A 54,149-nucleotide genomic window follows, 5' to 3' on the forward strand; every position below is an offset into this window, starting at 1 on the left:
GCCGACACCTCCGTTGCTGCCGCCGCCACCGCCACCGCCTCCCGTGATGAAGCCGCCATCGTTGATCAGGGTGGCAGCGGAACTGCCGACGCCACCGTCGGCACCGTCGACGCGGACGGTTCCGCCGGAACCGCCGGAACCGGCCACACTGCCATTGCTGCCGCTGCTGCCGCCGTCGCCCAAAACTCCCCCGGTGCCGCCGGTTCCGGCTGCGCCTGCGCCGCTCCCGCCACCACCCTGGCCGCCGCCCCGGCCCGCGGAGTTGGTCGCGCCATGTCCGCCAGCACCGTCGGCCATGGCGGGGCTCCAGGCCAGGGGGGCCAGGAGGCAGGTCGCGAGAGCGGTCGAGCGCAGCAGGCTTCGCTTCGAGACGATGGCAATTCCTGTCAAGGCCAAGCTCCCCAGATCAGCACCGACGCAGTCGTGCATGTCCCCGGGCATAGCACCCGAGACCAAGGCCGGATATCGTTGAAACTAGCTATGCCCGCCGCGCCGGGATCGGCCGGTCAGGCCGCGGGCACATGCAAGGCCAGCACGGTTTCGCCGCGCCGCGACCGCGTGTCGAGCGTACCGCCCAGCCGTCCGGCCCGTGCCCGCATCGAGCGCAGGCCGGTGCCCGGGACGGGCGCTTGCGAGGCGGCATCGAAGCCGACGCCATTGTCGTTTATGGCCAGGCTCAGCGTCTCGCCGCGCCGGTGCAGGTCGATGACGACGCGGCTTGCCTGGCTGTGCTTGAGCACGTTGGTCAGGCCTTCCTGCAGGATGCGGACGAGATCGAGGCTTCGCGCGAGCGACAGGTGGCAGTCCTCCAGCCCGGTCAGGTTCCACACGCAATCGATGTCGCGGCTTTCGCATGCCAGCGTGTGGCGGCGGCGCAGCGGCGCGATCCACTCGGCCAGCGACTGGCCGCCCGTCTGGTCGTCGGCGGCGGTGTCGATGATGACCCGCAACTCGTCGCGCAGTTCCTTGAGGACGGACAGGAAGCGATCGGCCGGCAGGTTCTGCGGCGCATGCTCCAGCATGGCGATCGAATTGACCAGGGTGCCGCCCATGCCATCGTGCAGATTGTGGGAAAGGGAGACGCGCTCGGCCAGCCTGGTGTTGGCCAGGGTGACCTCATGCTGCTGATGCAGCGTGAGGGCGAGTTCTTCCCTGGCGGTTTCGATCTTGGCCGTGAGCTCATCGTTGAACCCCTCGATGCGGCGCATGTTGGCGACGAAGTTCCAGGCCAGCACCAGCGCCATGCCGACCATCTGAAAGTGGGATGTCAGCGTGACGTAGTAGACATTGCCAAGAAGGATGCCGAGATAGGTCATCAGGTCATGCAGGATGGCCACGATGGTGAGCGCGTTGACGATGTGAAGGACGATGTGGTCCAGCCGATTGCTGCGCCAGGTCAGGCCGATCGACAGGAAACAGGCGCCGATGTAAAGCAGCGACCAGAACAAGGCCAGCAGGTTGAGCATCGGGCCGAGTTGGGAATGCGGTGTGGCAAACAGGGCCGCGGCGCCGATCGCCAGCGCGGCCCACAGCACGGCTTCCCCCCTGGGAAAGCGGCGCTCGGCAAAGCGGATGACAAACAGCACGAAGGCGGCGGCCATGACCATGAAGGAGAGCATGATAAAACGCTGCCAGGTGTCGGTCGCCGCGAACGGCCAGGGGCTCGTCACCACGAAATTGAGCGAATAGCAAAACCACGCAATCGTCATCAGGGCGAACCAGCCATAGGCCTTCAAGCTTCGGCGCAGCAGCCAGACGACGAAGAAGAAGGTGCCAAGCGCCGCGGTGACGCCGAGATAGAAGACCGGCAGTTCGCGGCGAATCCAGAATTGCTGGACAAAATGGGCACGCGTCGCCGAAGGCGGGCCGATCAGGACCGGACCAAGGCCTGGCTGGTACGGCGCTAGGCCCGAGACCCTGATCAGCAGCGTGTTGGTGCCGGCATGCAGGACCGGGGAAGCGAGCTGCCAGTAGCGGGGCACGTTCCATGAGCGCGTCAACGGCTCGACGAGGAATTCGTCGCGGCCGAGTTCCGCGGCGTTGACAGAGATCGATCCGGCCAGTGTCCAGTAGTTCAGCGCGAGGCCTAGCGGCTCGGCCGCGTCGGGCCTGTCGAAGGTGAGGCGATACCAGACCACGCCGTCGAAACCGGGCCAGCGCGTCGCCCAGTCATCGGGCAAGGTCACGCTGGTCCAGCCGGCGGCCGGCGGCGCGGCGGCGTCCCAGCCGGATCGAACGGCCTCGATCGTCTTGAACGGCACGGCCCCGTCGGCGCCGAGGGCGATGCCGCCCGGCGCGAGGAGCAGGAATATCAGGGCAAGAAGCCTTGCGACCGCGCCTCGAAAATCGCTTCCGTCCGGGATTTGACCGACAGCTTCTTGTAGATGTTGCGAATGTGGCATTCGACCGTGAACCTGGAAAGGGAAAGGACCCCCGAAATCTCTCGATTGGTAAGCCCCTTGGCAACGAGGTTGAGGATCTCGACCTCGCGCGGCGTCAAGGGAGGCGGCGGCGCAAGCGCGGGCTTGCCGCGCCCCGGCCTGTCGGTGGAGGAACGGGCGCGCCCGGATGACGCCGGCGCCGACACCAGTTCCAGGATGCGCCGGGCGATGAAGGGATCGATCGGCGCGCCGCCGCGAATGGTGCTGCGGATCGAAAGTGACAGCTCGACGTCGTCGCGCTCCTTCAAGAGATAGCCGGTCGCTCCGGCACGCAGGGCTTCGAGGATGGTGTTTTCGTTGCTCCAGGCCGAGATGACGAGAATCGGCAGCGCCGCGTCGTGCTCGTGCAGGGAGCGGATGAGGTCGATGCCGTTGCCATCGGGCAGGCCGACATCGACCAGCGTCATGGCGAAGGGTTGGTCGACGAGCAGGGCCTTGGCCTGCGCGATCGACCCGGCGAAAAACAGCTCCTCCTGAGCGTAGCCAAGGCCCCTCAGGATCGAGCGCAACCGCACCTGCATCATCGGCTCGTCCTCGACGACAAGCAGCGGGCTCGGCAGCAGTGCTTCCGATGGCAGGTCGATGGCGGGATGTTCCTTGGACGACATGAACCTCGACGCGAATGGCGGCTTTCACCTGTAGCAGCCGGGCGGAAAATACCCAACCGATCGTACCCAGTCTGCCATGGATCGGTTGCCGCCGACATAGCTGGGATCAGGTAGAGCGAGCCGGGTATGGCCGTTTGTAACAGCGCCCGTGCGGGAGGCGCTTTTCGTGACATCCAACGGTTGCCTCCAAGCCCGATCCTGCTGCAATCGGAGGAGAGACAATGCGTCAACATCTGCTGAACGGTTGGCTCGTGGCAGCCCTGGTCGCGACGACCTGCCTGCTCGGCGTGACCGCTTACGCGGAGGTGAAGGAAGACATCTCGCGCGTCGCCTGCACGCATGGAGGACAGGCTCCCGGCGAGCGGGGCGCACGGTGTGATACCTGTGCCGCCGCGCGATGCGATGTGCGCGCATCAGGAGCCTGAGCGGCAGCCGTCAGGGGACCGCATGAGCGGCAATCCGCCAGCCAAAACGGCGCTTGCATCCGGGCACGATCCGCGCAGCCGAGATAGAATTTCCGATCAGACAAGCCGGATGTTGCGTGCGGGGCTGAATCCCTTGCCGCGCAAGGGTTTCAGACGCGGGCGCCGTCGAATTTTTCGCGCGCCGCCTTGACGCGCATGGTGTTGGCGCGCGCCCATTCGCTCAGTGCGCTGACGGGGATCAGCAGCTCGTGGCCGAGCTCGGTCAGCTCATAATCGACGCGCGGCGGAATGGTTGGAAACACGGTGCGGGTGACGAAGCCGTCACGCTCCAGCCCGCGCAAGGTGGTGGTCAGCATCTTCTGCGAGATGCCGCCGACGGCTGCGCGCAATTCGTTGAAACGCAGCGGTCCGTCGCCCAGCTTGCCGACGACCAGAACGGTCCATTTGTCGCCGACGCGCTGCAGGATTTCCGAGATGGCGCGGCAGTCTTCGGAGCGGTGTGGGTGCCTCGGTAACAAAAAAGTGCCTTCTTGTGCATCGCGTTTGCAGTATCTCATATAGCGCAGGTATCCAAATGATACCAGTACTTCGTGCAAGGAGAGCCCTTATGTCCAAACCCAAAATTGCCATCGTCGTCGGATCGACGCGCGCCGCTCGTTTCGCCGATGTGCCAACCCAATGGATCGCCAAGATCGCCAAGTCGCATGCCGACATCGATGTCGAGATCGTCGACCTTCGCGACTTCCCGCTGCCGTTCTTCGACGAAGTCGCATCCTCCGCATGGGCGCCGTCGCAGAACGAAGTGGCACAGCGCTGGCAGAAGAAGGTCGCCGAATTCGACGGCTTCATCTTCACCGCCGCCGAATACAATCATGGCCCGACGGCGGTGCTGAAGAATGCCATCGACTACGCCGCCAACGAATGGAACAAGAAGCCGGCCGGCTTCGTCGGCTATGGCAGCGTCGGTGGCGCTCGCGCCGTCGAACAGCTCCGCCTTCATGCCGTCGAATTGCAGATGGCGCCGGTCAAGTCGGCCGTCCATATCGCCTGGGGCGATTTCCTCGCCGTCCGCCAGGGCGAGAAGAAGCTGGAAGACCTCGAGCATCTGAACCAGGCCGCCACGGCGCTGGTCAACGACGTTGCCTGGTGGGCCAAGGTGCTCAAGGCAGCGCGTCAGGCCGACGCCGTCGCCGAGGAAGTCAAGGCGGCCTGACCGCCGGTTCGAATTATCCTCCCAAGGATCCGGGGCGGCGCTTGCGCCGCCCTTTTTCAATTATAGCGGCTCAAACCGAAAGCTGGCGCCGGATCGGACGACGCGGCCGATACCGGGCGAATCCAGATGCGCGCCGGCGACGAAACATGATCGTCGGCAGCAAGCGCCAGCAACCGCAACCGGCTTTCGCGCGCCTGGTCCTGATCGGCATCGAATTCCCACGTCACCTCAGGTCGATCGAACTGAAGCGATGGGACGTGAACGGTGTCGCCCCAAATCAGAATGCGTTCGCCACCGCTCGAAACACGAAAGCAGCTGTGTCCCGCTTCATGGCCATGGGCTTCGACAATGTCGACATGTGTCCCGATACGGTCTCCGGCCTCGAAGGGTTCCGCCATGCTGTGAAATCGTTCGAGCCGCGCTTCGGCGCGAAAAAAGCCGAGTTCTTCCCCGGGAACGAGCAAACGCGCCAGGCGCGGGAAAGCGTCGCGGCCGTCGGCAAGCACAAGACCATGGATGTGGTCGAGATGGGTGTGGGTGAAACAGACGGCACGGACTCGTCCGGCATCGATGCCAGCTTCGTCCAGCGCCTCGGGAAGTCGGCCCATGGTGGGATGCCAGGCGTTCGAGGCACCGGTATCGATCAGGATGATTCCGTCTCCATCGTCAATCGCGAAGGCATTGACGGACAGTCTGAGTTGACCACCAACCAATGCGACTTGTTGCGGCAATTCATCGCCAAATGGCTTGTCGCCGGGTTGCCGAAGCCGTCCGATCGGCATGTCGACATAGCCATCGCGCAAGGAGGTGATGCGCAAGTCACCAAGATCGTAGGTCTGATAAAGGTCGCCCGAAGCCATGCGGTGCATTTTTTCCGATCCGTCTGCAGACAACCGGCAACATGCGACGGGCCAGCTGCGTCGGCAACCCGCCCGCTCAATTCGATCTGTGCCATGGGTGCGTGCGTCGCCTGCCGTGGCCGGATGATGCAGTCGGCGAGGCGGTCCGTTTCGTTCAACTCGCCGGCATGGTGCTGATACCCTGATGTCACGATAGCCTCGGCCCAATCGGGGTTGGACTGCTACATCGACCGGGCTGCCATCTGGTCGCGACCCTTGCCCTGATATATCCGGCTGCGATCCGTCACATGAGTGAAGCCGTGAAGACATCCAGCCTGACCGGCGCCGTTTCCCCGATGATCCCGGTGCTCGTATGCGCGCTTGCGATCTTCCTGCTGTCCGGGATGGATGCGGCGATGAAGATCCTGGTCATCGCGGTCGGGGTCTACAACACCTTGCTGTGGCGCAGCATGGTCGCGGCCGTGGTCGCGGGCGCAGCCTGGTTGGCGGGACCACGCTTAAAGCCGACCATTCCGGTGCTGAGGCTGCATGCGCTGCGTGCCGCAATTGTCGGCGTCGTGCTGATATCCTTCTTCTGGGGCTTGGCCAGGCTGCCGCTCGCGGAGGCGATCGGGCTCAGCTTCGTGGCGCCCTTGTTTGCGCTGTTTCTCGCCGCGCTGCTGCTGGGCGAACGGATCCGACGCCAGGCTGTCTGGGCATCGTTGGCCGGCATCGCCGGCGTCGCCATCATCATGGCCGGCCAGTTCGGGCAGGCAGACTATTCGCAGGACGCCATGCTCGGCACGGCAGCGGTGCTCGTATCAACCGTGTTCTACGGATACAATCTGATCCTCGCCCGGCAACAGGCGCAGTTGGCCAAGCCGATCGAGATCATGCTGTTCCAGAACCTTTGCGTTGCCATCCTGCTCGGCCTCGCGGCACCCTGGCTTGCCGTCGCCCTGCCGAGCGATCTTTGGCTTCCTTTGGCCGGGGTGACGGTGCTGTCGCTCGCCGGGCAATTCCTGATGAGCTGGTCCTACGCCCGCGCCGAAGCGCAATATCTGATCCCGACGGAATACTCGGCCTTCATCTGGGCGGTCGCGCTTGGCTGGTTCTTCTTCGGCGAGGAGGCGACCTGGACCACGCTGACGGGAGCGTGCCTGATCGTCGCCGGCTGCCTGATCGCCGCGCGGGCCAATCCCAGGCTTGCCGAGCCCATCGAAGTGGCGGTTTGAACGTCGACGTTCAACGCCCCGCAGGATCGCGAAATACCCCAGTCTCCACCTCGTGCATGAAGTGAGCGATGAGAGCCGCGCATTGGCGATGATGCGTTTCGAGAAGCATGTGCCCGCTCTCAAAGACATGGATTTCGACGGCGTCGAGATCGCGGCTGTAGGCCATGATCTCGTCCAGCGCGAAGAAGGCGTCGTGGCGCCCCCACAGCACCAGGCATGCTGGCTGTTGGTCGCGGAGATAGGCCTGGATGGCCGGGAAGCGCGCGATGTGCGAGCCATAATCGGTGAAGAGTTCGAACTGAATGTCGGTGTTGCCGGGCCTCGCCAGGCGCTCCGTATCGAGATACCAACCCTCGGGCGGAAACAACACTTTCAGACGCTCGGGGAGACCGCCGATATATTGGTTTCGGGTCCCCTCGAAATTCATCCAGTCCGGCAGTCTGGCGCGGTTTTCTTCAGTCGGTTCGGCGAAGAACGCCTTCGGCGCGTCCCATTCCGGTCCCAGCCCCTCGTCATGAGCGTTGCTGTCCTGGGCGATCAGGCCGAGGATGCGATCCGGCCGCCGTGTGGCGAGATGATAGCCGACGGGCGTGCCGAAGTCAGTGATGTGGAGGAAGAATCGCTGGAGGCCGAGGGCCTCGATGAAGGCTTCGATCGTGCTGGCCAGGTTGTCGAACGTGTAGTCATAGGCATCGATGGAAGGGGCGGACGAAAAGCCGAAACCGGGCAGATCCGGCGCCACCACATAGGCTGTCTCCGCCAGCGGTTCGATGACATTGCGATAGACGTGCGACGAAGTCGGATATCCGTGCAGCAGCAGGATTGCCGGTCTGCCGGGATCGCCGGCATGACGGTAGAAGATGTCGAGGCCGTCGACATTGATGGTTTCGTGGCGGGTCTTGTAACGATTGCTGCACATCCTCTCCCTCCCAGGGGTTCCGCGCCGATCTGGCGACGCGCTGGCTTTGACACCACGTATCCGTATGATAGTGGTTACATGTAACCGTATAATCCGGTTAATGAGGTTATGTTCCATGGGCGATGAATACACCGAATGGGTACCGGATCACTTCATAGGCGGGCATCCCGCTTTGGACCTGTCGAACGCCGTGTTCGACCGGCGGGCGCCGGCAACAGACAATGAACTCTTCAAGTCCGTCCGGGATGTTGCGAACTGGTTCAGCGCCTCAGGGCTTGCCGACGATCGTCAGGCGCAGGCCGTTGCCGAGATAGCGGATGCGCGGTTCGTGGAAGGGGTCCGCGAAATGCGGGAGGCGTCATTTCAGGTTTTCGATCCAATCGCCGCGGGCAAACCGTCTGCGGTCGAACCGCTCGGCGTGTTGTTCTCGCGCACGGCAAGCTCGCTTGCCGCCGGGTCTATCGAGCTGGATGGCACCAGGCCGGAGCTTGCCCTTGGCCGGTGGCGCGATCCGGACGCCGTCACCGCGTTGCTGGCCATGCTGTCCATCGAAGCGTTCTTCACCCTGCCGCGCGACAGGCTGCATTCCTGCCCTCGCTGTGGCTGGCTTTTCCTCGATACGTCGCGAGGCGGCAAGCGGCGCTGGTGCAGCATGCGCACCTGCGGCAACCGCGAGAAGGTGTCGCGCCACCGAGATCATACCGACGTCTAGACTGGGTTAGCGCACCACGTCGCCTTTGCTGCGGGCGGGCCGGATGCCGGCGCGTCACTCCGGAAGACCGGCCTTGCGAAAACCATCGACGAAATGCTCGAGCGTAGCGGCGTCGCGGAATGGCTCGGTCGTCGCCCAGTGATGGGTTGTGAAATGCGGGTTGCCGACGAGGAACAGTTCAGCCTCTGCGCGCGCCTCGTCGAGCCGGCCGAGTTGGGCCATGCTTGCCGCCAGGAAACGGCGTGAGCTTGTGCGATAGGTCTCGTCACGGCGCAACGTCTCGATAGCGGCTTGGTAGTCGCGCGCCGCATATTGCGCCTGGCCGAGCGTCAGATAGTACCAGCTCGCCGGAAACGGGTTCAGCCGGAACGCCTTGCCGATGTGCTCGAGGCCCTCTTCGACCCGTCCGGCCAGGACCGCGATGTCGGACAATGCCGCCCAGGTGTCGGCCTCGTTCGGGTCGAGCTCGATCGCTTTGGCGAATTCCGCATCCGCTTCAGTGAAGCTGCGCTCATAGGCAAGCAGATAAGCCAGGATCCAGCGACAGCCGGCATCGTTGGGATCGATCGCCACCGCCTTGCGCGCCAGCTCCAGGGCAACGCTGCGGGCAGCCTCGGTTGGTCCGCCCCAATGCACCTGTCCCATCCAGTGGTTCATGGCAAGCCAACGATAGGGCTCGGCATAATCAGGATCGAGCGACACCGCGCGCGTCAGCATCAGATGCGCTTCCTGCGCCATCTGCGGCGAGTCGTCGATCAGCTTTCGCGCCCGCACGCAGAGGTCGTAGGCCTCCAGATTTCGCGGCCGATTGCGCGGCGGCGGCGCGCGCAGCCGGCCAAGCAGCGCTTCCACGATCTTGGCCGTCACCTCGTCTTGAACGGCAAAGATATCCTCCAGGCCGCGATCGAAGCGTTCCGCCCACAGATGATCGCCACTCATCGCGTCGACCAGCTGTGCGTTGATGCGCACGCGCCCCGCGGCGCGTCTTGCACTGCCTTCCAACAGGTAGCGCACGCCAAGATCCCCGGCGATCTCGCGCACGTCCATCGCTTTTCCCTTGTAGGCAAAGGTCGAGTTGCGGGCGATGACGAACAGGCCGGAGATTCTGGACAGGTCGGTGATCAGGTCTTCCGTCAACCCATCCACGAAGGGATCCTGCTCGGGATCGTTGCTGAAATTGACGAAGGGCAGCACGGCTATCGACGGTTTGTCGGGCAGCGGCAAGGGTTTTCGCCTGGCCTCGCCCAGCTGTTCGACGGCCCCAGTGAAACGGTAGCCGACGCGCGGAACGGTGGATATCCATTCGCCGTTGTCGCCGACGGGGCCAAGCAGCTTGCGCAGCTGCGCGATCTGGACGGTGAGATTGCCTTCCTCGACGGCCGTGCCCGGCCACGCGGCGTCCATCAGTTCGGCTTTTCCGAGGATTTCGCCGGGCCGCCCGACGAGTGCCGCAAGCAGGCTCAGCCCGCGATAGCCGACGGCAACGGGGACATCGTTCCGAAGCAGCGTTCCCGCATGCGGATCAAGCACGAACGGACCAAAGGCAAAACGCGATCCCTGCATAGGCGCATCTATAGGGCCGCTCTAGCTCGTTTGGAAGTTTTGGGAACTATTTGGGAGGGCTTAATTACGGCGCCGTCCGTATCGCGCAGAATTCAACCTCATCGAGAGCCCTAGGCCCTCAAACCATATGGAGGTTGCCATGACCAATACCCTCACTTGTGCAGCGCGGCCGGGAACGCCCGTGCGGCCGGCATCGCGCCGGCTCCTAAAGACCCTGCGAAGCATCATCGCGAGCTGGCACGATCGGACCTGGCGCGAGCGGATACGCTTTCGCTGGCAGCTCAGGCAAATGTCGAAGGACAATCCGCATCTGATCGACGATATCGGCCTGACGATACAGCAGGTCGAGGGAGAGATCGCCAAGTCCTTCTGGGAACGATAGAGCGAAATGCCGCAAATCGCGTCGACCGTCAGCGCACCGCCTCGCGAGGGGCGCCGGCCAGGCGGGTGGCGATCAGCTTGTCGATGCGGCGGCCGTCGAGATCGACCACCTCGAAGCGCCAGCCCTGCGCGTCGACGCATTCGCCAGTCGCCGGCAGATGGTGCATATGCGACAGCACATAGCCGGCGACGGTTTCGTAATCGCGGTTTTCCGGCAGGTCGATGCCGAGAATGTCGGCCATCTCGTCGGCCTGCATGTAGCCGGCGAGCAGCCACGAGCCGTCCTCGCGCTTGACCGCGTTTTCCTCGTCGCCGGCGTCGGTGTCGGCGCGGAACACGCCGGTGATGGCTTCCAGAATGTCGGCCGGGGTGACGATGCCTTCGAAATGGCCGTATTCGTCATGCACCAGCGCCATCGGCACGTCGGATTCCTTTAGCTTCTGCAGCACATCGAGCGCGTCGGCCTGGTCGTAGACGATGGGGGCTGCGCGCACATGCCTGCGCGGATCGAGCACGCGGCCGGCAAGCAGTGCGGCCAGCACATCACGCGTCTGGACGACGCCGACCATGACGTCGACGCCGCCGTCGCCTGCCGGCAGGCGCGAATGCTGGGTTTCCATGAGCAGCTTGCGGATGGCCGCCTCGTCGGATTGCAGATTGATCCAGTCGACTTCGGTGCGCGGCGTCATCACCGCGCGCACGGCGCGGTCGCCAAGCCGCATGACGCCGGCGATCATGCGCCGCTCGTCGGATTCGATGGTGCCGTGATGCTCGGCCTCGGCGACCAGCATCTTGATCTCCTCGTCGGTGACCTTTTCCTCGCTTTCGCCGCGCTGACCGAGCAGCCACAATATGGTGCGGCCGGAGAAGTCGAGCAGGAAGACCAGCGGCGCCGACACCGTGGCGAGGATGGTCATCGCCGGAGCGACCCTGGCGGCGACCCGCTCGGGATCACGCAACGCGATCTGCTTGGGCACCAGCTCGCCGACGATCAGCGAGAAATAGGTGATGATAGCAACGACGATGCCGACGCCTAGCGGGTCGGCGACAGTCTCGCGGATGCCGGTCGAAGCCAGGAACTGCGCCAGCCGTTCGCCGAGCGTGGCGCCGGAAAAGGCGCCGGAGAGGACGCCGACCAAGGTGATGCCGATCTGCACCGAGGACAGGAACTTGCCGGGATTTGAGCCAAGATCAAGGGCGCGGCCGGCGCCATTGGTGCCGCGGTCGATCATCGCTTTCAGCCTGGCCGGGCGCGACGAGACGATGGCGAGCTCGGACATCGACAAAAGGCCGTTCACGCAGATGAGGACGACCACGATAGCGATTTCGACGTATAACATGAGCGGTCAATAGCATTGTGGCGCGGTCTTCGAAAATAGTCCGGCGTGATTTTTGAGAAATGACCGGTATTTCGCTCACGCGGCATCCCAGGGCGGCGCCGAAAAATGTTCGACGAGGGCGTCGACGACAACCCGCACCTTTGGCGTGAGCGCGCGCGTCACCGGCCAGACGGCATGCACGACGATGTTCTCGACCAGGCATTCCGACAGCACCATTTCGAGATCGCCGCTTTTGAGGCTGTCGGCGGCCAGCCATGTCGGCAGGAAGGCGATGCCGCAGCCGGCGAGCGCCGCATCCAGCATCGGTTCGCCATGGCCGAGAACGAGCCGCGCCTTGGGCACGAAGGTTGCGAGATGGCCGTCGGAATGTCTGATCACCCAGGGGCGGACGATGCCCTCGCGACCGTAGCCAATGACGCTGTGATCGGCGAGATCCTCGACCGATTGCGGCCGGCCATGCCTGTCGAGATAGTCGGGAGCCGCGCATATGGCCGAGCGCTGAGCATAGAGGCGCCTGGCCGCAAGCGACAGGCTGTCGTCGAGTTCGCCCATGCGGATCGCCAGGTCGATACCCTCCTCGATCAGGTCGACGCGGCGGTCATTGAAGGAGACTTCCACCGTCAGGTCCGGAAATTTCCTCGAAATCTCGAACAGCACGGGAGCGACGCAGCGTCGGCCGAAGGCCAGCGGCACGTCGACCCGAAGCCGGCCAGACGGGACCTGCCGACGCGAGGCGAGCAGCGACTGTGCGGCTTCGATCTCGGCCAGGGCCCGGACGCAGGCTTCATAGTAGCTGATGCCTTCGCTGGTCGGACTGAGACTGCGGGTGGTGCGGTTCAACAAGCGAACGCCGAGCCTCTGCTCCAGCTGCGCGATCGATTTGCCGATCGCCGACTTCGTCACATGCAGCCGCTCGCCGGCGCTAGTGAAGCTGCCGGCCTCCACCGCCTGCACAAACGCGACGGTGCCTTGCAGGTCGGCCGTTTCCATGGCGATTTCCTATTGTCGACTTTTAGTCCGCAATCAGTGTCAAATTATACCGCACGGAAGCACTATTTTCTATAATCGAAAGGCATAAATGTCTCGCCTGGCATCAATGCACGGAGCGCGAGACGACATGAGCACCCCAATCAACAGATCCTGGCAGATGAGCGGTTTTGGCCTGTCGAGGCTAAGCCAGGTGGAAGGCAAGGTGCCCGAGCCAGGGCCGCACGATTTGCTGGTCCGGACCAAGGCCGTATCGCTCAACTACAAGGACAAGATGATCGTGGACGGCGTGCTGATCCCCGACCTTGCCTTTCCCTTCGTGCCGACATCCGACGCGGTGGGCGAAGTGGTGTCCGTCGGCAGTGCCGTCAGCCGCTTTCAGGTCGGCCAGCGCGTGCTTGGCCAGGTGATCGCCGATTGGCCGGATGGCGACGCACCGCCGGTGCTGCATAAGCACACGCTGGGGTCGTCGCTGTCGGGTATGCTTTCCGATCATGTCATCTTCGGCGAGGACGCCGCGGTGCTGGCGCCGCTGTCGCTCGGCGACATCGAGGCCGCGACATTGCCGATCGCGGCGCTGACGGCCTGGTTCGCCATGGCCGAGGCGACCAAACCGGTGCCGGGTCAGACCATTCTGATCCAGGGCACCGGCGGCGTGTCGCTGTTTGCGCTGCAGTTCGCCACTGCGTTCGGCCTGCGCGCCATCGTCACCTCAAGCAGTGATGAAAAGCTTGAGCGGGCGAGAAAGCTTGGCGCCTGGCAAGGGATCAACTACCGCACGCAACCGGCCTGGGACGATGCCGCGCGTGAGCTGACGAACGGGCTGGGCGTGAACCACGTGCTGGAAATGGTCGGCGGCGACAATGCACGGCGATCGCTGAACGCGCTGGCCGCCGACGGCCGGCTGTCGATCATCGGCCTGCTGGGCGCGATGGAGCTCAGCTTTCCCATCCTGCCCTTCATGCGCAACCGCATCACCGTGCAGGGCCTGTCGATCGGCCATCGCCGTGCTTTCGAGCGCATGAATCAGGCGATCGAGGCGCTGGCGATCAAGCCGGTCATCGACAAGGTTTTTGGCTTCGATGAGGTGCCGCAGGCCTTGCAACATCTGGAGAAAGGGCCGTTCGGCAAGATCGTGATCACCACGACCTGACTTTTGCGATGTCATGGCAACTGCTTCAACACGCCGACAATTGCCTCGCCGTCCGTGAAATAGGGATCGCCGCCGCCATTGCGTCCCGCCTTGGTGGCGCCGACGCCCGATATGTCGCTGGTCGAGAGCAGCATGCCGGCAGTGGCCAGGTCGCGCATCAGGAAATCGCGCTCGGCGTCGATGTCGGGGCCGATATGGTGGGTGACGGCGCCGGTGTCGTGGCTGAAGCCGACGCCGCGATCGAAGCTGGCCGAGCCCAGCCACAGCGGCCGGCCATCGTCGCCGCTTGCATCGGTCTGCCAGAAGCGGACATGATGCCGTCGGTCGGCGCTGATGCCCTCCGGCTTTTCGAAGGCGAGATCCTGGGCACGGCCATCGAACAGCAGCCTGCTGACCGGCGCATCGGGATAGGGGTGGTCGAACAGCACGCTTTCACCGATCTCGATCGCGGTCTTCAGGGTGACGGCGTCGGCGGTGTCCCAGCCGGCAACGGCAAAGGCGTGGACCACCTCCTTCTGCGTGCCGACAAGGCCGACATTGATCGGGTCGCCCGGAATGCCTTGCGGCGTGTGCGTCAGCATCTCGAAGCGATGCGTGCGAAAACCTCGATCGCGGAACGTCCAGAATTCCGGTGCGGCGAAATAGGCGAGCGCCAGATACGCGGCCAACAAGGTCGCCGCCCAGATCATAATGCGTCGCCGAACGCTTCGTTGACCCATGAATGCCGCTCAAATGTTCCGGCATCACATTAGGCGTTGTCATGGCATTCAGGCAAAGGATACCCGGCACCGATCTAACGGCAGGCGCGATAACCGTTCTTGCGGTTCTTGATGTCGAAATGAAAATGGTTGCGGTGGTCGTAATTGTAGCCGGGGCCGAGCACGGTGGTGAAGTACTGGCAGCCGTCGGCGCGCACATTGTTGAGGAAGCCACGGGTGCGGAAGGCGAACAGGCCGGGCTTGCGCACATCGATGTCGTCGCCATTGTTGAGCTCGATGCTCATGACGTCGAGCGCATTGCCCTTGCCGTGTTCGGACAGGACGCCTTCGCCGGCAATCCGGCGGCAGGAATAGCTGGAGCCCTGGTGTATGGTCCTGACGCCGGAGAAATAACGCCAGCGGGCGGAGGGAACGAGTTCGTTCTTCGTCCAGCCGGCAAAGGTAGCTGCCATGTCGCAGGTCAGGGTTGCGGCGGGTTTCATCTGGATGTTGCCGATGGCCGAGACCTTGACCGGATAATCGATGCCGCACTGGCCTTCATGGATCGGCGCCAGGTCGGTGTAGGCGACATCGAGGCGCTTCAATTGCTGACGGCAGTCGGTTTCGCTGGCCGGCATCTGCTCGACGGGCGACATCGGCTCGTCCATGCGCGGATAAGCGGCCTGCGTCATGTACGGATTGGAAGGGACAAGCTTCTGCATGCCGGCATATTGCGGCACGGCAGCCGTCTGCGCGCCGACGTCGACGGCCGGCTGCAGCGACAGCACACTGCCGGTGTTGCAGGCGGAAAGCGCCGCCAGCGCCAGACCGGCGGTCAGCATTGCTGCATATTTTGACTGGCGCGCGGTGGCGAAAAACACGGCCCGAAATTTGCCGGCCATTGGCGGAATCCCGTTGATGGATATCCGGCATTTTAACGATCAAGGGTAAAGGAAAACTCAGCGTCCGCGTTCATGCCTGCGGCCGAATTGCGGCACGCGGCCTGGATCAGCCCTGATCACTGGCAGAACGTTCCGCCATGACGGCGCGGTTCGAGATCGAGATGGAAATGCAGGGAATGATCGGCGTCGGCGCCTGGGCCGAGCACCGTCTTGAAGGGTCCGCAGGCGGCCTTGCGAACATTGTTGAGGAATTTGGCGTCTTTCTCCGGCGGCGCCGGGCCGACCTCGATCTTCTTGCCGTCCGACAGCGTGAAGCTGGCGATGTCGAGCGCGTTGCCGAACGCGTGTTCCGACAGTTTTCGTGTGCCGTTGCGTGGCCGGCAGACAAAAGCCGATGCCTGGCCGATCGATTTCAGGTCCGCACCGAATTCGGCCTTTGCCGCCGGCTGGATGACATCGGCGGCAAAACGCGCCGTCGCCTCGGCCATCTTGCAGTTGAGCTCGGTGCCCGGGGCAATCGCGATCGACTTTCCAAGGGTCTTCAGCACGATGGGGTAGGGAATCGAACAGCCGATTTCGGGCTGGCTTTCCGCCTTGTACTCTTCGAATTCGACGCCGAGCGTCTTTAGCCGTTCGCGGCATGCGACTTCCTCGACCGGCATTTTTTCATCGGGCACGTCGGCCGAGCGCGGATCGGGCAGCATCTTCTTCTCGTCCGCGTCGGCCGGCTTTTGCGGTGGCTGCGGGGCGACGGTTGGCGGCTGGGCCTCGGGTTCTGCAATGTCAGGCTTTTGTGTCGGCGTTGGCGCGACGTCCGGCGGCTCCGGCTCGTTTTCCCCGGTTGATGGCTCCGGAGCCAATGGCTCGGGACGTGCCTGCTTTTCCTGGTGGGATTTTTCTTCCTTGAAACGGTCGGGCGCTTCCGCGGCCTTCGGCCCTACGCGCTTTTGCTCCTCGGTCTTTGCAGCTTCAGCCTTTGGTGCGTCCGCCGGGCGTGGTTCGGGCACCGGAATGCCGGGTTGGGTTATCGGAGTGCCGGGTTCGGGCACGGGAACATCGGCAGGCGAGGGCAGCGATGTCTGCGTTTTCTGCTGTGTCTGCTTTGGCGTGACCTGCCGGTGGCGCCGTGGTTTCAAACGCTTTCCGCCCCTTGGTTTCAGGGGCTGGTCGGCTCGTGGTGTCAGCGGCTGCTCGACCCGCGGCGTCGGGGGCTTATGATGCCGATGGCGATGTCTCGCCTCGACCGGCATCACCAGCAAGGCCGTGACGGCCACGGTCAACGCAATCCTGCATATTCGGGAAAAGACGATCGACCCCATCGCCCTCAACGGCGCCGACGCAAGGTGGTTGCCTTGGCCGCATCACGAACGGTAACCGCTCCGTTACGCACCGATCGCTTCCAGCCCTTCCTCCAGCCAGTCGGCGAGCAGCGGCATGCCAAGCAGGTATTTCGCGGTGCGCTTGTTGGCGCGTTCGCGCGCGGCGGCCAGCGCGTCCGCCCATTCGGTGGCGTCGTAGTCGCCGCGACCGACCCAGGCCAACGCGATCAGCTCGGCTGCTTCATCGACATTGAGGTCGTTGATCAGCTCGCGCAGCTCTTCTTCGGTCAGGTTCTCGGAGCTTTCCTCGGCAAGGCCGTCATGGTGATGGTTGACATGGGACTCGCCGTCGAGTTCGACCTCGTGCTCGGCGCCATCGGCATAGTCTTCATTGACGGCCGCACTCAGTGCCTTGGCCTTGAGGATGAACAGGCGCACCGTGTCGGGGCCGATCGAAAGCTCCCAGTCCTTTTCAAGCCGCCGCTGCAAGGGCCGTCTCCCTCAGGTCGTTTGCCGGATGATAGCGGATTCGCGGCATCCGTCACCTGATGTTCTCCCGCCCGCAATTTTCCGGGATGAAACGCAAGCCGACCGGCGTTAGTATTGCATTCTCACCCCTCCAGGAGGTTTCGATGCATAAAAGAGTGCTGATCCAGGCGGCGAGCGCATTGCTCGTTCTACAGTTCCTTGCCGTTCCGGTGTTCGCCGCGGGCAGCGGGGGCAGCGGCGGTGACGAAACCGTCACCCAGTGCAAGAAGGGCCAGGTCTGGGACAAGAAGAAGAAAAAGTGCGTCGCGCCCCAGGAAGGCATGCTCGACGACGACAGCATCTATGATGCAGGCCACGCGCTGGCGATGGCCGGGCGCTATGACGAGGCGATTGCCGTGCTCAGCCTCGCCGCCAACAAGCAGGATCCGCGCATCCTCAACTATCTCGGCTATTCGCACCGCCATTCCGGCCGCGTCACCGTCGGCCTCGGCTATTACGAGGAAGCGCTGCGCATCGATCCGAACTACACGCTGGTGCGCGAATATCTCGGCGAAGCGCATCTGCAGATCGGCGATCTGGCCGGCGCCCAGCAGCAGTTGATGGAAATCGAGAAGCGGACCGGCAAGGGTTCGCGTGAATATGGCATGCTGGCCGAGCAGATCGACCATTTCATGAGAAGCTGAAAAGATCCCAGGGCTCTTCCAAGCGGCCGCGAGCGATCGCGGCCGTTTTTTGTTGCCCCCGGTCTCATTCATCGCCCCGGACTGATGAAAACGGGGATGATTTTAGCAAAACCGATTTTTGGGCGTGAAAAACCCGCTGACATTGCTATATTCAGGGAAATTGCGGTGAAACGGTTCCGTAAGCTCGAGGCTGCCGGACCCGTTTTCTTTTTGTACCCATCGACAAGGCTTTCCCCGATACGCGGGGGTGGCAGCAGGAAAGGCAGGCATCATGAACAAGGTCCCGATGACAGGCGAGGGGTTCGCGTCATTGAAGGAAGAACTGCGCTGGCGCCAGCAGGAAGAGCGGCCGCGCATCATCGAGGCGATCTCCGAAGCGCGCTCGCATGGCGACCTGTCCGAAAATGCCGAATATCATGCCGCCAAAGAGGCGCAGAGCCTCAACGAGGGCCGCGTCAACGAGCTTGAAGATTATATTGCGCGCGCCGAGGTGATCGACGTCAGCAAGCTCAGCGGCGACAAGATCAAGTTCGGCGCCACCGTGGTGCTGGTCGACGAGGACACCGAGGAAAAGAAGACCTACCGGATCGTCGGCGACCAGGAGGCGGACGTGAAGTCCGGCCGCATCTCGATCTCCTCGCCGATCGCGCGTGCGCTCATCGGCAAGGAAGTCGGCGACGCCATCGAGGTCAACGCGCCTGGCGGCGCCAGGGGGTATGAGATCGTCCAGGTGCAGTTCATCTAGGACCTTTGATAATTCTACTCTGGCGGCCGACTACAGCGCCGCGCGTCCTCTCGGACGCGCAAAGGACGCTGTAGGATTTTCAGTTAGCGCATGATCCCTTTCCGAAAATCAATTACGATTTTCGGGGGCATGCGCGGGCGGTTTTCTGCGCTTCCGGTGCTCACGTACTTTAAGTACGCGCCGCTCCGGTTCTCGAAGAACCACGCTATTCGACTCGCCAGAGCGAATTCTGAAAGGTCCTATGCCGGCGCTTGTAGTTTAAGTGCCAATAGCTTTTCTGCTTCCGCCACTACCTGCACCGGCACAACACGCCCCCCATGCGAGGCCAGCAGTGTCGATGCGTAGCGTCCGCGCGGGCCGGTCAGACCCGGCTCTGTTGCCAGGAAAATTGCGACCGTCGGCAGGCCAAAGGCACTGGCAAGATGGGTCAGCCCGGTGTCGGCGCCGATAACCAGCGTCGAGCCGCCGATAGTCGCGGCGATTTCGGACAGCGGCGATTTCGGTACCACGATCGTTGACGGCACGGCGCCTGCGATTGCCTCGGCCACGGTTTTCTCACGCTCGTTCGACCAGGTCGTGACCGGCGTCATCCCCCGCTCAATCAGGAGGTGGGCGGTTCCGATCCAGTCTTCGGCCGGCCATTTCTTGTCTTCGCGGCTGGTTCCGTGCAGCAGGAAGGCGGTTTTTCCAGAAGTGCCCGCCAGGGTGCCGGCGGGCGGCACGATGCCGGAGTCCAGCGTCGAAAGATCGGGCTGATAGGCGAGCGCCAGGCCAAACAACCGCCGCGTCCGTTCGATGGCGTGGAGATCGCGCGGGACGGCATACGTGGCATCGTAGAACAGCGTCGCCGAGGGTTCGCGCGCGCTCGAACGGTCGAAGCCGGCAATGGGTGAGCCCGCCTGTCTTGCCACCAGGGCCGATTTCAGCAGGCCTTGCGCGTCGATGACCAGATCGTAGCGGCAATTGCGCAAGGTGCGGCGCAGGGCGGCCGCCTCGCGCCAGGTGGCGCCGTCAAGCAGCGCCTTGCGCCAGCGCCGGATCGCCACCGTATGAATCTTGTCGATCGCCGGGTGAAGCGCGACGATTCCGGCGAATGCCTCTTCGACGCACCAGTCGAAGGTCAGGTCCGGGCGGTGGCGACGGGCATCCTCGACCGCCGGAAAGGTGTGGATGACATCGCCCATCGACGACGTCTTGACGATCAGCACCTTCATGCCGCGGCCGGAATTTCCAGCAGCCGGTCCGCCGCTGCCGCGACCTGGCCGACTTCCAGCGTCTTCAGGCAGTTGAGGTGGCCGAGCGGACAGACCTTCTGGTGGCAGGGCGAGCACGACAGGCCGAGCCAGACCAGCTCGCGGCGCTCCGCCAGCGGTGGCGTGTTTTCGGGCGAGGTCGAGCCGTAGACGGCGACGATCGGCGTGCCGACGGCGGCCGCGACATGCATCAGTCCGCTGTCGTTGGACACAGCCAGCCTGGCGGCGGATATCAGGTCGATGGCGTCCTCCAGCCGCGTCTGTCCGGCGAGGTCGACGACGCCGGGGGCCAGGGCTGCGATCTCCGCCGTCACGTCGCGGTCGTTCTTCGAGCCGAACAGCGCAACCTTCAAGCCTTTGCCCATGAAGCCGCTGGCAAGCCCGGCATAGCTTTCGCTGGGCCAGCGCTTGGCAGGGCCGAATTCCGCGCCGGGCATCAGGGCCACGAATTTCTGCGGCGCCAGCCCGAAACGGCCGAGCAGGTCGACCTGGTTTTTCGTGTCCACGCTAAGCCGGGGCGCCCGGAAACTGCCGCCCTGGGCAAGGCCGAAATAGGCCTGCGCGGTGCGTCGTTTGATGCTGTCGGGCAATGGCACGACGTCGGTCAGCAGGCCATAGCGCATCTCGCGCAGATTGCCGACACGGCGCGGAATGCGGGCAAAGAACGGAATCAGCGCCGACTTCCAGCTGCCCGGCAGGATATAGGCCATGTCGTAGCGGCCGCGCAGCAGGCGGCCGAAGCGGCGGCGATGGGTGAATTCGAGCGCGCCGGGTTTGAGCGGAAAATCGATCTGCTGGCGGATTTCGGGCATGCGCTTGACCAGGGGTGCTGCCCAGGCAGGCGCCAGCACATCGATGGCGGCGTTGGGATGCAACTCCTTCAGCGCCGAAAACAGGCACTGCGCCATCACCATGTCGCCCACCCAGCGTGGGCCGATCACGAGGATCGTTGGGCTTTCAGCCATTCGACATAGTCTCTGACACCGGTTTCCACTGTCCGGAATTGGCCATTGTAACCGGCCGCGCGCAAACGGGACATATCAGCTTGCGTAAAGCTCTGGTAGCTGCCCTTGAGATGGTCGGGAAAGGGGATGAATTCAATCTCCCCTTTACCCAACGTGTCGATCACCGTTTCGGCGATGGCGCGGAAGGGCTGGGCACGGCCGGTGCCGCAATTGAAGATGCCGCTTGAGCCCCGTTTCCACAGCCACAGATTGACGTCGGCGACATCACCGACATGGATGAAGTCACGGCTTTGTTCGCCGGGTCCGAATCCGTCATAGGCGCCGAACAGTTTCGGGTTCTCGCCTCGCTCGACCTGGTTGAACAGATGGAAGGCGACGGAGGCCATGGCGCCCTTGTGCGCTTCGCGCGGGCCATAGACGTTGAAGTAGCGCAAGCCTACGACCTGTGAATGGTCGGCCTGCCCGGCGAACACGGTTCGCCTGACATAGTCGTCGAACAGCTTCTTGGAATAGGCGTATACGTTGAGCGGCCGTTCCAACGCGGGATCCTCGAGGAACTCCGAGCCGCCGCCATAGACGGAAGCCGAGGAGGCATAAAGGAAAGGCACGCGCAAACTCTGGCTTGCATGCAGCAACCGTTTCGAGAAGGCGTAATTCACCTCCATCATGAATTTGCCGTTCCACTCGGTGGTGGTCGAGCAGGCGCCCTGGTGGAACACGGCCTCGATGCGGCCGAGCGAGCCGGCCTCCATGCGGGGCAGGAAATCGTCCTTGTCGAGATAGTCGGCGATCTTGAGATCGGCAAGATTGACGATCTTGTGACCGTCGGTAAGGTCGTCGACGACGAGGATGTCGTCATGCCCTTCGGCATTCAGCGCGGCGACGATGTTGGAGCCGATCATGCCGGCGCCGCCCGTGACGATGATCATGAAGGACCTCTGGTTGCTTGCGATTCCGGTCCTTATAGGGGAGGCTAGCCGGGCTGTCGACAAAGCCAGGTGCATGCGCCTGTCCTGCCATTTTATGCGCTTGTCTGTTTTGTCTATTTTGTCTATTATGGACAAAACAGGGTATCCCATGAAAAACTATCCGTCGACCGATCTGAAACAGAATCTTGGAGATGTGCTTGCAGCTGCCAGCCAGCAGCCGGTCTCCATCACTCGCCACAACAAGCCGAGATACGTCCTGATGAGCATCGAGGCCTACGAAGCGCGCTTCGGCAACGACAGCCGCCGCGTCTACGCTGCGAAGGACGCCCCGACCGAACATGTCGAGATGCTCGAGGAGTACGCCGCGGAATTGGACCGTGATTAAACCCGCTGCTGCGGACGTCTGGCGATATCCATATCTTTGGCATCGCCAACACGGAGACGGCGAGACCGAAGGCCGGAAGTCACGGCCTGTGGCCTTTGTGGCTGTCCTTCCTGGGAAAGCCGGGGGTACCAACCTCTTCATACTTGCAATCACTTCCACACAGCCGGGTCGTGATCGCGTTGCAGTCAGCATCCCGGAAATTGAACGCCACCGTGCGGGCCTCGATCCTATGCCCCTTTGGGTCATGGTCGATGAGTACAATCATGATATCCTGGAAGCGTCGGCCTATTTCGAGCCGGGTGCGCGAATTGGCGCGTTCAGCCCGTCATTTCACAAGAAAATTATGTTCGCTTTTACTGCGGTTGTCCGCACGGGTCAGTCCAAAGCAATCCCGCGCGGACTGAATCGACAGGGCAGAGCACGATCGTGAGGGACCAAAAATGCCATCGACCGAACTGCTCATCGCGTTTTTCGCCACCACGGCGATCTTCGCCTACATTCCAGGCCCGGCCATGCTCTATGCCGCCGCGCAGACGATGGCGCGCGGCCGCTGGTCCGGCCTGACGGCGGCGCTGGGCATTCATCTGGGCGGCTACGTGCATGTTTTCGCCGCGGCCGCCGGGCTGTCGGTGCTGTTTCATGCCGTGCCGACGCTCTACCTGGCGGTCAAGCTGGTCGGTGCGCTCTATCTGATCTGGCTTGGCATCTCGCTGTTTCGCAAGCGCGCGGACGGCGATGCGGCGCTGCCCGCGATCGAGCGCAAATCGGCGCGGCGCGCCTTTTTCGAGAGCATCACCGTCGAGGTGCTCAATCCGAAGACAGCGATCTTCTTCATGGCGTTCCTGCCGCAATTCATCGACGCCTCGGCGGCGTTTCCGGTCTGGCTGCAGTTCGTCGTGCTCGGCACGATAGTCAATCTGATGTTCTCCTCGGCCGATATCGTCTGCGTGTTCCTGGCGGGCGCCGTGATCGGCCGCCTGCGGCGTTCAAGCCGCGCCCAGCGGCTGATGCAGCGGGCGGGAGGGGCGGTGCTGGTCGGGCTGGGCGTCCATGTTGCCCTGCAGAAGAGCTGACGCATCGGACAGTCGCGGGTCATGTCCTGACGTTGCGCTGCGTGGATTTGCGGTATATCGGCAGGCATGAACGATCCGGCCCGTAAATTGACAATTTTCATCACAATTGAGATTTGCCTTACCCTCGCGTTGCCAGTGACATGATCAAGCACAATCCGCCTTCTCCAGAACCATTGCACCGCGCCATTGCGCGGTTCGGCCAAGCCACCGTGCTGGTGGTCGGCGACTTCATCCTCGATCGTTTCGTCAACGGCGTCATCGAGCGGATCTCGCCGGAAGCGCCGATCCCGGTGCTGCATGGGCGCGGCGAGACCTCGACCATGGGCGGCGCCGGCAATGTCGTGGCCAACATCGTTTCGCTCGGCGCTGCCGCTGTCCCCGTTTCCGTAATCGGCGCCGATCTGGCGGGCGACAGTCTGGTGCGGATGCTGCGGGAACTTGGCGCCGATACGGCGGGCCTCGCGCAGGAGCCTGGTCGCATGACATCGTCCAAAAGCCGCTTCAGCGCGCTCAACCAGCAGGTGCTGCGTTTCGATGAAGAGGAGATCAAGCCGCTCGGCGCCGCGGAGCGAGCCGGCCTGATCCGCCATTTCCGCGCCGCGCTGGCGCACGCCGACATCGTCATCCTGTCCGATTACGGCAAAGGCATCCTGCTCGACGGCGTCGCCGGCGACTTGATCGCCATCTGCCGCGAGGCTGGAAAGCCGGTGCTGGTCGACCCGAAGGGCCGCGATTACGCGCGCTATGCCGGGGCGACCGCCATCACCCCCAACCGCAAGGAACTCGGCGAGGCCGTCGGCCATGCGGTGTTCGCCGATGACGAGATCGTGGCTGCCGCGCGCCAGCTGATTTCGGCACATGGTTTCGATTTCGTCGTTGCGACGCGCAGCGAAAAGGGCATGAGCGTGGTCGGCCCCGACGAGGCGCGCCACATCGCCACCCAGGCGCGCGAAGTGTTCGACGTTTCGGGCGCCGGCGATACGGTGATCGCGAGCTTCGCGCTGGCGCTGGCCGTAGGCGCCGATACGGTCATGGCCGCTTCGATCGCCAATGCCGCTGGTGGCGTCGTTGTGGGAAAACGCGGCACAGCGCGGCTGACGGTCGAGGAACTCACCGGCGCGCTGTTCCGTTCACATGGGCCGACCGCCCACAAGGACGCCATCCTCGACGCCACATCGGCCGCCCGCATGGTGGCGGCGTGGAAGGAAGAGGGCCTGAGCGTCGGCTTCACCAATGGTTGCTTCGACATCCTGCATGCCGGCCATGTCAGCTTGCTGCACGCGGCGCGAAGCCAGTGCGACCGGCTGGTGCTCGGCCTCAACAGCGATGCCTCGGTGCGGCGCCTGAAGGGCGCCGGCCGGCCGGTCAACGACCAGCACGACCGCGCCTGCGTGCTGGCAGCACTCGCCTCGGTCGACGCGGTCGTGGTGTTCGAGGAAGATACGCCGCTGGCGCTGATCGAAGCGCTGCTGCCCGACATACTGGTCAAGGGCGCCGATTACACGGTCGATACCGTGGTCGGCGCCGATGTGGTGCAGAAGGCCGGCGGACGCGTCGTGCTGGTCGATCTCGTCGCTGGAAAAAGCACCACCAACACCATTGGCAAATTGCGCGCCGGCGGCACCACAAACTGAGGGTTTCATGTCCGACTTGAACGATTACCTTGTCCGCTCGGCGGCTGCCATATCAGCCATGGTCGAACGGGACCTGACCGGTGAGATGGAGCGGGCGGCGAGCGCGGTGGTGACGGCGCTTTCGTCGGGGAAGGCCTTGCTCATCGCCGGCAATGGCGGCTCGGCCAGCGACGCCATCCACATTGCCGGCGAACTGGTCGGCCGCTTTCTCAAGGAGCGCAAGGCCTACAATGTCATCGCGCTGCCGGCCAATGCGGCGGTGCTGACCGCCTGGGGCAACGACTATGGCTTCGACACGGTGTTTTCGCGCCAGGTCGAGGCGCATGGCGCGGCCGGCGGCGTGCTTCTGGCAATCTCGACCAGCGGCAATTCGCCGAGCATCCTCGCCGCCGCCGAACAGGCACGGAGGATGGACATGACGGTGATCGGCATGACCGGCGATACCGGCGGCAAGCTGAAACCTCTGTCCGATATCCTGCTCAACGTTCCGTCGACCTCGACGCCGATCATCCAGCAGGGGCATCTGTGCCTTTATCATCATCTGTGCGAGGTGGTCGAAGCGCGCCTCAGCAATGGCTGATCCCACGACCTCTGGCCGCTATCCGCTGGCTGAGCCGGGCCTGTGGGTCGAGCAGGTCGGCTCAAAGGTGTTCGCCGCCGGCTCTCCGGCGCTGTTCCTCGACCGCGACGGCACCATCAATATCGATACGGGCTATCCGGATGATCCTGGCGAAATGGTGCTGCGCGCGGATATAGCCGCGGTGATAGCCGCCGCCAACGGGGCCGGCATTCCCGTCATCGTCGTCACCAACCAGTCCGGCATCGCGCGCGGCTATTTCGGCTGGAGCGATTTCGCCGCCGTCAATGGCCGCGTGCTCGAACTGCTACGCGCCGACAATGCGTTCGTCGACATGGTCCTTGCCTGCGCCTATCACGAGGCGGGCTCCGGCCCGCTCGCGGCCGCAGATCATCCGATGCGCAAGCCCAATCCGGGCATGCTGCTGGAGGCGGCCAGTCGCCTCGGGCTCGATCTGCGGCGTTCGCTGATCGTCGGCGACAAGGAGGCCGACATGGAGGCGGGACAACGCGCCGGCCTCTCGCAGGGCTGGCTGGTGGACGGGCAAGCGGCTGTCCGACGGGGCTTCACAATTCGGCCTTGGTGCGACCGCGCGGACTTCGACGGCCTGCTCGCCGCAATAGCTGCACTTGGGGCCGCCTCGGGCGCGCCCTAACGGTTTATACCCGATCGTTGTCCCGCCAGGCTTCATAGAGCTTGGCCTCGGTGGCGAACGAATACACCATCACCAGCATCGAATAGACGAACCCGTGCCGGCCGCACAGGAAGTAGCGCTTGGCCAGGTAAAACTTCAGGAAGTTGCCAAGCGGCGACAGCACCAGTCTTATCAGGCCAGGCTTCTTGGCTCGTTCGACCAGCGTGGCGACCTTGAGGCTGGAGTAGGTGTTGGCTCTCGCCAGATCCTCGGCAATAGTCATTTCGCGGCGATGCAGCAGCACGCCATTTTCTATGGTGCCGGTTTCGCCCGGCACCTCGAACGACTCATGGACCCGCAGATTGAGGTCCATGGTCGCCTTGTCGCGCCGGAAAAGACGCAGCAGCCTGTTGTGAAGCACCCAGCGGTGCGCATAGCCATAACCCTTCAGCTTGTCGCGGCGCCTGATGTACCATCCGTCGAAAGCATCGTTCCCAAGCTGCGTCACATTCGTGATCGACTGCCTGAGAACGTCATCGATGGCCTCGTCGGCTTCAATCGAAAGGCACCACGGTTGGGTGGCCTGATCGAGCGCGAATTGCCGCTGACGAGGAAAGCCCGGCCAATCATTGTGAAACAGCCTTATCGGGTAGCCCTTGGCGATGAACGCATTGACGACGTCCAGAGTGCTGTCCGTCGAGCCTGAATCGACGACGATGATCTCGGCGCAGAAGTCGACGCTTTCCAGGCATTCGCCGATCATGTCGGCCTCGTTCATACAGATGACCAGCGCCGAAACCGGGCTAGAAAATCGAGTCATCGTCCCACCCCACGGCACACTGTTCTCGGAATTGGGCTGCCCTGCGCCACCTGTATTATGCAATCCCGAAAGCGCTATGCGCTTTTCCCAGGAAAACCGTTACACACTTTTTCTGGAATTGCTCTAGGAAACCAGCAAGGTGGCTACGGCAGTACATCCGGCTCCACAGGAGAGCCTATCGAACGCCAAAGCGGCGCTGATATGGCGAGGCGCTCAGGCCGCATCGGCGAAAGCCGGTTGCGGTTCAACCGGCTCAAGGCTGTGCGAACGAGACCAAGCCTTCGTCCTTGACCCGGCGGATGGTGAGCGCTGTGCGCACCGTGTCGACATTCGGGGTCGAGGTCAGTTCCTCGATGACGAAGCTCTGGAAGGCGCCGAGGTCGCTCGCCACGCAATGCAGGAGGAAATCGGATTCGCCCGACACCATCCAGGCGTCGCGTACGATCGGCCAGCCGCGGGTGCGCTCGGCAAAGATGCGCAGCTCGGCATCGGCTTGATGATGCAGGCCGACGAGGCAGAAGGCAACGACATCAAGGCCGAGCGCTGGTGCGTTGAGCAGAGCGCGGTAGCCACGGATGATGCCGGCTTCCTCCAGGCGCTTGACGCGGCGCAGGCATGGCGGTGCCGAAATGCCGACGCGGTTCGACAGTTCGACATTGGTCATGCGGCCGTCGCCCTGCAATTCGCGCAGGATCTTCCAGTCGATGGCGTCGAGGTCGGCCTTGAGCGGCATGAGGGCTCTCGATCATGAGGGGCAACACGCAAGAATCTTGCGTGATTTTGTAATTAAACGACTTCGCTGTCCATTCCATCCTTCGCCCGGAATATTTCGCGGGATCCGCAGGCGACAGGGTGTGACAAAGCTTTCCGGGGACGAACTCCAACTTGCCTTGCTGGCGTCGTGGGCAACACTTACATTACGCGCGACAATGATCGAGTTTTCCATGCCGCAATTGCCGGCAGCCCTCCGCAGAGGCTTTAGATGACCACCAAGCACGCGCCCGTTCTCATCATCGGTTCCGGCCCGGCCGGCTATACGGCGGCGGTCTACGCCGCCCGCGCCATGCTGAAGCCGATGCTGGTCGCCGGCCTGCAGCAGGGCGGGCAGTTGATGATCACCACCGATGTCGAGAACTATCCCGGCTTCGCCGACCCGATCCAGGGTCCGTGGCTGATGGAGCAGATGCTGAAACAGGCCGAGCATGTCGGCACCGACATCATCAACGACATCATCACCGAGGTCGACCTCAACGTGCGACCGTTCCGTGCCAAGGGCGATTCCGGCACCACCTACACCGCCGACGCGCTGATCATCGCGACCGGCGCGCAAGCGAAATGGCTGGGCATCCCGACCGAGCAGGACTTTATGGGTTTTGGAGTCTCGGCCTGCGCCACCTGCGACGGCTTCTTCTACCGGGGCAAGGATGTCGCGGTGATCGGCGGCGGCAATTCGGCGGTGGAAGAGGCGCTCTATCTGTCCAATCTCGCCAAGAGCGTGACGGTGATCCACAGGCGCAGCGATTTTCGCGCCGAACGTATCCTGCGCGAGCGGCTTCTGAAAAAGGACAATGTCCGCGTCATCTGGGACACGATCGTCGACGAGATCACCGGTCGGCCCGGCAAGACGCCGCTGCCGCCCTCGGTCGAAGGGCTGAAGCTCAAGCATGCGGGGACCGGCGAGGTGTCGCACCTCAAGATCGACGGTGTGTTCGTGGCCATCGGCCATGCGCCGGCGGTTGAACTGTTCGCCGGCAAGCTCAAGCAGAAGCCGAACGGCTATCTGTGGACGGCGCCGGATTCGACCCGCACCGATGTGCCGGGCGTGTTCGCGGCCGGCGATGTGACCGACGATATCTACCGCCAGGCGGTGACGGCAGCGGGGCTTGGCTGCATGGCCGCACTCGAGGCGGAGAAGTATCTGGCCGGCATCGAAGTGCATCGCGAAGCGGCCGAGTAGAGAGTTCAGAGAGCGGCTTAGAAACGCCGTGTAAAAGCCTGATTTTTCATTCAGACGCCAAAACAGAACGAGGGGAATCATGGCGTTGGACTGGGACAAGCTACGCGTGTTTCACGCTGCGGCGGAGGCGGGGTCGTTTACCCATGCGGCCGAGACATTGCATCTGTCACAATCGGCGATCTCGCGGCAGGTCAGCGCGCTCGAGCATGATGTCGGCGTGCCGCTGTTCAACCGCCACGCCCGCGGGCTGGTGTTGACCGAGCAGGGTGAGATGCTGTTTCGCACGGCGCATGACGTGCTGATGAAGCTGGAGACCATCAAGTCCCGGCTGACCGAGACCAAGGATCGCCCGTCGGGCGTGCTGCGGGTGACGACGACGGTGGGGCTGGGCGCCGGCTGGCTGACCGAGCGGGTGCAGGAATTCATCGAACTCTATCCTGAAATCAGCCTGCAGTTAATCCTCGCCAACGAGGAGCTCGATCTCACCATGCGCCAGGCCGATTGCGCCATTCGGCTGCGCCAGCCGCAGCAGCCGGACCTGATCCAGCGCCGCCTGTTCACCGTGCATTTCCACCTCTACGCGGCCCCATCCTATGTCGCCAAGCATGGCAGGCCGTCTTCCGTCGCCGAGCTGAAGGCCCATCGCATCGTCACCTTCGGCGTGCCGGTGCCGTCGCATCTGTCGGAGCTGAACTGGCTGGAAACGGTCGGTGATTTCGAAGGCGGGCAAAGGGTGCCGACGCTGCAGATCAACGACATATTGTCGATCAAGCGGGCGGTGCAGGGCGGTGCCGGTATCGCCATGCTGCCCGACTATGTGATCAGCAAGGACTCCGACCTCGTGCAGCTGCTGCCGGAGACCGAGGTGCCGTCTTTCGACACCTATTTTGCTTATCCGGACGCGATGAAGAACCAGGCCAAGCTGCACGTGTTCCGGGACTTTATCATCGCCAAGGCGAGAAGCTGGTCATTCTAAGGACATGTCGATTGCCTGGCCCGACCTGAGCCTCAACATGCCCTGAGACGGCGCTGCCGGTTTCACCTACCCCCGCCAGGGCGACAGTCGAGGCAGCCAGCCGGGCACGTTGCGGCGGTAGGCGTCGTATTCGGCGCCGTACCGGTGAGCCAAAGTCGGCTCCTCGTAGAACCGCACGAAAGAGCCCATGGCGATCGCGCCGATGACCGCATAAGCGGCCAGCGTCCAGCTCGAGAACAGCAATGCCTGGCCGAGGATGATCGACAGCACGGCGACATACATCGGGTTGCGGACATGACGGTAGATGCCGCCGATCACCAGCCTCTCGGTTGGCGCGACCGGAGCGGGCGTGCCGAGGCCCTCAAGCGCGAATCGACCGAAGGCATGCAGCAGTGCTGCGATCGCGACGGCGATCAGAAGCCCGCCGGCAGGAACAAAGCCCGGCAGACCAGACCACGGCAAGCCCCAGCGATCGGTCAACAGCCAGGGCACCAGCCCGGCAACCACGCAGGGCGCCGCGATGAAGAAGGCCGCACTGCCGGCGATCGCCGAAAACGTCCGCATTGGCTGCTTCCTCCCGATTGCCTTAGAAATGCACGCCTGCTGCCTGCTTCCACATCATTGCCCGGTTTTGGCATTTTGAGCCGAAAGCCAGCCGAGATCGGCAATTCTGTAGTTGCAATTGCCCGATTCGGCGGCCCATTTCGACGATTCTGCTGGTCCTATTGGCTTCTGGAATGGGTTAGACCACAGCCTGCGTCTTTTTGCATGCGTGTGTTGCAAAATAGATGCTTGTTTCTTGGGCATGATGAGCACATATATAGATCATCTCCTGGGCGCGTTCTCCTCCCATTAGCGCCCTCGAGTGTTCCCCTCTGGAGGTTAGCCTTAACAGGCACTCCAATCAAACTCAGCCGGATCTTCATTGATCCGGCTTTTTTGTTGCCTGTGCTCTGCTGGGCCGGCAAAAAATTCCATCACAATTGCCACGTAACGGTGACATGTAACCTCTGGTAACATAGCCCGGGCGCCCGCGACCTGCTATGTGGATCATAGGACGCGGTGTGGTTCGGACGGGAGATGGGGGCATCACTCGTACGGCCCGGGCTCAGGCGGCTACCGCGTCCGAACCGTTTTTCCGCCGAACTCGGCGGCACCAAATGCGGCGGACCTGCCGTTTTACCTCCCAAGGAAACGGTCCGCGAACAAAACGACGTCCGGTCCCCGCCGGACGTCGTTTTCTTTTGTCCCCTCGAATCAGGTTCGAGAGGAACGCTACGCCATCAGGCAGCCTTGCCGTTGGTGTTCATCGCCTCGTCGGCCAGACGGCCGGTGAGTTCGGCCATGTGGTCGAAGACGGCACGGTAGCTGGCAACGCCCGCGGTCGCCGAGCGCAACTCGATGATCAGGTCGCCGATCTCGGCTTGCGGCATGGTTGCCTCGACGACATCCCATCCTGGCCAGCCAGGCCGCGCGTCGTAGCCGAGTATCTGGCCGCGCCGTTGCGGGATGAGAGCGATGATCTTCGAGGTGGCGTCGGAGGGTGTGACGATCTCGACCTTCATCACAGGCTCCAGGAGCACCGGCAAGCACGCGGCCATGCCTTCCTTCATTGCCAGCCTGGCCGCCATCTGGAAGGCCATGTCGGAGGAATCGACCGCATGGTAGGAGCCGTCCGACAGGTTGACTGCGACATCCACGACCGGAAAGCCCAGCGGCCCGGATTTCAGATAGTCGCGGACCCCGGTCTCGACCGACTGGATGTAGGTCTTGGGCACGACGCCGCCGGTGATGGTGTCGGTGAACTGGAAGCCGGAGCCGCGCGGCAGCGGCTTGATCTCGATCACCACGTCACCGAACTGGCCATGTCCGCCGGACTGTTTCTTGTGACGGCCGCGCTGTTGCGCCGATTTGCGGATCGTCTCGCGATAGGGCACCGCCGGCGGATGGCCTTCGACCGGTATCTGGTTCTTGCCTTCCAGCCGCTCGCGCACCACGCGCAGATGCATCTCGCCATGGCCCGACAGCACGGTTTCAGCCGAGTCCTGGTTGTGGCGCAGGCTGAGCGAGGGGTCCTCCTCGGCCAGCCGCTGGATGGCAGCCGACATTTTCACTTCGTCCTTGCGCTCCTTGGGACGGAGCGCGAAGGCGAAGACCGGCTGCGGCGGCTCGAACTGGACGAGCGGCTTGATGCCGCCCTTGGCCGAACTCAGCGTCTGGCCGGTCTTGACCTCGTCCAGCTTGCCCAGCGCGACCGTATCGCCGGCCTTGGCGATGGAGAGCTTGGAATGGTCCTTGCCGAGCATCCGGTAGATGCCGGAAACCTTGGCCGTGTCGCCGCCGGGCAGCCAGAGTTCGGAACCGTCGACGACCTGGCCGGAGAGGATGCGCGACACCGACAGCTTGCCGCCATGCGAGGTGTGGATGGTCTTCATCACCTGGACCAGGGTAGCCGCGCCGTCGGGTGCACCGAGCCGCTTGCGGGTCGCCTCGATGTCAGGCGCGTCGTGGCGGATCGCCTTCAGGAGACGCAGCACGCCGTTGCCTTTCTCGGCGGTGCCGATCAGCACCGGGGTCACCGCGCCGTCGCGCAGGTCGGCGGCGAGATCGTCGAAGATCGCGTCCTTGGGCGGTTCGATCTCCTCGAGCAGCTGTTCCATCAACTGGTCATCATGGTCGGCCAGCGTCTCCAGCATCGAGAAACGCGCTTCGAGCTCGCGCGCCTTCTCGTCGCCGGGAATCTGCGCCACCTCGCTTTCGGCATATTCGCGATAGATGTAGGCGCGCTCCAGCGCCAGGTCGATCGAACCAATGACGACGCCGTCCTTGCGCAGCGGAATCTGGCGCAGCAGCAATGGCACGGCACTGGCCGGCTGCAGCATCTTCAGCGTGTCGCGCACGCCGGTGATTGCCTTGTCGACCTTGTTGAGAAACAGGATGCGCGGCACGCCGAGATCGTCGAGCTTGCGCATGATCAGTTGCAGGGCAGGGATCTTCTTTTCATCGGCCTCGGCCACGACCACCGCGAGGTCGCAGGCGGCCAGCACCGGTTCGGCTTCGAAAGAGAATTCGATGGAGCCGGGACAGTCGACGAAGGTGATCTGCTCGCCCATGAATTCGGTGGTGGCGATCGTCGCCTCGACGCTCATGGCGTGGGCGCGCGCCTCGGGCGAATGATCTGAAACGGTGTTGCCTGATGAAACGGGATTTTGTCGGGGAATTGAGCCCGTACGGGCCAATATGGCTTCGAGAAGTGTCGTCTTACCGCTTGCGAAGGGACCGACTATGGCAATGCATTTCGGTCCCGTGCGTCGTCCTCCGGCGCGAGTACCCATGACTGACCTCCACTCAGGCGTTTCCCGTAGGACCGACTGGCATGCATGGTTCAGGCGTGGTCAATCGGTCCTGAGCGGCGGCCGGCCTGTTCGACCGTCGCGGGCGGGGTTCTTTTCAAGTCCACCTGCCCAAAGCCATCGTCCCACTTGTTTGCCGGCAGGGCAAGGAAAATAGAAATCCTTTGCTCGGCCGTGGACCCGTGCTGGCCATATAGGGGGCTGGCAGCCGGAAGCTGTTGCACGTCGGCCGATATCGGCGGAAACTGAAGCTGGCGACCCGTCGCCCGCTGTTTTGAAGGACCATCGACCCATGAAGATCATTGCCTGCGGCAGCGTGCCGACCGTCATCGCGCCGGAAAAATACTTCACCGGCCGGGTGCTGCAGACGCCGATCATCGAGAAAGAGGCGCCGGCGCGGCTGCGAGCCACGCTGGTCAGCTTCGAGCCGGGCGCGCGCACCCACTGGCATACGCATCCGCTTGGCCAGACGCTCTACGTGACGGTGGGCGCCGGGCTTGCCCAGACGTGGGGCGGCCCGATCCAGCAGATCAGGGCGGGCGACGTCATCTCGTTCGCGCCTGGCGAAAAACACTGGCATGGCGCGGCGCCGAAATCGGCGATGACGCATATCGCCATGCAGGAGGCGCTCGACGATGTCCATGCCGACTGGCTGGAAGCGGTGACATCGGAACAATATGACGGCTGAATGCTCAGTCCGCAGGAACCCGGCTTCTATTCCAGCCGCAACATTTTCAGAAGAGGGCGACTCGCGGCGAGTCCCGTACCATGGCGCAGGCCATACTCAGTCGCCGGATCGACAGCGCCATGCCGCCCGTTCAACTGACCGTCGGCCAGTAATTTGCGAAACTCACGTCCGGACATAGCCATGTCAAAGCACCGTTTGCCCCTGGTCGCCGCTGTCTATCTTGGTTCGTTCGTGGCTCTGCTCGACGTCAGCATCGTCAATGTCGCGCTGCCGACCATCCAGCAGGCGTTGCAAACCGATTTCGGCGGCCTGCAATGGGTGGTCGACGCCTACACGCTGTGCCTGTCGGCCTTCATGCTGTCGTCCGGCCTGATCGGCGACCGCTATGGCCGCAAGCGCTCATGGCTGGCCGGCGTCGGCATCTTCGTGGCCGGCTCGCTGATCTGCGCCGTCGCGCCCAATTTGCCGGTGCTGCTGGCCGGCCGGGTCGTACAGGGCATCGCCGGCTCGCTGCTCATTCCAGGCGCGCTGTCGATCCTGACGCAAGCCTTTCCCGATGCGCGCCAGCGCGCCGGCGTCATTGGCGGCTGGGCGTCGTTCGCCGCCACCTCTCTGCTCGTTGGTCCCGTCCTCGGTGGCATCCTGGTCGAGACCGTCGGCTGGCAAAGCATCTTCCTTATCAACCTGCCGCTTGGTCTGATCACGATCGCGCTCGGTGCTGCTTCGATCAACGAGACGGCGCATCCCGAACATGCCCATCTCGATCTCGTCGGCCTGGCTCTCAGCATCCTGTGGCTGGGGGCGCTGACCTTTGGCCTGATCTCGGCCGGCGAGAATGGTTGGGGCGAGCCAAGGACGGTCACGGCGCTCATCGCAGGTGTCGTCGGCCTGGGTGCTTTCCTCGGCTTCGAGGCGCGCACGGCACGGCCGATGCTGCCGCTTGGCCTGTTCCGTGACGTCCGCTTTGCCGTCGCCAATGTCGCTTCGTTCGCGCTCGGCTTCACCTCCTATTCCAGCGTCTTCTTCTTCTCGATGTTCCTGCAGCAGGTGCAGGGCTGGTCGCCGACGCAGACCGGCCTGCGCATGGCGCCGGCCTTCATCGTCCAGATCGTGGTGTCGCCGTGGATCGGCAGGCTGAGCGCGCGCTATGGTCACTCCGCGCTGATGAGCATCGGCTATGTTGCTATCGGCCTGTCCATGCTCGGCATGTGCTGGGCCGGTCCTTCGACGTCCTACGCGATGCTGTGCCTTCTGTTCGCCATCGGCGGCCTCGGCAATGCGCTTGCAATCCCGACCGGCAGCGCTGCCGCCATGTCCTATGCGCCGCGCGAACGCTCGGGCATGGTGTCGGCGGTCATCAATGCCACCCGCCAGAGCGGTCTTGCCATCGGCATCGCCTTGCTCGGCGCCTTGATGAGCATGCGGGCAACCAACCTTTTGACCGGGTATCTCGGCGATGCCGGTGTCGCCAACGCGGAAGCGGTCGCTCGTGCTGCAATTTCGCGGCATGATTTCGCAACCGATGCGGCGATGGGCGAAAGCGGCGTGCATGAACTCTATGCTGCCGCCTATGCTGGCGGCTTCCATGCCGCCATGCTGACGGCGGCGATCGGCGCGTTCCTCACCGCCGCACTGCTGGTTGCCGTGCTGGCGCCGGCCGAGGCGCGCTCGGCCAAAGAGACCAAGCACGAGGCGTGAGGCTGACGGCCCATTGAAAACCCGGCAGTGAAGCCGGGTTCTGCGTTCAAAGTGCGCCGCTCAGGTCAGCGAAGCCGTAAAGCGCTGGATGCGCGTGCAGGCTTCCTCCAGAAGCGTCTCCGAGGTGGCGTAGGAGATGCGGAAGTTGGGGCCGAGGCCGAAGGCCGAGCCGAACACCACCGCGACGCCCTCGGCTTCGAGCAATTCCGAGCAGAAGGTTTCGTCGGTGTCGATCGGCTTGCCGGCCTTGGTCTTCTTGCCGATCAACTGGGCGCAGGAGGGATAGACATAGAAGGCCCCTTCCGGCGACGGACAGGTGATGCCGCGCGCCTGGTTGAGCATCGAGACGACGAGGTCGCGACGGCCTTGAAAGATCGCCTTGTTTTTGGCGATGAAATCCTGCGGGCCATTCAGCGCCTCGACGGATGCCCATTGCGCGATGGTGCAGGCGCCCGATGTCTGCTGACCCTGGATCATGTCCATCGCCTTGATCAGTTGGACCGGGCCCGCCGCATAACCGATGCGCCAGCCGGTCATTGCATAGGCTTTCGACACGCCGTTCATGGTCAGCGTGCGCTCGTAGAGCTTAGGCTCGACCTCGGCGATGGTCTTGAAGACGAAATCGCCATAGGTCAGGTGCTCGTACATGTCGTCGGTCAGCGTCCAGACATGCGGATGCTTCAACAGCACGTCGGCCAGAGCGCGCAGTTCGGCCTCGGTATAGGCGGCACCCGACGGGTTCGACGGCGAGTTCATCAGCAGCCATTTGGTCTTCGGCGTGATCGCCTTTTCCAGCACGGAAGCGGTCAGTTTGAAGCCGTTGTCGATCGAGGTGTCGGCAAACAAGGAGGTGCCGCCGCAGATCGCCACCATCTCGGGGTAGCTGACCCAGTAGGGGCGAGGAATGATGACCTCGTCGCCGGGGTTCAGCGTCGCCATGAAGGCGTTGAACAGGATCTGCTTGCCGCCCGTACCGACGATGGTCTGCTCGGGCTTGTAGTCGAGATTGTTCTCGCGCTTAAACTTTTTTGCGATCGCCTCGCGCAGCGGCACGATGCCCGAAACCGGCGGATACTTGGTTTCGCCGCGGCGGATCGCCTCGATTGCCGCATTCTTGATGTTGTCGGGCGTGTCGAAATCCGGTTCGCCGGCGCCGAGGCCGATAATGTCACGGCCGGCATTTTTCAGCTCGCGCGCTTTCTGCGTGACCGCGATGGTGGCGGAAGGCTTCACGCGCGAAAGGGTGTCGGCAAGAAAGGCCATGAGCTTGACGTCTCCATGGAAGATCGGCGCGGCCAGGAGCGACCGCGGCGCTTCTCATGTCGCATGATTTCGCGCAACGCAAGCATTGTCGGCTGATCCAGGTCTCAAGGAGCTGTGATCGGACCCGGGGTCGGCAACAATAAATTCATTAACGAGCGGTAGAGGCTTGAGTGGCAGGATCGCAGACCAATTGCGGAGCGAGGAACCGTGTCGCGCAGCGTCGGGCTTGCCCACATCATCCGTCAGGACGACGGCACCTCCACCGGTGTCTGGGGCATCTACACGTTGCAAAGCGCTTTCCAGCCGATCTTCGCCTTCAAGGAAGGCAAGCTGTCGGTGGTCGCGTTCGAAGGGCTGATCCGACCGTTCCGCGACGGCGAGCCACAATCGCCGATGAATTTCTTCTCGACCTGTCCGGCCGCCGACCGGCTGCATATCGAGGCGCTGACCAGGACGCTGCATCTTCTCAACGCCGGTGCCTGCCTGCCGCAGGAAGCGTCGATCTTTGTTAATTTCGACCCGTCGGTGTTCACCGAACGCACTGTTGCCGACGCTGCCTTGCGCGAAATGCGGCTCGTGCTGCACGAGGCCGGCATCGACCCGCGTCGCGTCGTCTGCGAGGTGACCGAGCAGCGGTCGGCGTCGCAGGAAGCCTTGCACGGCTTCGTCGCGGCATTGAGAGCCAACGGTTTCCGCATCGCCGTCGACGACTATGGCGCCGACGATTCCGACATCAACCGGGTCAAGGAGTTGAAGCCGGATATCGTCAAGTTCGATGCCTACTGGATCACGCAGCTGATGGAGTCCGGCGCCGGCTTCGCGTTGCTGACCACCATGGTGAAGAACTTCGAGGAGCAAGGCATCCATACGGTGTTCGAAGGCATCGAGGAGGGCTGGCAACTGGAGCTCGCCGAGAAATCGGGTGCGTCGATGGTGCAGGGTTTCGTGCTGGCGCGGCCCGAATTGGCGCCGACCAGCTTTGGCGTCTTCGACAAGGCCGGGCAGGCGCCTGTCGCTGCTGCCGTCGACACGTCGGCTGCTGCCGTGGCAACGCCTTCGGCGCGGCCGGTCAAGGCCTTTGGGCGTCGCGTGGCGACATGAGAGGTGATCGGCGGCGCAATGTCGGCGATGCGATCCGGGTCGACGAAGTCGGCATCGAATACGGCATGTATGGCGAGTTCCGGCTGCGCAGCGCCTATCAGCCGATTTTCGCGCCGCGCGGCCGGTTCCTTCACGCGGTCGCGGCCGAAGCCCTGATCGAGCCGCACCGTGCGGGCCGCCCCGGCGCGCCAAAGATATTCTTCGAAAGCGTTGCCGTCTCGGACCGGCTGTTTGTGGAAACCATGTGCCGGGCGCTGCATCTCAGGAATTTTCGCAATATCGGCGTCGACGGGCTCGACCTGTTCTTCAACTACAATCCGTTGATCAACGACCATGCCGGGCGGGCACTGGCCGAGATTCGCCTGATGACCAGGCATCTCGGCGAGTTCGGCCTGGCGCCGGCCATGCTGGTCTGCGAAATCACCGAACAGGCGGCGGACGACGCGCTTCTCGCGCGGCTGGTGCGCGAAATGCGGCGCGACGGCATCCGCATCGCCATCGACGATTTCGGCACCGGGCACTCGACCGAGGAGCGGGTGAGCCTGCTCAAGCCCGACATCGTCAAGATCGACGGCACCTGGTTCGCGGAGTTCTGTCGCCACGCTGCCGCCGAACGGTTCTTCCGCCCGCTGGTTTCCAGCTTGCATGACCGCGGCGCCAAGGTGCTGGTCGAAGGCATCGAGCAGCCCACCCATCTGCGCGCCGCGCTCGAAGGCGGCGTCGACCTGCTGCAGGGTTTTCTCCTCGCCCGCCCAGCCTTGGCGGGGACCGTTTTCGAGGAAGAGCCACTGAACATCGACACGCTGCTGGGTACCGGCGGCAATGTCGTCCCGCTGTTCGGCTAGGGGCGCCACTATTCACACATCAGCGGCGCTGATCGTCGCGACAAAACAAATCATTGGTTGAGTCCGCCGCCGCTGCGATAATCGCGCGGAGACAGTGCTCGGGGGAACAGCCATGATACTTTACGGCATGATAGACAGCGGCAATTGCTACAAGCCGCGCCTGCTGATGGCGAAGCTTGGCCTAGCCTTCACCAACGTCGAGGTGAGTTCGCACACAGGCGACACACGCAAAGCCGACTTTGTCGCCAAGAACCCGAACGCCATGGTGCCGCTGCTCGAGTTCGACGATGGCCGGCGGCTGGCCGAATCCAACGCCATCCTGCTCTATCTCGCCGAAGGCACACGCTTCCTGCCGGCGGACAGGTATGAGCGTGGGCTCGCGTATCAATGGCTGTTCTTCGAACAATACAGCCACGAGCCCTACATAGCCGTGCGCAAGGCGCTGCTGACCTTTCCCGAACGTGCTGGGGATGCGACCCCGGAGCGGCTGGCGGTGACGCTGGAGCGCGGCAACAAGGCGCTCGGCGTGATGAACAGGCATCTGGAAAACAATGCCTTCTTCGCTGGCAGCGCGCTCAGCGTCGCCGACATCGCGCTCTATGCCTATACGCATACGGCGGAGCAGGGCGGTTTCCAGCTCGACGCCTATCCGGCGGTGTCGGCATGGCTTGGCCGCGTGGAAGCGGATCCGGGGCATGTGCCGATCGAGTGGGTGGGGTAGCCTTCTCCTCCTGAAGGAGGGGCTATTTCAACAAATGGTCGTAGTCGGCGTGGGTGCCGACCCAGAACCAGATCACATCTTCATTGTTGCGTATGGCAACAGCCCGATAGTTTTCGTCAACTCGCGCCGACCAATAGCGACCGACCTGTTTGAAATGCAGTGAGGGATGAAAAGGATCGAACGCAGTCGGGCAAAACGCCTGTCCGCCTTTGCTCTGATTGACGATGGCAGTTTTTCATAAGCCTCCCAGAACGATGGAGAGGCGACGTGGTTCACAGAGGCCGCGTCCGACCAGCGCGATGGTCAGCCAGCGCCTGTTCGGCAAGCCTGTCCAAACGGCCCGCCTTCGCGTCGGCTTCCATCTGCCGGTCCCACATATCCGCCTGGAGCGCCTCGAACCAGGCGGCAAACGCCTTCAGTTCCTCGGGGCTCAGTTCGGCGACGGATTTTTCGATCTGCTCAAGTTTGGTCATGGCCGAATGGTACCACTACTGGGCTAAAAGTACCACAAGTTGGAACCATAGTGCGGGCTGCGCCACCTAACCCAGACAGCAAAAAAGGCGGGATAAATCCCGCCTTCCCATGCTTGGTAGCCTGATCGGGAGCGTCCGGTCCGGGCTGGCAGCTATCTGCTGATCCAGCTTGTCGGGTCTTTCCGCTCCAGCGCGCTTCTCGCGCGACTGTCAGTACATCCGTGACTTGCCGCGCGCCCCGAACTCTCGCCCGGCGCGCGCTATCGCAAAATCAGGCTGCCTTGCTCAGAGATCCAGCGGACGACTTGCCAGTGCGGCGGTCCTGCTCGATCTCGAAGTTGATCTTCTGGCCTTCGACCAGGGTCGACAGTCCAGCACGCTCGACAGCGGAGATGTGGACGAATACGTCCGCGCCGCCCGCGTCAGGCTGAATGAAGCCGAAGCCCTTGGTGGCGTTGAACCACTTGACCGTTCCAGTTGCCATTTAGATAGTCCTTCACATTTGCTTTAGATTGACCGGACCGAGGTCCAGCCGGTGTGCATCGAGATTTTGGAGATAGACGTCAGCAAACGCGATTATCGCGAGGCCCGGATCGATCGGCCGAAATATCAATGGAAGGCATATAGGCTGCTTTCGCACAAAAAACAAGACTGTGTGAGAAAGCCGTGATCAGGGCGCTGCCCAATGGCCGCCCTAATCGCGTGAGAGCGTCACGACGGATCGCGACGTCCCTGGGCGGCGGATCAGGGAGAGGACCATGAAAACCATTCTGCTTGCCGCCTGCCTGACGCTTGTCGCCGCTCAGGCTCAGGCGATCTCGCGCTACGACCCGACGCGTATGAGTTGCGGCAACGTTCAGGCGACGATCGCCCGGCAGGGGGCGGTCATCCTGCGCTACCAGTCGAAGCGGGTGCCGGGACTGTCGCTCTACGACCGCTATGTGCAGAGCCAGCGATTCTGCAGCATGGGCGAGGTGAGGACACGAGCCTACGTGCCGAGCGCCGACACAAAGTCCTGCCCGGTCTACAACTGCAAGCGGTCGGACAACGACCGGCATTTCCGCCGGCGGTTCTTCCATAACAACTAGCGCTTGTCGACCGGCAGCCATTGCTCTCAATCCCGGATATGCTCCGTGAGCATGGATACGAATTGCGTCACCTTTTGCGGGCGAAAGCGCGCCGCCGGATAGACCACGTGAATGCCGCCGGAGGGCAGCGCCCAGTCGGGGAGCACGTGGACGAGGCGCCCCTGCGATAGATAGTCGACGACCAGATAGTCCGGCAGAACTGCCAGTCCGCCGCCGGCGAGCGTCGCTTCCAGTACGGCGGGCGTCGAGTTGATGGAGAACGCCTCGCGCAGGGTGATGGTGCGCGGCTCGGAATCGCCTCGGGTGAAGTTCCAGGTGAACGGCTTGCGAAGCACGGCATTGGCAACGAGCGGCAAGGAAGAAAGATCTTCCGGCTTGTCCACCCTGATCCCGGCCGCGAAATCCCGCGACGCGACCAGGATTTGCCGGAAGGTGCCGATGCGTCGCGCCTGCTGGCTGGAGTCATCCAGCCAGCCAACCCGGATGGACAGGTCGATCTTGTTGCCGATCAAGTCAATTATGGCATCGGAAATGACCAGTTCGACGCCGCAGGCCGGAAATCTCTGGCGAAAGCGGGCGGCGATCGGGGCCAGCACGATCGCGCCATAGTCATTGGACGCGGAAACACGCAGCACACCGGCCACCTCGGCGTTGGCCTCGCCAACCTCGGCGACCGCTTCTTCGACATCCCGCAGGATCAGAACGCAGCGTGCATGCAGAAGACGGCCTGCTTCCGTCGGCTCGACCCTTCGCGTCGTGCGCACGAGAAGCGTGGTCCGCAGCTCAGCCTCGAGGCGAGCGACTTGTTGGCTGACGACTGTTTTCGTGATGCCAAGCCGCTCGGCCGCGCGGGTAAAGGAACCTGCGTCGACCACGGTGGCAAAATAGGCGAGGCGATTGAGGTTTATCGATTCCACCACGAAGGCTCATTGTAAGCTTTCAACATACAGTTTGTATTATTACGGCCAATTTATTGATTAATCCAGAGGGCTTACCGTGCCGTCTACCGTCCGCCCTGCGGGCCCGTAGCCGCACCCGATCCCCTTTCATTCAACGGAGATATTCCATGTTCACGAGGAGACAGATCATGAAGACCTCATTGGTCCTCGGCGCAACCGCCGTTTTCGCGCCCATCGACAGCGGCCAGGCCGCCGGCGCCAAGCTTGGCTGGAAACACTTCCCGGCGGGTCCAAACGGTTTCTTCCGTGCGCCGGTGCTGCTGTCGGGGCCGAGCGAAGCCCTGTTGATCGACGGCGGCTTCACCTATCCGGACGGCAAGGCGCTCGCCGATGCCATCAAGGCCACCGGCAAGAAGCTGACCACCATCTATGTCACTCAGTCTGATCCCGATTACTACTTCGGCCTGAAGCCGGTGCGGGACGCCTTCCCGGAGGCAAAAGTCATCGCTGCCTCCGCCACGCTGGAAGCCATCAAGGGCAATGTGGAGAAGAAGCTCGCCGTCTGGGGTCCGCAACTGAAGGAAAATGGCCCGCAGGCGCTTTCCGACATCGTCCTCCCCGAGGCATTCGACGGCGCAACGCTGACGGTCGATGGCGAGACTGTAGAGATCGTCAATGCGGAAGAAGGATTGGCCAACCGCCGCTATCTGTTCGTGCCGTCGCTCAATGCCGTTTTCGGCGGGGTGATGATCTTCTCGGGCGTTCACGTCTGGACCGCCGACACGCAGACCAGGGAAAGCCGCGCCGCCTGGATCAAGACGCTGGACGCGATTGCCGCCCGCAAGCCCGCTGTCGTGGTGCCCGGCCACATGGCCCCCGATGCCGCGATCGGTCCTTCGGCGGTGGAGTTCACCAAGTCCTATCTCCTCACCTTCGAGGAAGAACTGGACAAGGCGGCAGACAGCGCCGCGTTGAAGGCCGCCATGGAGACCCGCTTCCCCGGCCTCGGTATGGGCGTCGCCCTCGATGTCGGATCCAAGGTCGCCAAGGGCGAGATGAAGTGGGGCTGACATGGCGACGAACCTCGATTTGATCCGTAGAACCTACGAGGGAACTTCCGAGGAGAACGGCCGCAATCTGCTGGCCGTTCTTTCCGCCGACATCGAATGGACCGAGGCGGAAGGATTCCCCTATGCCGGCACCTATGTCGGCATCGAGGCCCTGATGCAGGGGGTCTTCAAGCGGCTCGGCTCGGAGTGGATCGGATACCACGCCGACGTGCACAGCTTCATTGCCGATAGCGACCGGGTGGCGGCCTTCGGCGTGTATTCCGGTACATATAAGGCGACGGGAAAATCCATGACGGCCCCCTTCGCTCATCTCTACGAACTGCGGGACGGCAAGATCATCCGCATGCGGCAGTATGTCGATACGGTGCTCGTTGCGCGCGCATTGACCTGACACCGAAGCAACCGAGGGAGACATCCGTGCTGCAACTTAAATCCTTCGCGGCGGCCGCTTTCGCGGTCGCGGCGCTCACCGCCGCGGCGCATGCGGAAAACACCAAGCCGGTCAAGCAGGTGCTGCAACAGCATGAATTGACTCAAAAAAACAGGACGCTTGTCCTGAAAGCCTATCAGGCGCTGTTCGGCGACCATGACCTTACCGCGCTGGACCGCTATTGGGCCGAGGCTTACATTCAGCATAACCCGACGATGACGGATGGCCGAGACTCGGTCAAAAAGCTTCTCGAAAGCATGGGTGTCGCCAATTGGCCAAAACAAAAAGTCGACTTCAAGCGGGTGATCGCCGAAGGCGACCTCGTCATGACCCAGGTCGTTCAACCGAGGGCAGGTAACATGCCGGAGACCGTCATCGTGGACATTTTTCGCGTTGAAAACGGCAAGATCGCCGAGCATTGGGACGTGATGCAGCCGGTGCCCGCCAACCCGGTCAATAAGCGACCGATGTACTGATCCAGGCCTTCTGCCAGCGCCGGCCGCCGCTCAAAACCCGAACGATACCTGCGCCGGCGGCGGCGGGCCGACGCGCACGCCTTCCATGGCCAGCATCTTCTCCTTGGTGACCGAGCCGCCCGGCGCCGAGAAGCCGCCGATCTTGCCGCCGGCGGCAAGGATGCGATGGCAAGGGATGACCAGCGGCACCGGATTGGCTCCAAGGGCGGCCCCGGTTTCGCGGGCGAGCCCGGCATGGCCGGCGGTCTTGGCCAGCTCACCATAGGTGGTGGTTTCGCCGAAGGAGAGTTTTCGCGCCGCGTCGTAAATGGCGAGGCGGAAATCGTCGACGCCGTCGAGATCGACCGGTACGGCGGAGAAATCGACATCCTCGCCCGCCGCATAGGCCTTGATCGCTGCGATCAGCTCGACCACCCATGGCGGCTGCGCCGTGGAAGCGGAAACGCCACCGTGACGCAGCAGGCGCCGTTCCACCGCTTCGCGGCTGCGTTCGGGCAGGCAGAGCCGGATCAGGCCCTTTTCGCTCCAGGCAATGCCCATGAAACCGATCACTGTTTCTAACACTGCGTGGCCGGCCGTGATCGAAGCTGTCGTGACCATGATGCGTTCCTTCCCGCAAAGTGGCGAAATCCGGGATTCGTCCCAGTACATATCCGGAACAATATGGCATCGCCGCCCGCGTCTCGCCACCCGAAAACCACCTGATCGCCCCGATTGCCCGGCCTGAATCGCTGGTGTAAGGGATTTCTTAACAACCCGACAAACCGGACCCGAGCGCGGCTTGCCAGCAAAACTCAACCTTATCGCGATCGGCGTGATCCTGGCCGCCGCCGGCATCAGCGGCTGCACGTCGACCTCGCAGATGAAGTCCGCGCCTGCTCTCACCGAAACAGCGACCGCCGCCGGCGCTGATGCCGGCTTCACCGTGCCTCTGCCGGAGACGGTTTCGGTGCTGCCGGAATCATCGGGGATCGCCCCCGTTCAGACGGCCGAGCTGCCGCCCGATTCCGCCGCACAGCCGGCTGCGGCGACCGCCGCTTTTGCCGGATCGACACCGGCGGCACCAGCCGTGCCCGCGGTGATGACCGCCAATGCCTGGCAGGCGCCGCCGCCGGCAAATGCGAACGAACCGGTCAAGGCGGCCGAGACTTATACGACCGCGGGGCTGATCGTGCCGGCAACCGCCAAGGGCGACCGCATGCCCGGCGTCCAGCAGGTCGCCTATGTCGTGCCGCAGAACCCGGCGGCCCTGGTCCAGTTTCCGGCAGGGCCCGTGCAAGAAGAACACGCGACGGGCGTGCGTGGCGATGTCGAGCGGCTGATCGAGAAATATGCGGCGATCTACCAGGTGCCGGTGGACCTGGTGCGCCATGTCGTCAACCGCGAGAGCACCTTCAACCCGAAAGCCTACAACAACGGCCATTGGGGACTGATGCAGATCAAGCACGCGACGGCACGCGGCATGGGCTATGACGGACCGGCCAAGGGCCTGTTCGACGCCGAAACCAATCTAAAATACGCGGTCAAATATCTGCGCGGCGCCTGGCTGGTGGCCGGCGGCAACGCCAAGAAGGCCGACTGGCTCTATCAGACCGGCTATTATTACGACGCCAAGCGCAAGGGCCTGCTCGAGGCGACCGGCCTTGGCCGCGACCGCCAGCGCCGTCGCCTGCAACCCGACGCCTGAGCGCGATGCCTGAACCGCGCCCGCCGGCCCTGAACGACATCCGGCTGCGCAAGATCCTCGATGAGACGCTGGTTCCGCCGCACTGGCCCGACGGCTTTGTCATGCGCAGTTTCGAGCCTGGTGACGCGCCCGCCCTGCATGCGCTTTTGACGGAAGTGTTCGATGACGGCGCCGATGGTCCGTTCGACGAGTGGTGGCCGCGTATCGCGGACGATCCCGAATTCGACCCGGCGCTGTGCTTCCTCGTCATCGACGCCAAGGGCCGGCTGGCGGCGGCGGCGCTGTGCTGGACCCGCGCCTTCGTCAAGGATCTTGCCGTTCATCCCGAGGCGCGCGGCAAGGGTGTTGCCGAAGCGCTGATGTGGCACGCCTTCGCCGTTTTTCGCGAACGCGGCGCCGACCATGTCGACCTCAAGACCAACACGGTCGAGAATCCCGCCGCCGTCCGGCTCTATGAGCGGCTGGGGATGATGCCTGTCGCCTGGGAAGGCTAGGGTGTGCTGATATTCAGGTGATGCCGGCCTGCAAATGATGGCTTCCTGCGCTTCCGGTGCTCACGTACCCAAAAGTACGCTCCGCTCCGGTTCTCGGAAACCACCATTTTCGACTCGGCCTGACCTGAATCTCAACACCCCCTGATGGGTGTCGCCTCACGCAGGAACGGCGCGATTTGGGAACCCAAAGCGCCGCTTCGCATTCAATGGAAGGCGGGGTCCGACAAGCTGCCGGCGCGTGGAGTGTTTCCTGTCGCCGGCTGCGGAGGGACATCCATCACCATGAAGTTTTCTCACGCATTCCTGGCGCTCGGCGTCGCCGCCATGCTGATTGGTACGCCGGCGCGGGCCGTCGAGCTGTCGATGGTGTCGGGCGATACCGGCGACGGCATCAAGGTGCTGCGCGAGATCCTCGACCGTTACGAGAAAGACAGCGGCAACAAGGTCAACATCGTCGTCATGCCGACGTCCGGGACCGACCAGTTCGGCCAGTACCGGCTGTGGCTTGCCGCCGGAAACAGCGACATCGACGTCTACCAGACGGACGTGATCTGGGCGCCGCAGCTCGCCAGCCAGCTCGTCGATTTGACCGCAGCGACCAGGGACATCGTGGCCGAGCATTTCCCGTCGATCATCCGGTCGCAGACCGTCAATGGCAAGCTCGTCGCCTTGCCGATCTTCACCGATGCGCCGGCGCTCTACTACCGCAAGGATCTCCTCGACAAATATGGCGCCAAGGTGCCGGCCACCTGGAAGGAACTGGCGGACACCGCCAGGCTGGTCATGGATAAGGAACGTGCAGCCGGCAATCGGGATATCTGGGGCTTCGTCTTTCAGGGCAACGCCTATGAGGGGCTGACCTGCGACGCGCTCGAATGGGTGATGTCGAATGGCGGCGGCCAGATCATCGAGCCGGACGGCTCCATCTCCATCAGCAATCCAAAAGCGGCGGCGGTGCTCGATATGGTCAAGGGCTGGGTCGGGACCATCGCGCCGCCCGGCGTGCTCGCCTACCAGGAAGAGGAATCGCGCGGCGTCTGGCAGACCGGCAACGCGGTGTTCATGCGCAACTGGCCCTATGCCTATGCGCTCGGCAACGGCGAGGGCTCGCCGATCAAGGGCAAGTTCGACGTGGCGCCGCTGCCGGCCGGCACCGGCGAAGGCGCCCGACCGGTCGCGACGCTGGGTGGCTGGAACCTCGCGGTCTCCAAATATTCGAAGCATCCGGATGCCGCGATCGAGCTGGTCAAGTTCATTGCCTCGCCCGCGATGCAGAAATACCGCGCGCTGAAGACGTCCAATCTGCCGACCATCCAGGCGCTGTATGACGATGCCGACATTGCCATGGAACACCCGATTATTCCGCGCTGGAAGCAGATCTTTCTCAATGCGGTGCCGCGCCCCTCGGCCGCCACCAGGATCAAATACAACGAGGCGTCGAGCCAGTTCTGGAACGCTGTTCACAACACGCTCTCGGGCGACGGCACTGCCGCCGACAATCTGGCCGACCTCGAAGCGACGCTGACCAAGCTGAAGGGCCGAGGCTGGTGACGATACTGGGACAGCCGGCCGGCGGGACCGCAGCGAGCGGAGCGAGATGACAGGGATGAAACCGGAAACAGCCAAGGCCGCGCACGCGCCGTTGAGGGCACAGCGCGTTCGCTCGGCGTGGCTTTTCCTGGCGCCAATGCTTCTGGTGCTCGCCGCGGCGGCCGGCTGGCCGCTTGCCCGCACGGTCTATTTCAGCTTCACCGACGCCTCGCTGGCCGATCTCGACGCGCGCCAATGGGTCGGCTTCGCCAATTACTTTTCGGTACTTCACATGCCAAGCGGCCGGACCCTCTATGACGGGTTGCTGGTCGACCCTGTCTGGTGGCGTGCCGTCTGGAACACGGTGCGCTTCACCGTGATTTCGGTGACCTGCGAGACCATCCTCGGCACCATCGTTGCCCTGGTTCTCAACGCCGAATTCAGAGGCCGCGGCATCGTCAGGGCGGCGATCCTGATCCCCTGGGCGATCCCGACGATCGTCTCGGCGAAGATGTGGCAATGGATGCTCAACGACCAGTTCGGCATCATCAATGTGGTGCTGCTCAATCTCGGCCTGATCAGCACCAAGATCGCCTGGACGGCCAACGCCGACACCGCGATGGCGGCGGTCCTCATCGTCGATATCTGGAAGGCGACGCCATTCATGACGCTGCTCATCTTGGCCGCGCTGCAGATGCTGCCGAGGGAGATCATCGAGGTCGCCAGGCTCGACGGCGCCAACCCCTGGCAGATCTTCTGGCGGGTGACCTTGCCGCTGATCCGTCCCGCGCTGTTGGTGGCGGTGATCTTCCGCGCGCTCGATGCGCTGCGTATCTTCGACCTGATCTATGTGCTGACGCCCAACAATGTGCACACCAAGTCGATGTCGGTGTTCGCCCGCGAGAACCTGTTCGAGTTCGACAAGTTCGCCTATGGCTCCGCCGCCTCGACCCTGCTCTTCCTCATTCTCGCTCTGCTTACCATCGTCACCATCCGGATCGGCCGGATCAGCCTGGACGGGGACCGCTGAGATGTGGATCGTGAAGCGCACGGCCTTTTACCTGCTGGTCGGGGCAATCGTCTTCGTCGCGGTGTTCCCGTTCTATTACGCCATCGTCACCAGCCTGAAATCCGGGACCGATCTGTTCCGGGCTGATCTGTGGCCAACGACGATCAGTTTCGCCAATTACAGAAACGTGCTGATCGAGGGCGCCTTCGTGCGCAACCTCGCGAACTCGCTCTTCGTCTCCGGCGCAGTCGTCGCGCTGTCGCTGTTGCTCGGCATCACATCAGCCTACGCGCTGGCGCGCATTCGATTCCGCGGCCGCTCGGCGCTTTTGTTCATCATCCTGTCGGTGTCGATGTTCCCGCAGGTGGCGCTGCTGGCCGGGCTGTTCGAACTGGTCCGCATCTTCGGCCTCTACAATTCCCTGTTCGCGCTGATCTTCTCCTACATGATCTTCACCTTGCCGTTCACCGTCTGGGTGCTCACCACCTTCGTCCGCGACCTGCCGGTCGAGGTCGAGGAGGCGGCGATCCTAGACGGCGCGACGCCGTGGATCATCGTCACCCGGGTCTTCCTGCCGCTGATGTGGCCGGCGCTGGCGACCACCGGCCTGCTGGCCTTCATCGGTGCGTGGAACGAGTTCCTGTTTGCCCTGACCTTCACCTCCAACAACGCACAGCGGACCGTGCCGGTGGCGATCGCGCTGCTCTCCGGCAACTCGCAGTTCGAGATCCCCTGGGGCAACATCATGGCCGCCTCGGTGATCGTCACGGTGCCGCTGGTGGTGCTGGTGCTGATCTTCCAGCGCAAGATCGTCTCCGGCCTCACCGCCGGCGGGGTGAAGGGGTGAGGAGCGGTCAGCGTAGTGCGGACCGTTGTCAGATGTCCGGCGCGTTGCCGATCTTCTGCTTGAGATCAAGCGCCCAGGTGCGGCCTTCATCGCCGCCCCACAGCAGCCGGGCGATGTAGCCGGCCGAAGGGTTCTGCTCATTGCCGTAGTTCCTGCCGCGCTTGTCGACCTCGTGGCGGGCGAAATAGCTGACCATGCGGCGAATGGTGGAGGGCGCGAGCTTTTCCCGGTTCTTCAGTTCGGTGGCGCGGGCGACGCCGATCTCGGTGCCGCCGCGGCCGAATTCTCCGCGCAGTCTGAGGCCCTTGGCGGCATTGTCGGTCACTACTTGCGGGCAGCGCAGATCGATCTCGTCGTCGTGCATCTCGTCCCCCGGATCACGCTGCCCGGACAGGTATTACGACATATCACCATGCGCAATAAATGTCGGAGCCGATCACCGCCAAACGTCCTTGGGTCGCAGAGCAACCGCGCCGGGACGCCGGCGCTGCGACTTGAAGGAGCCGATCATGATCACCTTTCCCAACGAATCCGCGAAATACCGCACCGCGCGCGAAAAATTGCTGAAGAAGGAAATCGAGCTGCGCCGCGCCATGGAAGAGGTCGCCGAGGCCCGGCGCGCGCTGCCGCCGGGCGGGCTGATCCGCCAGGACTATGAATTCGACGCACTGGATGCCCACGGCAAGCCCGCGAAGACAAGGCTGTCGGAGCTGTTCGCGCCCGGCAAGGACAGCCTGATCCTCTACAACATGATGTTCCCGCGCCACCCGCAGGAGAAGCGCGATGTGGCGACCAGCGGCGGCACGGCGAAGCTCGCCCGACCGGACCAGCCATGTCCGTCCTGCACGGCATTGCTCGATCAGTTCGACGGCGCGGTCGGGCATCTCCAGGCGGCCGGCTTCAATTTCGCGGTGGTGGGCAAGACCGCGCTCGAAAACCTGGTCACGCTCGGTCGAGATCGGGGCTGGCGCAACATGCGGCTGGTGTCTTCGGCGGCCAACAGCTTCAAGCGCGACTACAATGCGGAGGCGGCCGACGGCTCACAGATCCCGCTGCTGTCGGTGTTTCACCGCGACCCCGACGGCATACGCCATTTCTGGAGTTCGGAACTGGATTTCGCACCGACGGAGCCCGGTCAGGATCCGCGTGGCCTCGGCACCTGCGAAACGCTGTGGAATCTGATGGATTTCACGCCGGAAGGTCGCCCGAACTGGAACGAGCAGCTGCAATATGGCGAAGCTTGCTGCCACTGAAGGCAGTTGTGGCCAGCCGCCGCGGTTCGGGTAATCGAGGCGATACGCGCAGGCTTCTTCCTCATGATCTGCAACCGGAGTGCCCAAGCGACGTTGGATTGTCCGAGGGACAATTCCAACCGGAGACATGCCATGAAGACGCTTACCATTCTGACCGCAGCAGCATTGCTTGCCGGCGCGCCGGCCTTTGCCCAGTCGAACACGACCGCCACGACCACGCCGCTCGCCGCCACGACGAAGGTCGACACTTCGACCTTCATCAAGACGGTGCCGAGCGCCAATGAGTTCGAGATCCAGTCCAGCAAGCTCGCCGAGCAACAGGCGACCGACGCCGACGTCAAGGCGTTCGCCAAACAGATGATCGCCGATCACACCAAGGCCGGCGAGGAATTCAAGGCGGCGCTTGCCCAGGGCCAGACAACCTCGGCCACCGCACCGTCCGGTCCGGCCCTGCAGCCCAAGGAGCAGAAGATGCTCGATGAGCTGAAGAGCGCCAGCGGCGATCAATTCCAGGCCAAATACATCGAGATGCAGACCAACGCTCATAAGGAAGCCGTCGCGCTGTTCAGCGGCTATGCGAAATCCGGCGACGACCCGGCAATGAAGGAATTCGCCAAGAAAACCCTGCCGACGCTGCAGATGCACGAAAAACACGTGAAGGAACTGGCCGCCGCGCATCAGGGGTGAGGGCGGTTCACTATGGCGCCCCCCTCTGTCCTGCCCGGCAGGACAGAGGGGGGCGCCGTAGAGCGCTACGATGGAAGCCAGCCCGCTTGGCCAACCAACACCACAATATGGCCCTGTGCCTTAAGCACGGCACGCCCTATACCGATCAAGGCTGAGCGGCGCTCAGGTCGACCTGATCTGCTCGACCGCGGTCACCAGCAGCTCTTCCATGGCGGTGCGTATCTGGCCATCCGACTGGGCGATGCCCGCCGCGTCGAAGTCGGCGCGGACCTTGCGGAACACATCGTTGTCGCCTGCCTCTTCGAAATCCGCGTGCACGACCTCCTTGGCATAGGCGTCGGCGTCAGCACCGGATTTGCCGAGCTTTTCGGCGGCCCACAGGCCGAGCAGCTTGTTGCGGCGCGCCATGGCCCTGAACTTCGTTTCCTCGTCCATCGCAAACTTCTTTTCGAAGCCTTCCTGACGGTCTCTCATGCTGCTCATGGTTCGCCTCGTTTCCGATGGGAGTCCGATCTTCAGCCCAGGGGAAGAACGGCCAGGAAAGAGAGAGTGGCGCGCATGGGTGTCATTAACAAGGCGTCATGCCGGCGATTGGGCGGGCGCTTGGCGGTCCAGTCTTTCGCTCGATATGATTTGACGTTGCCGCGCCGTGTCCTACTCTCAAGTGCCTGCGGGATGAACCGAGGAGACGAGCGATGCAGTTCAAGGCAATTCGCAGCGTCGCGCTGACGGCGGCCGTGATGCTTGCCGCCGGCACCGCGGCCTATGCCCATCACGGCTGGTCGTGGACACAGGATGGGTTTTTCGAACTCAAGGGCAAGATCACGGCCATCTATATCGGCAATCCGCACGCCACGCTGGATGTCGACGCGGAGGGTGAGGCCTGGCGGGTGGAGATGGCGCCGCCATCACGCACGATCGCCGCCGGCTTCACGGAGGAGGTGGCCAAGGTCGGCGACGAGGTGACCGCGATCGGCAACCGCTCGCTCGAGGCGACCGAAAAGCGCATGAAAGCGGTGCGCGTCATCGTCAACGGCAAGACATATGATGTCTATCCCGACCGCGTGCCGCCGGCGTAAATGGCCGAGTTCCTCGCCGGCATTGAGCATCTTGCGTTGGCGCGGTGGCTGAAGGCTTCCTTCGTCGCCTATCCCATAGTCAATGCGCTCCACATCATGTCGATCGGCGCGCTGTTGACCAGCGTCGTTCTCATGGACCTCAGGATCTGCGGCGCTTTCCGTTCGCTGCCGCAAGCCGCATTCGTCGCGCTGCTGCGCCGCATTGCATTAAGTGCATTCGCGGGTGCGCTCGTCACAGGCTCGCTGCTGTTTTCGGTCAAGGCGAGCACCTATGCGGCGATGCCGGTTTTCCTCGCCAAGATGGCACTCATCCTTCTCGCCGGCGTCAATTTTTTCACCTTCCTGCGCTTCGCCAGAGGTGGTGACGATCTGGCCGGCAGCACCATCCTGGCTGTGCTCTCGATACTGCTGTGGACGTCCGTGCTTTTCGCCGGACGGTTCATCGGATTTCTCTAGCGCCGCATCTTCCTTCTCCCCCTGTGGGAGAAGGTGTCGCCGAAGGCGACGGATGAGGGGTGTTCCAGGGAACGCCGACGTCTCACTCCGCTGGAACACCCCTCATCCGTCTCGGCGCTATCGCGCCGATCCACCTTCTCCCACAAGGGGAGAAGGGAAGAACGGCGCTGGCGTTCCGCCCGTGCCGGGATAAGCTCCCTGCAACTCAGGGAGAACTGCCATGAAAAAAGAAATCATCGAAGTGCCGGTCATGTCCGCCAAGGTGCGGGCGCTCGGCCTTCCCTGCTCGACAGCGGTCAAGGCCAACGGCTTCGTGTTCATCTCGGCGACGCCGCCGGTGGATATGGTGACCGGCGAGATGGTGCGCGGCGACATCGAGGTGCAGACCGAGGCGTCGCTGAAGGCGCTGAAACATTGCCTGGAAGCGGCCGGCACTTCGCTCGACAATGTGGTGATGGTGCGTATCTACGCCGTCAATTCCGGCTTCTACAACGCCATCAACCGTGTTTATGCCAGGTATTTCAGCGTCAATCCGCCGGCGCGGAGTTTTGTGCCGGTGGCGTCGTGGCCGATGGAGTTCGATATCGAGATCGAGTGTGTGGCGGTGGCGTGATGAGAGTATAGGAACGAGCATGACGACTCGCCAGCCTCTTATGAAACGTAGTTTTTCACCTCAGGAATGTCTTGGGTCAGGATCATCTCTCTAAATTCGTTAGAAACCGACTCTGATCGGATGGCGTCCCGAACCCTCTCCTGGGACTGCGTCCCAAACTGCTTAAGTTTGTCGTCTAATATCGCTGAGCTTCTATAAACCACCGCCTTGAGCGCCTCTTCATTCTTGCTCAATGCAATAATATTCTGCGCTACTTTTTCTATTTCCGATTTTTTCATGGAAAAGACGTCTCTGCCTCGGGTCACAATTAAACCGACGGCACATATGATATAAAATCGGAACGTCTTATATTTATTATCTATACGCTGGTTTCTCCAGAGGAACTCAATTCGGTAGTAGAGATAACAGCAGGCATGATAGATCCTAACATCATGATCATCCTTAAATATCTTGCTATCATACTCCGACATGATTCCCCGATAGTCGCGAGCTGCACGATTGGGCTGGAAGAAAATCGCGGCAGCCAGGGCCTTC

61 protein-coding genes and 2 pseudogenes (1 of these 63 running past the window's edge) are annotated in these 54,149 nt (G+C 63.1%); 34 read left to right on the forward strand and 29 right to left on the reverse strand.

Translation table 11 applies throughout. The annotated features are described in order from the left end of the window. The 3 genes and pseudogenes from EOC83_RS29850 to EOC83_RS29860 form a co-directional block, all read right to left on the reverse strand. Positions 1-390 (reverse strand): annotated as a pseudogene (locus EOC83_RS29850) (hypothetical protein); the annotation flags it as partial. 116 nt (positions 391-506) lie between these two features. After that, positions 507-2,261 carry a 7TM diverse intracellular signaling domain-containing protein gene (locus EOC83_RS29855; protein WP_158515801.1) on the reverse strand — a complete coding sequence of 585 codons (1,755 nt, stop codon included), beginning with the start codon at positions 2,259-2,261 and terminating at the stop codon, positions 507-509. 50 nt (positions 2,262-2,311) lie between these two features. Then, positions 2,312-3,049, reverse strand: a complete 738-nt coding sequence (locus tag EOC83_RS29860) for a response regulator transcription factor (RefSeq protein WP_063168819.1) — start codon at positions 3,047-3,049, stop codon at positions 2,312-2,314. Positions 3,050-3,270: 221 nt separating this feature from the next. On the opposite strand from EOC83_RS29860, the gene EOC83_RS29865 reads away from it, so the two are divergent. After that, positions 3,271-3,474, forward strand: a complete 204-nt coding sequence (locus tag EOC83_RS29865) for a hypothetical protein (RefSeq protein ID WP_013530050.1) — start codon at positions 3,271-3,273, stop codon at positions 3,472-3,474. A 149-nt stretch (positions 3,475-3,623) separates the two neighbouring features. Here EOC83_RS29865 and EOC83_RS29870 read toward each other — a convergent pair whose 3' ends face one another. Next, positions 3,624-3,992 (reverse strand): helix-turn-helix domain-containing protein, encoded by a 369-nt coding sequence (locus EOC83_RS29870; protein WP_024504168.1) that lies wholly within the window; start codon positions 3,990-3,992, stop codon positions 3,624-3,626. Positions 3,993-4,081: 89 nt separating this feature from the next. On the opposite strand from EOC83_RS29870, the gene EOC83_RS29875 reads away from it, so the two are divergent. Continuing rightward, the gene (locus tag EOC83_RS29875) at positions 4,082-4,687 is read left to right on the forward strand and encodes an NADPH-dependent FMN reductase (protein WP_013530052.1); all 606 of its coding nucleotides are present in this window, start codon (positions 4,082-4,084) and stop codon (positions 4,685-4,687) included. 56 nt (positions 4,688-4,743) lie between these two features. Here the strand turns inward: EOC83_RS29875 and EOC83_RS29880 are convergent, their stop codons facing one another. Further along, a complete protein-coding gene (locus EOC83_RS29880; RefSeq protein WP_245268607.1) occupies positions 4,744-5,547 on the reverse strand; it encodes an MBL fold metallo-hydrolase in 804 nt (267 codons plus the stop codon). Between the two features lie 287 nt (positions 5,548-5,834). Here EOC83_RS29880 and EOC83_RS29890 point away from each other — a divergent pair, with 287 nt between their 5' ends. After that, positions 5,835-6,761 (forward strand): DMT family transporter, encoded by a 927-nt coding sequence (locus EOC83_RS29890; protein ID WP_013530053.1) that lies wholly within the window; start codon positions 5,835-5,837, stop codon positions 6,759-6,761. Between the two features lie 10 nt (positions 6,762-6,771). Here EOC83_RS29890 and EOC83_RS29895 read toward each other — a convergent pair whose 3' ends face one another. Beyond that, on the reverse strand, positions 6,772-7,680 hold the full coding sequence (locus EOC83_RS29895) for an alpha/beta hydrolase (protein ID WP_013530054.1): 909 nt from the start codon (positions 7,678-7,680) through the stop codon (positions 6,772-6,774). A 115-nt stretch (positions 7,681-7,795) separates the two neighbouring features. On the opposite strand from EOC83_RS29895, the gene EOC83_RS29900 reads away from it, so the two are divergent. Then, positions 7,796-8,392, forward strand: coding sequence for a CGNR zinc finger domain-containing protein (locus EOC83_RS29900; protein WP_127326016.1), 597 nt, complete (start codon positions 7,796-7,798; stop codon positions 8,390-8,392). Between the two features lie 54 nt (positions 8,393-8,446). Here the strand turns inward: EOC83_RS29900 and EOC83_RS29905 are convergent, their stop codons facing one another. Then, a complete protein-coding gene (locus EOC83_RS29905) occupies positions 8,447-9,955 on the reverse strand; it encodes a winged helix-turn-helix domain-containing tetratricopeptide repeat protein (protein ID WP_063168818.1) in 1,509 nt (502 codons plus the stop codon). A 139-nt stretch (positions 9,956-10,094) separates the two neighbouring features. Here EOC83_RS29905 and EOC83_RS29910 point away from each other — a divergent pair, with 139 nt between their 5' ends. After that, the gene (locus EOC83_RS29910) at positions 10,095-10,337 is read left to right on the forward strand and encodes a hypothetical protein (RefSeq protein WP_013530057.1); all 243 of its coding nucleotides are present in this window, start codon (positions 10,095-10,097) and stop codon (positions 10,335-10,337) included. A 28-nt stretch (positions 10,338-10,365) separates the two neighbouring features. On the opposite strand, the gene EOC83_RS29915 is transcribed toward EOC83_RS29910, so the two are convergent. Together EOC83_RS29915 and EOC83_RS29920 are read right to left on the reverse strand one after the other, a co-directional pair. After that, positions 10,366-11,676: a hemolysin family protein gene (locus EOC83_RS29915; RefSeq protein ID WP_024504164.1), complete on the reverse strand. Its 1,311-nt coding sequence runs from the start codon at positions 11,674-11,676 to the stop codon at positions 10,366-10,368. A gap of 75 nt (positions 11,677-11,751) precedes the next feature. After that, the gene (locus EOC83_RS29920) at positions 11,752-12,666 is read right to left on the reverse strand and encodes a LysR family transcriptional regulator (RefSeq protein ID WP_063168817.1); all 915 of its coding nucleotides are present in this window, start codon (positions 12,664-12,666) and stop codon (positions 11,752-11,754) included. A gap of 127 nt (positions 12,667-12,793) precedes the next feature. Here EOC83_RS29920 and EOC83_RS29925 point away from each other — a divergent pair, with 127 nt between their 5' ends. After that, positions 12,794-13,816, forward strand: coding sequence for an NAD(P)-dependent alcohol dehydrogenase (locus tag EOC83_RS29925; RefSeq protein WP_013530060.1), 1,023 nt, complete (start codon positions 12,794-12,796; stop codon positions 13,814-13,816). Between the two features lie 11 nt (positions 13,817-13,827). On the opposite strand, the gene EOC83_RS29930 is transcribed toward EOC83_RS29925, so the two are convergent. The 4 genes from EOC83_RS29930 to EOC83_RS29945 all read right to left on the reverse strand — a co-directional run bounded on the left by EOC83_RS29930 (position 13,828) and on the right by EOC83_RS29945 (position 17,224). After that, positions 13,828-14,535 (reverse strand): LssY C-terminal domain-containing protein, encoded by a 708-nt coding sequence (locus EOC83_RS29930; protein WP_063168816.1) that lies wholly within the window; start codon positions 14,533-14,535, stop codon positions 13,828-13,830. A gap of 74 nt (positions 14,536-14,609) precedes the next feature. Beyond that, on the reverse strand, positions 14,610-15,416 hold the full coding sequence (locus EOC83_RS29935) for an extensin family protein (protein ID WP_027162117.1): 807 nt from the start codon (positions 15,414-15,416) through the stop codon (positions 14,610-14,612). Between the two features lie 116 nt (positions 15,417-15,532). Beyond that, positions 15,533-16,666 (reverse strand): extensin family protein, encoded by a 1,134-nt coding sequence (locus EOC83_RS29940; protein ID WP_063170317.1) that lies wholly within the window; start codon positions 16,664-16,666, stop codon positions 15,533-15,535. A 132-nt stretch (positions 16,667-16,798) separates the two neighbouring features. Then, complete coding sequence (locus tag EOC83_RS29945) at positions 16,799-17,224, reverse strand: DUF3775 domain-containing protein (RefSeq protein WP_013530064.1); 426 nt, start codon at positions 17,222-17,224, stop codon at positions 16,799-16,801. 143 nt (positions 17,225-17,367) lie between these two features. On the opposite strand from EOC83_RS29945, the gene EOC83_RS29950 reads away from it, so the two are divergent. Further along, complete coding sequence (locus EOC83_RS29950; protein WP_063168815.1) at positions 17,368-17,907, forward strand: tetratricopeptide repeat protein; 540 nt, start codon at positions 17,368-17,370, stop codon at positions 17,905-17,907. 271 nt (positions 17,908-18,178) lie between these two features. Further along, positions 18,179-18,652 carry a transcription elongation factor GreA gene (greA, locus tag EOC83_RS29955; protein WP_013530066.1) on the forward strand — a complete coding sequence of 158 codons (474 nt, stop codon included), beginning with the start codon at positions 18,179-18,181 and terminating at the stop codon, positions 18,650-18,652. A 239-nt stretch (positions 18,653-18,891) separates the two neighbouring features. Here the strand turns inward: greA and waaC are convergent, their stop codons facing one another. Genes waaC through rfaD form a run of 3 tightly spaced genes read right to left on the reverse strand, consistent with a single transcriptional unit; the run spans position 18,892 to position 21,799 of the window. Then, positions 18,892-19,866: a lipopolysaccharide heptosyltransferase I gene (waaC, locus tag EOC83_RS29960; RefSeq protein WP_063168814.1), complete on the reverse strand. Its 975-nt coding sequence runs from the start codon at positions 19,864-19,866 to the stop codon at positions 18,892-18,894. Continuing rightward, positions 19,863-20,870: a lipopolysaccharide heptosyltransferase II gene (gene waaF / locus EOC83_RS29965; RefSeq protein ID WP_063168813.1), complete on the reverse strand. Its 1,008-nt coding sequence runs from the start codon at positions 20,868-20,870 to the stop codon at positions 19,863-19,865. Before waaF ends, waaC begins: the two co-directional genes overlap by 4 nt. Next, positions 20,843-21,799 carry an ADP-glyceromanno-heptose 6-epimerase gene (gene rfaD, locus EOC83_RS29970; protein ID WP_063170316.1) on the reverse strand — a complete coding sequence of 319 codons (957 nt, stop codon included), beginning with the start codon at positions 21,797-21,799 and terminating at the stop codon, positions 20,843-20,845. Before rfaD ends, waaF begins: the two co-directional genes overlap by 28 nt. Here rfaD and EOC83_RS33395 point away from each other — a divergent pair. From EOC83_RS33395 to EOC83_RS30000, 5 genes are all read left to right on the forward strand, one after another. Continuing rightward, positions 21,771-22,184 carry a type II toxin-antitoxin system Phd/YefM family antitoxin gene (locus tag EOC83_RS33395; RefSeq protein ID WP_224675156.1) on the forward strand — a complete coding sequence of 138 codons (414 nt, stop codon included), beginning with the start codon at positions 21,771-21,773 and terminating at the stop codon, positions 22,182-22,184. The genes rfaD and EOC83_RS33395 overlap by 29 nt on opposite strands. A 440-nt stretch (positions 22,185-22,624) precedes the next feature. Further along, positions 22,625-23,257 carry a LysE family translocator gene (locus EOC83_RS29985; protein ID WP_024504155.1) on the forward strand — a complete coding sequence of 211 codons (633 nt, stop codon included), beginning with the start codon at positions 22,625-22,627 and terminating at the stop codon, positions 23,255-23,257. A gap of 140 nt (positions 23,258-23,397) precedes the next feature. Beyond that, a complete protein-coding gene (gene rfaE1, locus EOC83_RS29990) occupies positions 23,398-24,891 on the forward strand; it encodes a D-glycero-beta-D-manno-heptose-7-phosphate kinase (RefSeq protein WP_063168811.1) in 1,494 nt (497 codons plus the stop codon). 7 nt (positions 24,892-24,898) lie between these two features. Continuing rightward, complete coding sequence (locus EOC83_RS29995; RefSeq protein WP_024504153.1) at positions 24,899-25,471, forward strand: SIS domain-containing protein; 573 nt, start codon at positions 24,899-24,901, stop codon at positions 25,469-25,471. Next, a complete protein-coding gene (locus tag EOC83_RS30000) occupies positions 25,464-26,123 on the forward strand; it encodes an HAD-IIIA family hydrolase (protein ID WP_063168810.1) in 660 nt (219 codons plus the stop codon). Before EOC83_RS29995 ends, EOC83_RS30000 begins: the two co-directional genes overlap by 8 nt. Positions 26,124-26,127: 4 nt before the next feature. On the opposite strand, the gene EOC83_RS30005 is transcribed toward EOC83_RS30000, so the two are convergent. Then, positions 26,128-26,922, reverse strand: a complete 795-nt coding sequence (locus tag EOC83_RS30005; RefSeq protein ID WP_063168809.1) for a glycosyltransferase family 2 protein — start codon at positions 26,920-26,922, stop codon at positions 26,128-26,130. A gap of 253 nt (positions 26,923-27,175) precedes the next feature. Then, positions 27,176-27,655: an Lrp/AsnC family transcriptional regulator gene (locus EOC83_RS30010; protein WP_013530077.1), complete on the reverse strand. Its 480-nt coding sequence runs from the start codon at positions 27,653-27,655 to the stop codon at positions 27,176-27,178. Positions 27,656-27,904: 249 nt separating this feature from the next. Between EOC83_RS30010 and trxB the strand changes: the two genes are divergently transcribed. After that, positions 27,905-28,879, forward strand: coding sequence for a thioredoxin-disulfide reductase (gene trxB, locus EOC83_RS30015; protein WP_063168808.1), 975 nt, complete (start codon positions 27,905-27,907; stop codon positions 28,877-28,879). Positions 28,880-28,958: 79 nt separating this feature from the next. Then, positions 28,959-29,855 (forward strand): LysR family transcriptional regulator, encoded by an 897-nt coding sequence (locus EOC83_RS30020; RefSeq protein ID WP_013530079.1) that lies wholly within the window; start codon positions 28,959-28,961, stop codon positions 29,853-29,855. A 66-nt stretch (positions 29,856-29,921) separates the two neighbouring features. On the opposite strand, the gene EOC83_RS30025 is transcribed toward EOC83_RS30020, so the two are convergent. Beyond that, positions 29,922-30,419 carry an isoprenylcysteine carboxylmethyltransferase family protein gene (locus EOC83_RS30025; protein WP_013530080.1) on the reverse strand — a complete coding sequence of 166 codons (498 nt, stop codon included), beginning with the start codon at positions 30,417-30,419 and terminating at the stop codon, positions 29,922-29,924. A gap of 719 nt (positions 30,420-31,138) precedes the next feature. Further along, positions 31,139-33,190: an elongation factor G gene (locus EOC83_RS30030; protein ID WP_063168807.1), complete on the reverse strand. Its 2,052-nt coding sequence runs from the start codon at positions 33,188-33,190 to the stop codon at positions 31,139-31,141. 310 nt (positions 33,191-33,500) lie between these two features. On the opposite strand from EOC83_RS30030, the gene EOC83_RS30035 reads away from it, so the two are divergent. Next, positions 33,501-33,896, forward strand: a complete 396-nt coding sequence (locus tag EOC83_RS30035) for a cupin domain-containing protein (RefSeq protein ID WP_024504148.1) — start codon at positions 33,501-33,503, stop codon at positions 33,894-33,896. A 180-nt stretch (positions 33,897-34,076) separates the two neighbouring features. Next, complete coding sequence (locus tag EOC83_RS30040; protein ID WP_082826535.1) at positions 34,077-35,594, forward strand: MFS transporter; 1,518 nt, start codon at positions 34,077-34,079, stop codon at positions 35,592-35,594. Positions 35,595-35,654: 60 nt separating this feature from the next. Here the strand turns inward: EOC83_RS30040 and EOC83_RS30045 are convergent, their stop codons facing one another. After that, complete coding sequence (locus EOC83_RS30045) at positions 35,655-36,857, reverse strand: pyridoxal phosphate-dependent aminotransferase (RefSeq protein ID WP_063168806.1); 1,203 nt, start codon at positions 36,855-36,857, stop codon at positions 35,655-35,657. Positions 36,858-37,064: 207 nt separating this feature from the next. Here EOC83_RS30045 and EOC83_RS30050 point away from each other — a divergent pair, with 207 nt between their 5' ends. The 3 genes from EOC83_RS30050 (at position 37,065) to EOC83_RS30060 (ending at position 39,524) form a co-directional block, all read left to right on the forward strand. Then, complete coding sequence (locus EOC83_RS30050) at positions 37,065-37,958, forward strand: EAL domain-containing protein (protein WP_063168805.1); 894 nt, start codon at positions 37,065-37,067, stop codon at positions 37,956-37,958. Next, positions 37,955-38,803 (forward strand): EAL domain-containing protein, encoded by an 849-nt coding sequence (locus tag EOC83_RS30055; protein WP_063168804.1) that lies wholly within the window; start codon positions 37,955-37,957, stop codon positions 38,801-38,803. Before EOC83_RS30050 ends, EOC83_RS30055 begins: the two co-directional genes overlap by 4 nt. A gap of 112 nt (positions 38,804-38,915) precedes the next feature. Continuing rightward, positions 38,916-39,524: a glutathione S-transferase family protein gene (locus tag EOC83_RS30060; protein WP_013530087.1), complete on the forward strand. Its 609-nt coding sequence runs from the start codon at positions 38,916-38,918 to the stop codon at positions 39,522-39,524. A gap of 22 nt (positions 39,525-39,546) precedes the next feature. Here the strand turns inward: EOC83_RS30060 and EOC83_RS33400 are convergent. The 3 genes and pseudogenes from EOC83_RS33400 to EOC83_RS30075 form a co-directional block, all read right to left on the reverse strand. Beyond that, positions 39,547-39,800 (reverse strand): annotated as a pseudogene (locus EOC83_RS33400) (hypothetical protein). Beyond that, on the reverse strand, positions 39,797-39,997 hold the full coding sequence (locus tag EOC83_RS30070; RefSeq protein WP_013530089.1) for a hypothetical protein: 201 nt from the start codon (positions 39,995-39,997) through the stop codon (positions 39,797-39,799). The pseudogene EOC83_RS33400 and the gene EOC83_RS30070 overlap by 4 nt, the downstream one beginning before the upstream one ends. Positions 39,998-40,268: 271 nt before the next feature. Continuing rightward, entirely contained in the window at positions 40,269-40,481 is a 213-nt protein-coding gene (locus tag EOC83_RS30075; protein ID WP_010910991.1) for a cold-shock protein, read from the reverse strand. Between the two features lie 274 nt (positions 40,482-40,755). Between EOC83_RS30075 and EOC83_RS30080 the strand changes: the two genes are divergently transcribed. Further along, entirely contained in the window at positions 40,756-41,085 is a 330-nt protein-coding gene (locus tag EOC83_RS30080) for a hypothetical protein (RefSeq protein ID WP_063168803.1), read from the forward strand. A gap of 26 nt (positions 41,086-41,111) precedes the next feature. Here the strand turns inward: EOC83_RS30080 and EOC83_RS30085 are convergent, their stop codons facing one another. After that, entirely contained in the window at positions 41,112-42,002 is an 891-nt protein-coding gene (locus EOC83_RS30085; protein ID WP_024504141.1) for a LysR family transcriptional regulator, read from the reverse strand. A gap of 149 nt (positions 42,003-42,151) precedes the next feature. Between EOC83_RS30085 and EOC83_RS30090 the strand changes: the two genes are divergently transcribed. From EOC83_RS30090 to EOC83_RS30100, 3 genes are read left to right on the forward strand one after another with little or no spacing between them, the layout of a single operon-like run. Beyond that, positions 42,152-43,054 (forward strand): MBL fold metallo-hydrolase, encoded by a 903-nt coding sequence (locus tag EOC83_RS30090; protein ID WP_063168802.1) that lies wholly within the window; start codon positions 42,152-42,154, stop codon positions 43,052-43,054. 1 nt (position 43,055) lies between these two features. Next, complete coding sequence (locus tag EOC83_RS30095; protein WP_063168801.1) at positions 43,056-43,445, forward strand: nuclear transport factor 2 family protein; 390 nt, start codon at positions 43,056-43,058, stop codon at positions 43,443-43,445. Positions 43,446-43,471: 26 nt separating this feature from the next. Beyond that, the gene (locus EOC83_RS30100; protein ID WP_063168800.1) at positions 43,472-43,960 is read left to right on the forward strand and encodes a nuclear transport factor 2 family protein; all 489 of its coding nucleotides are present in this window, start codon (positions 43,472-43,474) and stop codon (positions 43,958-43,960) included. 30 nt (positions 43,961-43,990) lie between these two features. Here EOC83_RS30100 and EOC83_RS30105 read toward each other — a convergent pair whose 3' ends face one another. Continuing rightward, the gene (locus EOC83_RS30105) at positions 43,991-44,560 is read right to left on the reverse strand and encodes a methylated-DNA--[protein]-cysteine S-methyltransferase (RefSeq protein WP_013530095.1); all 570 of its coding nucleotides are present in this window, start codon (positions 44,558-44,560) and stop codon (positions 43,991-43,993) included. A 181-nt stretch (positions 44,561-44,741) separates the two neighbouring features. Between EOC83_RS30105 and EOC83_RS30110 the strand changes: the two genes are divergently transcribed. The 5 genes from EOC83_RS30110 (at position 44,742) to EOC83_RS30130 (ending at position 49,527) form a co-directional block, all read left to right on the forward strand. Then, positions 44,742-45,647 (forward strand): lytic transglycosylase domain-containing protein, encoded by a 906-nt coding sequence (locus EOC83_RS30110; protein ID WP_027162099.1) that lies wholly within the window; start codon positions 44,742-44,744, stop codon positions 45,645-45,647. Between the two features lie 5 nt (positions 45,648-45,652). Continuing rightward, a complete protein-coding gene (locus tag EOC83_RS30115) occupies positions 45,653-46,141 on the forward strand; it encodes a GNAT family N-acetyltransferase (RefSeq protein WP_024504138.1) in 489 nt (162 codons plus the stop codon). Positions 46,142-46,423: 282 nt separating this feature from the next. Continuing rightward, positions 46,424-47,692, forward strand: coding sequence for an ABC transporter substrate-binding protein (locus EOC83_RS30120; protein WP_063170315.1), 1,269 nt, complete (start codon positions 46,424-46,426; stop codon positions 47,690-47,692). A 46-nt stretch (positions 47,693-47,738) separates the two neighbouring features. Further along, complete coding sequence (locus EOC83_RS30125; protein ID WP_063168799.1) at positions 47,739-48,701, forward strand: sugar ABC transporter permease; 963 nt, start codon at positions 47,739-47,741, stop codon at positions 48,699-48,701. A 1-nt stretch (position 48,702) separates the two neighbouring features. Further along, on the forward strand, positions 48,703-49,527 hold the full coding sequence (locus EOC83_RS30130) for a carbohydrate ABC transporter permease (RefSeq protein ID WP_063168798.1): 825 nt from the start codon (positions 48,703-48,705) through the stop codon (positions 49,525-49,527). A gap of 28 nt (positions 49,528-49,555) precedes the next feature. Here the strand turns inward: EOC83_RS30130 and EOC83_RS30135 are convergent, their stop codons facing one another. After that, positions 49,556-49,891 carry a hypothetical protein gene (locus EOC83_RS30135; RefSeq protein ID WP_063168797.1) on the reverse strand — a complete coding sequence of 112 codons (336 nt, stop codon included), beginning with the start codon at positions 49,889-49,891 and terminating at the stop codon, positions 49,556-49,558. A 145-nt stretch (positions 49,892-50,036) separates the two neighbouring features. Here EOC83_RS30135 and EOC83_RS30140 point away from each other — a divergent pair, with 145 nt between their 5' ends. Further along, positions 50,037-50,780, forward strand: coding sequence for a DUF899 family protein (locus EOC83_RS30140; protein ID WP_063170314.1), 744 nt, complete (start codon positions 50,037-50,039; stop codon positions 50,778-50,780). A gap of 132 nt (positions 50,781-50,912) precedes the next feature. Continuing rightward, positions 50,913-51,467: a DUF4142 domain-containing protein gene (locus EOC83_RS30145; RefSeq protein WP_027162094.1), complete on the forward strand. Its 555-nt coding sequence runs from the start codon at positions 50,913-50,915 to the stop codon at positions 51,465-51,467. A 162-nt stretch (positions 51,468-51,629) separates the two neighbouring features. Here EOC83_RS30145 and EOC83_RS30150 read toward each other — a convergent pair whose 3' ends face one another. Then, positions 51,630-51,950, reverse strand: a complete 321-nt coding sequence (locus EOC83_RS30150; protein ID WP_063168796.1) for a DUF1476 domain-containing protein — start codon at positions 51,948-51,950, stop codon at positions 51,630-51,632. A gap of 212 nt (positions 51,951-52,162) precedes the next feature. On the opposite strand from EOC83_RS30150, the gene EOC83_RS30155 reads away from it, so the two are divergent. The 3 genes from EOC83_RS30155 (at position 52,163) to EOC83_RS30165 (ending at position 53,615) form a co-directional block, all read left to right on the forward strand. Further along, a complete protein-coding gene (locus tag EOC83_RS30155; RefSeq protein ID WP_063168795.1) occupies positions 52,163-52,546 on the forward strand; it encodes a DUF6152 family protein in 384 nt (127 codons plus the stop codon). Next, positions 52,547-53,002, forward strand: a complete 456-nt coding sequence (locus EOC83_RS30160) for a hypothetical protein (RefSeq protein ID WP_063168794.1) — start codon at positions 52,547-52,549, stop codon at positions 53,000-53,002. A 220-nt stretch (positions 53,003-53,222) separates the two neighbouring features. Continuing rightward, complete coding sequence (locus EOC83_RS30165) at positions 53,223-53,615, forward strand: RidA family protein (RefSeq protein WP_027039300.1); 393 nt, start codon at positions 53,223-53,225, stop codon at positions 53,613-53,615. Between the two features lie 38 nt (positions 53,616-53,653). Here EOC83_RS30165 and EOC83_RS30170 read toward each other — a convergent pair whose 3' ends face one another. Then, positions 53,654-54,149: the 3' end of an AIPR family protein gene (locus EOC83_RS30170; protein WP_063168793.1), read on the reverse strand. Its footprint extends 1,292 nt past the window's final position; the window shows 496 of its 1,788 coding nt (coding positions 1,293-1,788); its start codon lies off the right edge, out of view; the stop codon is at positions 53,654-53,656.

The organism is Mesorhizobium sp. Primo-A (assembly GCF_003997175.1).
Lineage (GTDB): Bacteria > Pseudomonadota > Alphaproteobacteria > Rhizobiales > Rhizobiaceae > Mesorhizobium > Mesorhizobium ciceri.

Bases quoted from the DNA above. Each gene is read 5' to 3' on its own strand.
- EOC83_RS29860 (WP_063168819.1), bottom strand. From the start codon at position 3,049: ATGTCGTCCAAGGAACATCCCGCCATCGACCTGCCATCGGAAGCACTG.
- EOC83_RS29865 (WP_013530050.1), top strand. From the start codon at position 3,271: ATGCGTCAACATCTGCTGAACGGTTGGCTCGTGGCAGCCCTGGTCGCG.
- EOC83_RS29875 (WP_013530052.1), top strand. From the start codon at position 4,082: ATGTCCAAACCCAAAATTGCCATCGTCGTCGGATCGACGCGCGCCGCT.
- EOC83_RS29880 (WP_245268607.1), bottom strand. From the start codon at position 5,547: ATGGCTTCGGGCGACCTTTATCAGACCTACGATCTTGGTGACTTGCGC.
- EOC83_RS29890 (WP_013530053.1), top strand. From the start codon at position 5,835: ATGAGTGAAGCCGTGAAGACATCCAGCCTGACCGGCGCCGTTTCCCCG.
- EOC83_RS29895 (WP_013530054.1), bottom strand. From the start codon at position 7,680: ATGTGCAGCAATCGTTACAAGACCCGCCACGAAACCATCAATGTCGAC.
- EOC83_RS29900 (WP_127326016.1), top strand. From the start codon at position 7,796: ATGGGCGATGAATACACCGAATGGGTACCGGATCACTTCATAGGCGGG.
- EOC83_RS29905 (WP_063168818.1), bottom strand. From the start codon at position 9,955: ATGCAGGGATCGCGTTTTGCCTTTGGTCCGTTCGTGCTTGATCCGCAT.
- EOC83_RS29910 (WP_013530057.1), top strand. From the start codon at position 10,095: ATGACCAATACCCTCACTTGTGCAGCGCGGCCGGGAACGCCCGTGCGG.
- EOC83_RS29915 (WP_024504164.1), bottom strand. From the start codon at position 11,676: ATGTTATACGTCGAAATCGCTATCGTGGTCGTCCTCATCTGCGTGAAC.
- EOC83_RS29920 (WP_063168817.1), bottom strand. From the start codon at position 12,666: ATGGAAACGGCCGACCTGCAAGGCACCGTCGCGTTTGTGCAGGCGGTG.
- EOC83_RS29925 (WP_013530060.1), top strand. From the start codon at position 12,794: ATGAGCACCCCAATCAACAGATCCTGGCAGATGAGCGGTTTTGGCCTG.
- EOC83_RS29930 (WP_063168816.1), bottom strand. From the start codon at position 14,535: ATGGGTCAACGAAGCGTTCGGCGACGCATTATGATCTGGGCGGCGACC.
- EOC83_RS29935 (WP_027162117.1), bottom strand. From the start codon at position 15,416: ATGGCCGGCAAATTTCGGGCCGTGTTTTTCGCCACCGCGCGCCAGTCA.
- EOC83_RS29940 (WP_063170317.1), bottom strand. From the start codon at position 16,666: ATGCCGGTCGAGGCGAGACATCGCCATCGGCATCATAAGCCCCCGACG.
- EOC83_RS29950 (WP_063168815.1), top strand. From the start codon at position 17,368: ATGCATAAAAGAGTGCTGATCCAGGCGGCGAGCGCATTGCTCGTTCTA.
- greA (WP_013530066.1), top strand. From the start codon at position 18,179: ATGAACAAGGTCCCGATGACAGGCGAGGGGTTCGCGTCATTGAAGGAA.
- waaC (WP_063168814.1), bottom strand. From the start codon at position 19,866: ATGAAGGTGCTGATCGTCAAGACGTCGTCGATGGGCGATGTCATCCAC.
- waaF (WP_063168813.1), bottom strand. From the start codon at position 20,870: ATGGCTGAAAGCCCAACGATCCTCGTGATCGGCCCACGCTGGGTGGGC.
- EOC83_RS33395 (WP_224675156.1), top strand. From the start codon at position 21,771: ATGCCGGCGCCGCCCGTGACGATGATCATGAAGGACCTCTGGTTGCTT.
- rfaD (WP_063170316.1), bottom strand. From the start codon at position 21,799: ATGATCATCGTCACGGGCGGCGCCGGCATGATCGGCTCCAACATCGTC.
- EOC83_RS29985 (WP_024504155.1), top strand. From the start codon at position 22,625: ATGCCATCGACCGAACTGCTCATCGCGTTTTTCGCCACCACGGCGATC.
- rfaE1 (WP_063168811.1), top strand. From the start codon at position 23,398: ATGATCAAGCACAATCCGCCTTCTCCAGAACCATTGCACCGCGCCATT.
- EOC83_RS29995 (WP_024504153.1), top strand. From the start codon at position 24,899: ATGTCCGACTTGAACGATTACCTTGTCCGCTCGGCGGCTGCCATATCA.
- EOC83_RS30000 (WP_063168810.1), top strand. From the start codon at position 25,464: ATGGCTGATCCCACGACCTCTGGCCGCTATCCGCTGGCTGAGCCGGGC.
- EOC83_RS30005 (WP_063168809.1), bottom strand. From the start codon at position 26,922: ATGACTCGATTTTCTAGCCCGGTTTCGGCGCTGGTCATCTGTATGAAC.
- EOC83_RS30010 (WP_013530077.1), bottom strand. From the start codon at position 27,655: ATGCCGCTCAAGGCCGACCTCGACGCCATCGACTGGAAGATCCTGCGC.
- trxB (WP_063168808.1), top strand. From the start codon at position 27,905: ATGACCACCAAGCACGCGCCCGTTCTCATCATCGGTTCCGGCCCGGCC.
- EOC83_RS30020 (WP_013530079.1), top strand. From the start codon at position 28,959: ATGGCGTTGGACTGGGACAAGCTACGCGTGTTTCACGCTGCGGCGGAG.
- EOC83_RS30025 (WP_013530080.1), bottom strand. From the start codon at position 30,419: ATGCGGACGTTTTCGGCGATCGCCGGCAGTGCGGCCTTCTTCATCGCG.
- EOC83_RS30030 (WP_063168807.1), bottom strand. From the start codon at position 33,190: ATGGGTACTCGCGCCGGAGGACGACGCACGGGACCGAAATGCATTGCC.
- EOC83_RS30035 (WP_024504148.1), top strand. From the start codon at position 33,501: ATGAAGATCATTGCCTGCGGCAGCGTGCCGACCGTCATCGCGCCGGAA.
- EOC83_RS30040 (WP_082826535.1), top strand. From the start codon at position 34,077: ATGTCAAAGCACCGTTTGCCCCTGGTCGCCGCTGTCTATCTTGGTTCG.
- EOC83_RS30045 (WP_063168806.1), bottom strand. From the start codon at position 36,857: ATGGCCTTTCTTGCCGACACCCTTTCGCGCGTGAAGCCTTCCGCCACC.
- EOC83_RS30055 (WP_063168804.1), top strand. From the start codon at position 37,955: ATGAGAGGTGATCGGCGGCGCAATGTCGGCGATGCGATCCGGGTCGAC.
- EOC83_RS30060 (WP_013530087.1), top strand. From the start codon at position 38,916: ATGATACTTTACGGCATGATAGACAGCGGCAATTGCTACAAGCCGCGC.
- EOC83_RS30070 (WP_013530089.1), bottom strand. From the start codon at position 39,997: ATGACCAAACTTGAGCAGATCGAAAAATCCGTCGCCGAACTGAGCCCC.
- EOC83_RS30075 (WP_010910991.1), bottom strand. From the start codon at position 40,481: ATGGCAACTGGAACGGTCAAGTGGTTCAACGCCACCAAGGGCTTCGGC.
- EOC83_RS30080 (WP_063168803.1), top strand. From the start codon at position 40,756: ATGAAAACCATTCTGCTTGCCGCCTGCCTGACGCTTGTCGCCGCTCAG.
- EOC83_RS30090 (WP_063168802.1), top strand. From the start codon at position 42,152: ATGTTCACGAGGAGACAGATCATGAAGACCTCATTGGTCCTCGGCGCA.
- EOC83_RS30095 (WP_063168801.1), top strand. From the start codon at position 43,056: ATGGCGACGAACCTCGATTTGATCCGTAGAACCTACGAGGGAACTTCC.
- EOC83_RS30105 (WP_013530095.1), bottom strand. From the start codon at position 44,560: ATGGTCACGACAGCTTCGATCACGGCCGGCCACGCAGTGTTAGAAACA.
- EOC83_RS30115 (WP_024504138.1), top strand. From the start codon at position 45,653: ATGCCTGAACCGCGCCCGCCGGCCCTGAACGACATCCGGCTGCGCAAG.
- EOC83_RS30120 (WP_063170315.1), top strand. From the start codon at position 46,424: ATGAAGTTTTCTCACGCATTCCTGGCGCTCGGCGTCGCCGCCATGCTG.
- EOC83_RS30125 (WP_063168799.1), top strand. From the start codon at position 47,739: ATGACAGGGATGAAACCGGAAACAGCCAAGGCCGCGCACGCGCCGTTG.
- EOC83_RS30130 (WP_063168798.1), top strand. From the start codon at position 48,703: ATGTGGATCGTGAAGCGCACGGCCTTTTACCTGCTGGTCGGGGCAATC.
- EOC83_RS30135 (WP_063168797.1), bottom strand. From the start codon at position 49,891: ATGCACGACGACGAGATCGATCTGCGCTGCCCGCAAGTAGTGACCGAC.
- EOC83_RS30140 (WP_063170314.1), top strand. From the start codon at position 50,037: ATGATCACCTTTCCCAACGAATCCGCGAAATACCGCACCGCGCGCGAA.
- EOC83_RS30145 (WP_027162094.1), top strand. From the start codon at position 50,913: ATGAAGACGCTTACCATTCTGACCGCAGCAGCATTGCTTGCCGGCGCG.
- EOC83_RS30150 (WP_063168796.1), bottom strand. From the start codon at position 51,950: ATGAGCAGCATGAGAGACCGTCAGGAAGGCTTCGAAAAGAAGTTTGCG.
- EOC83_RS30155 (WP_063168795.1), top strand. From the start codon at position 52,163: ATGCAGTTCAAGGCAATTCGCAGCGTCGCGCTGACGGCGGCCGTGATG.
- EOC83_RS30160 (WP_063168794.1), top strand. From the start codon at position 52,547: ATGGCCGAGTTCCTCGCCGGCATTGAGCATCTTGCGTTGGCGCGGTGG.
- EOC83_RS30165 (WP_027039300.1), top strand. From the start codon at position 53,223: ATGAAAAAAGAAATCATCGAAGTGCCGGTCATGTCCGCCAAGGTGCGG.